Annotated in this window: 54 protein-coding genes and 1 pseudogene (1 of these 55 running past the window's edge); 29 read left to right on the forward strand and 26 right to left on the reverse strand. The window is 66.8% G+C overall.

Annotation, left to right across the window (positions count from 1 at the left end; all coding sequences use genetic code 11):
* Positions 1–80: 80 nt before the first annotated feature.
* From A5658_RS20615 to A5658_RS20630, 4 genes and pseudogenes are all read left to right on the forward strand, one after another.
* Positions 81–413: pseudogene (locus tag A5658_RS20615) on the forward strand (DUF3329 domain-containing protein); the annotation flags it as partial.
* A gap of 11 nt (positions 414–424) precedes the next feature.
* Complete coding sequence (locus tag A5658_RS20620) at positions 425–1,177, forward strand: mannan-binding family protein (protein ID WP_067339651.1); 753 nt, start codon at positions 425–427, stop codon at positions 1,175–1,177.
* Positions 1,178–1,239: 62 nt separating this feature from the next.
* On the forward strand, positions 1,240–1,863 hold the full coding sequence (locus A5658_RS20625; RefSeq protein ID WP_067339539.1) for a TetR/AcrR family transcriptional regulator: 624 nt from the start codon (positions 1,240–1,242) through the stop codon (positions 1,861–1,863).
* A 399-nt stretch (positions 1,864–2,262) separates the two neighbouring features.
* Positions 2,263–4,014: a DUF4209 domain-containing protein gene (locus tag A5658_RS20630; protein ID WP_156751579.1), complete on the forward strand. Its 1,752-nt coding sequence runs from the start codon at positions 2,263–2,265 to the stop codon at positions 4,012–4,014.
* Positions 4,015–4,302: 288 nt separating this feature from the next.
* On the opposite strand, the gene A5658_RS20635 is transcribed toward A5658_RS20630, so the two are convergent.
* The 10 genes from A5658_RS20635 to A5658_RS20680 all read right to left on the reverse strand — a co-directional run bounded on the left by A5658_RS20635 (position 4,303) and on the right by A5658_RS20680 (position 15,264).
* Positions 4,303–5,463 carry a hypothetical protein gene (locus A5658_RS20635; protein WP_067339541.1) on the reverse strand — a complete coding sequence of 387 codons (1,161 nt, stop codon included), beginning with the start codon at positions 5,461–5,463 and terminating at the stop codon, positions 4,303–4,305.
* A gap of 222 nt (positions 5,464–5,685) precedes the next feature.
* Positions 5,686–6,834: a hypothetical protein gene (locus A5658_RS28945; protein WP_156751580.1), complete on the reverse strand. Its 1,149-nt coding sequence runs from the start codon at positions 6,832–6,834 to the stop codon at positions 5,686–5,688.
* Between the two features lie 117 nt (positions 6,835–6,951).
* A complete protein-coding gene (gene dnaB, locus A5658_RS20645) occupies positions 6,952–8,325 on the reverse strand; it encodes a replicative DNA helicase (RefSeq protein WP_067339545.1) in 1,374 nt (457 codons plus the stop codon).
* 611 nt (positions 8,326–8,936) lie between these two features.
* Entirely contained in the window at positions 8,937–9,395 is a 459-nt protein-coding gene (gene rplI, locus A5658_RS20650; RefSeq protein ID WP_067339547.1) for a 50S ribosomal protein L9, read from the reverse strand.
* A 20-nt stretch (positions 9,396–9,415) separates the two neighbouring features.
* Positions 9,416–9,670: a 30S ribosomal protein S18 gene (gene rpsR, locus A5658_RS20655; RefSeq protein ID WP_067339549.1), complete on the reverse strand. Its 255-nt coding sequence runs from the start codon at positions 9,668–9,670 to the stop codon at positions 9,416–9,418.
* A 32-nt stretch (positions 9,671–9,702) separates the two neighbouring features.
* The gene (locus tag A5658_RS20660; RefSeq protein WP_067339551.1) at positions 9,703–10,221 is read right to left on the reverse strand and encodes a single-stranded DNA-binding protein; all 519 of its coding nucleotides are present in this window, start codon (positions 10,219–10,221) and stop codon (positions 9,703–9,705) included.
* Between the two features lie 101 nt (positions 10,222–10,322).
* Positions 10,323–10,613 (reverse strand): 30S ribosomal protein S6, encoded by a 291-nt coding sequence (rpsF, locus tag A5658_RS20665; RefSeq protein WP_067339553.1) that lies wholly within the window; start codon positions 10,611–10,613, stop codon positions 10,323–10,325.
* 85 nt (positions 10,614–10,698) lie between these two features.
* Positions 10,699–12,327, reverse strand: coding sequence for a glycosyltransferase family 87 protein (locus A5658_RS20670; protein WP_067339556.1), 1,629 nt, complete (start codon positions 12,325–12,327; stop codon positions 10,699–10,701).
* On the reverse strand, positions 12,324–14,837 hold the full coding sequence (locus A5658_RS20675; protein ID WP_067339557.1) for a transglycosylase domain-containing protein: 2,514 nt from the start codon (positions 14,835–14,837) through the stop codon (positions 12,324–12,326). Before A5658_RS20675 ends, A5658_RS20670 begins: the two co-directional genes overlap by 4 nt.
* On the reverse strand, positions 14,830–15,264 hold the full coding sequence (locus tag A5658_RS20680) for a DUF5318 family protein (RefSeq protein WP_067339558.1): 435 nt from the start codon (positions 15,262–15,264) through the stop codon (positions 14,830–14,832). The genes A5658_RS20675 and A5658_RS20680 overlap by 8 nt, the downstream gene beginning before the upstream one ends.
* Positions 15,265–15,358: 94 nt before the next feature.
* Between A5658_RS20680 and A5658_RS20685 the strand changes: the two genes are divergently transcribed.
* The gene (locus A5658_RS20685; protein ID WP_067339560.1) at positions 15,359–16,261 is read left to right on the forward strand and encodes a DUF1707 domain-containing protein; all 903 of its coding nucleotides are present in this window, start codon (positions 15,359–15,361) and stop codon (positions 16,259–16,261) included.
* 3 nt (positions 16,262–16,264) lie between these two features.
* Here the strand turns inward: A5658_RS20685 and A5658_RS20690 are convergent, their stop codons facing one another.
* A complete protein-coding gene (locus tag A5658_RS20690; protein ID WP_067339563.1) occupies positions 16,265–17,443 on the reverse strand; it encodes an LLM class flavin-dependent oxidoreductase in 1,179 nt (392 codons plus the stop codon).
* Positions 17,444–17,657: 214 nt separating this feature from the next.
* Here A5658_RS20690 and A5658_RS20695 point away from each other — a divergent pair, with 214 nt between their 5' ends.
* The 4 genes from A5658_RS20695 (at position 17,658) to A5658_RS20710 (ending at position 21,178) form a co-directional block, all read left to right on the forward strand.
* Positions 17,658–18,200 (forward strand): PadR family transcriptional regulator, encoded by a 543-nt coding sequence (locus A5658_RS20695; protein ID WP_067339565.1) that lies wholly within the window; start codon positions 17,658–17,660, stop codon positions 18,198–18,200.
* 42 nt (positions 18,201–18,242) lie between these two features.
* Positions 18,243–19,349, forward strand: a complete 1,107-nt coding sequence (locus A5658_RS20700) for an inositol-3-phosphate synthase (protein WP_067339566.1) — start codon at positions 18,243–18,245, stop codon at positions 19,347–19,349.
* A gap of 187 nt (positions 19,350–19,536) precedes the next feature.
* Positions 19,537–20,448 (forward strand): haloalkane dehalogenase, encoded by a 912-nt coding sequence (locus tag A5658_RS20705; RefSeq protein WP_067339568.1) that lies wholly within the window; start codon positions 19,537–19,539, stop codon positions 20,446–20,448.
* Between the two features lie 97 nt (positions 20,449–20,545).
* Complete coding sequence (locus A5658_RS20710; protein ID WP_067339569.1) at positions 20,546–21,178, forward strand: TetR/AcrR family transcriptional regulator; 633 nt, start codon at positions 20,546–20,548, stop codon at positions 21,176–21,178.
* A gap of 13 nt (positions 21,179–21,191) precedes the next feature.
* On the opposite strand, the gene A5658_RS20715 is transcribed toward A5658_RS20710, so the two are convergent.
* Together A5658_RS20715 and A5658_RS20720 are read right to left on the reverse strand one after the other, a co-directional pair.
* On the reverse strand, positions 21,192–21,701 hold the full coding sequence (locus A5658_RS20715) for a DoxX family membrane protein (protein ID WP_067339572.1): 510 nt from the start codon (positions 21,699–21,701) through the stop codon (positions 21,192–21,194).
* Positions 21,698–22,141, reverse strand: coding sequence for a DM13 domain-containing protein (locus A5658_RS20720; protein WP_067339574.1), 444 nt, complete (start codon positions 22,139–22,141; stop codon positions 21,698–21,700). Before A5658_RS20720 ends, A5658_RS20715 begins: the two co-directional genes overlap by 4 nt.
* A gap of 124 nt (positions 22,142–22,265) precedes the next feature.
* Here A5658_RS20720 and A5658_RS20725 point away from each other — a divergent pair, with 124 nt between their 5' ends.
* Genes A5658_RS20725 through A5658_RS20750 form a run of 6 tightly spaced genes read left to right on the forward strand, consistent with a single transcriptional unit; the run spans position 22,266 to position 27,730 of the window.
* Positions 22,266–23,165 carry an alpha/beta fold hydrolase gene (locus A5658_RS20725; RefSeq protein ID WP_067339575.1) on the forward strand — a complete coding sequence of 300 codons (900 nt, stop codon included), beginning with the start codon at positions 22,266–22,268 and terminating at the stop codon, positions 23,163–23,165.
* A gap of 26 nt (positions 23,166–23,191) precedes the next feature.
* On the forward strand, positions 23,192–23,977 hold the full coding sequence (locus tag A5658_RS20730) for an LLM class F420-dependent oxidoreductase (protein WP_067339578.1): 786 nt from the start codon (positions 23,192–23,194) through the stop codon (positions 23,975–23,977).
* Positions 23,974–25,734, forward strand: a complete 1,761-nt coding sequence (locus tag A5658_RS20735; RefSeq protein WP_067339579.1) for an ABC transporter substrate-binding protein/permease — start codon at positions 23,974–23,976, stop codon at positions 25,732–25,734. Before A5658_RS20730 ends, A5658_RS20735 begins: the two co-directional genes overlap by 4 nt.
* A complete protein-coding gene (locus A5658_RS20740; RefSeq protein WP_067339580.1) occupies positions 25,731–26,462 on the forward strand; it encodes an amino acid ABC transporter ATP-binding protein in 732 nt (243 codons plus the stop codon). The genes A5658_RS20735 and A5658_RS20740 overlap by 4 nt, the downstream gene beginning before the upstream one ends.
* A gap of 54 nt (positions 26,463–26,516) precedes the next feature.
* Positions 26,517–27,026 carry a MarR family winged helix-turn-helix transcriptional regulator gene (locus A5658_RS20745; RefSeq protein WP_067339581.1) on the forward strand — a complete coding sequence of 170 codons (510 nt, stop codon included), beginning with the start codon at positions 26,517–26,519 and terminating at the stop codon, positions 27,024–27,026.
* Between the two features lie 35 nt (positions 27,027–27,061).
* On the forward strand, positions 27,062–27,730 hold the full coding sequence (locus tag A5658_RS20750) for an SDR family oxidoreductase (RefSeq protein ID WP_067339583.1): 669 nt from the start codon (positions 27,062–27,064) through the stop codon (positions 27,728–27,730).
* A 14-nt stretch (positions 27,731–27,744) separates the two neighbouring features.
* On the opposite strand, the gene leuS is transcribed toward A5658_RS20750, so the two are convergent.
* Positions 27,745–30,597, reverse strand: a complete 2,853-nt coding sequence (gene leuS / locus A5658_RS20755; protein ID WP_067339585.1) for a leucine--tRNA ligase — start codon at positions 30,595–30,597, stop codon at positions 27,745–27,747.
* Between the two features lie 187 nt (positions 30,598–30,784).
* Here leuS and A5658_RS20760 point away from each other — a divergent pair, with 187 nt between their 5' ends.
* From A5658_RS20760 to A5658_RS20770, 3 genes are read left to right on the forward strand one after another with little or no spacing between them, the layout of a single operon-like run.
* Positions 30,785–31,696 carry an LpqN/LpqT family lipoprotein gene (locus A5658_RS20760; RefSeq protein WP_067339588.1) on the forward strand — a complete coding sequence of 304 codons (912 nt, stop codon included), beginning with the start codon at positions 30,785–30,787 and terminating at the stop codon, positions 31,694–31,696.
* Between the two features lie 43 nt (positions 31,697–31,739).
* Complete coding sequence (locus A5658_RS20765; protein WP_067339590.1) at positions 31,740–32,081, forward strand: hypothetical protein; 342 nt, start codon at positions 31,740–31,742, stop codon at positions 32,079–32,081.
* Positions 32,082–32,088: 7 nt separating this feature from the next.
* Positions 32,089–33,075: a bile acid:sodium symporter family protein gene (locus A5658_RS20770; RefSeq protein ID WP_156751581.1), complete on the forward strand. Its 987-nt coding sequence runs from the start codon at positions 32,089–32,091 to the stop codon at positions 33,073–33,075.
* Positions 33,076–33,082: 7 nt separating this feature from the next.
* Here the strand turns inward: A5658_RS20770 and A5658_RS20775 are convergent, their stop codons facing one another.
* Positions 33,083–33,688: a YqgE/AlgH family protein gene (locus tag A5658_RS20775; RefSeq protein WP_067339594.1), complete on the reverse strand. Its 606-nt coding sequence runs from the start codon at positions 33,686–33,688 to the stop codon at positions 33,083–33,085.
* Positions 33,689–33,805: 117 nt separating this feature from the next.
* Here A5658_RS20775 and A5658_RS20780 point away from each other — a divergent pair, with 117 nt between their 5' ends.
* The 3 genes from A5658_RS20780 to A5658_RS20790 are packed head-to-tail and all read left to right on the forward strand — an operon-like array spanning position 33,806 to position 36,518.
* Positions 33,806–35,083, forward strand: a complete 1,278-nt coding sequence (locus A5658_RS20780) for an MFS transporter (protein ID WP_067339597.1) — start codon at positions 33,806–33,808, stop codon at positions 35,081–35,083.
* A gap of 9 nt (positions 35,084–35,092) precedes the next feature.
* Positions 35,093–35,866, forward strand: a complete 774-nt coding sequence (locus A5658_RS20785; protein ID WP_067339599.1) for a TIGR03084 family metal-binding protein — start codon at positions 35,093–35,095, stop codon at positions 35,864–35,866.
* 46 nt (positions 35,867–35,912) lie between these two features.
* Entirely contained in the window at positions 35,913–36,518 is a 606-nt protein-coding gene (locus A5658_RS20790; protein WP_067339602.1) for a GNAT family N-acetyltransferase, read from the forward strand.
* A gap of 90 nt (positions 36,519–36,608) precedes the next feature.
* Here A5658_RS20790 and mbtN read toward each other — a convergent pair whose 3' ends face one another.
* Genes mbtN through A5658_RS20815 form a run of 5 tightly spaced genes read right to left on the reverse strand, consistent with a single transcriptional unit; the run spans position 36,609 to position 41,628 of the window.
* Positions 36,609–37,757, reverse strand: coding sequence for a mycobactin biosynthesis acyl-ACP dehydrogenase MbtN (gene mbtN, locus A5658_RS20795; RefSeq protein WP_067339605.1), 1,149 nt, complete (start codon positions 37,755–37,757; stop codon positions 36,609–36,611).
* Positions 37,754–39,334: a long-chain-fatty acid--ACP ligase MbtM gene (gene mbtM / locus A5658_RS20800; protein ID WP_067339608.1), complete on the reverse strand. Its 1,581-nt coding sequence runs from the start codon at positions 39,332–39,334 to the stop codon at positions 37,754–37,756. The genes mbtN and mbtM overlap by 4 nt, the downstream gene beginning before the upstream one ends.
* The gene (locus tag A5658_RS20805) at positions 39,331–39,597 is read right to left on the reverse strand and encodes an acyl carrier protein (RefSeq protein WP_067339610.1); all 267 of its coding nucleotides are present in this window, start codon (positions 39,595–39,597) and stop codon (positions 39,331–39,333) included. The genes mbtM and A5658_RS20805 overlap by 4 nt, the downstream gene beginning before the upstream one ends.
* 39 nt (positions 39,598–39,636) lie before the next feature.
* Positions 39,637–40,161 (reverse strand): pullulanase, encoded by a 525-nt coding sequence (locus A5658_RS20810; protein ID WP_067339613.1) that lies wholly within the window; start codon positions 40,159–40,161, stop codon positions 39,637–39,639.
* A gap of 24 nt (positions 40,162–40,185) precedes the next feature.
* Entirely contained in the window at positions 40,186–41,628 is a 1,443-nt protein-coding gene (locus tag A5658_RS20815; protein WP_067339615.1) for a CCA tRNA nucleotidyltransferase, read from the reverse strand.
* Positions 41,629–41,770: 142 nt separating this feature from the next.
* Here A5658_RS20815 and A5658_RS20820 point away from each other — a divergent pair, with 142 nt between their 5' ends.
* From A5658_RS20820 to A5658_RS20855, 8 genes are all read left to right on the forward strand, one after another.
* Positions 41,771–42,520, forward strand: coding sequence for an NUDIX hydrolase (locus A5658_RS20820; protein ID WP_067339617.1), 750 nt, complete (start codon positions 41,771–41,773; stop codon positions 42,518–42,520).
* A 9-nt stretch (positions 42,521–42,529) separates the two neighbouring features.
* A complete protein-coding gene (locus A5658_RS20825) occupies positions 42,530–44,881 on the forward strand; it encodes a hypothetical protein (protein ID WP_067339620.1) in 2,352 nt (783 codons plus the stop codon).
* 80 nt (positions 44,882–44,961) lie between these two features.
* Positions 44,962–48,558 carry a murein biosynthesis integral membrane protein MurJ gene (murJ, locus tag A5658_RS20830; protein WP_067339654.1) on the forward strand — a complete coding sequence of 1,199 codons (3,597 nt, stop codon included), beginning with the start codon at positions 44,962–44,964 and terminating at the stop codon, positions 48,556–48,558.
* A gap of 54 nt (positions 48,559–48,612) precedes the next feature.
* Positions 48,613–49,191: an RNA polymerase sigma factor SigM gene (sigM, locus tag A5658_RS20835; protein WP_067339622.1), complete on the forward strand. Its 579-nt coding sequence runs from the start codon at positions 48,613–48,615 to the stop codon at positions 49,189–49,191.
* 34 nt (positions 49,192–49,225) lie between these two features.
* The gene (locus tag A5658_RS20840; RefSeq protein WP_067339624.1) at positions 49,226–49,948 is read left to right on the forward strand and encodes a hypothetical protein; all 723 of its coding nucleotides are present in this window, start codon (positions 49,226–49,228) and stop codon (positions 49,946–49,948) included.
* A gap of 69 nt (positions 49,949–50,017) precedes the next feature.
* Positions 50,018–51,010, forward strand: coding sequence for a thioredoxin-disulfide reductase (gene trxB, locus A5658_RS20845; protein ID WP_067339626.1), 993 nt, complete (start codon positions 50,018–50,020; stop codon positions 51,008–51,010).
* A 14-nt stretch (positions 51,011–51,024) separates the two neighbouring features.
* Positions 51,025–51,378, forward strand: coding sequence for a thioredoxin (trxA, locus tag A5658_RS20850; RefSeq protein ID WP_067339628.1), 354 nt, complete (start codon positions 51,025–51,027; stop codon positions 51,376–51,378).
* A gap of 122 nt (positions 51,379–51,500) precedes the next feature.
* Positions 51,501–52,721, forward strand: a complete 1,221-nt coding sequence (locus tag A5658_RS20855; RefSeq protein ID WP_067339631.1) for an N-acetylmuramoyl-L-alanine amidase — start codon at positions 51,501–51,503, stop codon at positions 52,719–52,721.
* On the opposite strand, the gene A5658_RS20860 is transcribed toward A5658_RS20855, so the two are convergent.
* The 6 genes from A5658_RS20860 to yidC all read right to left on the reverse strand — a co-directional run.
* Complete coding sequence (locus A5658_RS20860) at positions 52,718–53,452, reverse strand: acetyltransferase (protein WP_067339634.1); 735 nt, start codon at positions 53,450–53,452, stop codon at positions 52,718–52,720. The two genes, A5658_RS20855 and A5658_RS20860, sit on opposite strands and share 4 nt — an antisense overlap.
* A gap of 282 nt (positions 53,453–53,734) precedes the next feature.
* A complete protein-coding gene (locus tag A5658_RS20865; protein WP_067339636.1) occupies positions 53,735–54,721 on the reverse strand; it encodes a ParB/RepB/Spo0J family partition protein in 987 nt (328 codons plus the stop codon).
* Positions 54,721–55,665, reverse strand: coding sequence for a ParA family protein (locus A5658_RS20870; protein ID WP_156751582.1), 945 nt, complete (start codon positions 55,663–55,665; stop codon positions 54,721–54,723). The genes A5658_RS20865 and A5658_RS20870 overlap by 1 nt, the downstream gene beginning before the upstream one ends.
* Complete coding sequence (gene rsmG / locus A5658_RS20875) at positions 55,662–56,387, reverse strand: 16S rRNA (guanine(527)-N(7))-methyltransferase RsmG (RefSeq protein ID WP_067339641.1); 726 nt, start codon at positions 56,385–56,387, stop codon at positions 55,662–55,664. Before rsmG ends, A5658_RS20870 begins: the two co-directional genes overlap by 4 nt.
* Positions 56,388–56,448: 61 nt before the next feature.
* Positions 56,449–57,030: a R3H domain-containing nucleic acid-binding protein gene (locus A5658_RS20880; protein WP_067339643.1), complete on the reverse strand. Its 582-nt coding sequence runs from the start codon at positions 57,028–57,030 to the stop codon at positions 56,449–56,451.
* A gap of 79 nt (positions 57,031–57,109) precedes the next feature.
* Positions 57,110–57,671, reverse strand: partial view of a membrane protein insertase YidC gene (gene yidC, locus A5658_RS20885; protein WP_156751585.1) — the 3' portion only. Its footprint extends 482 nt past the window's final position; only the last 562 of its 1,044 coding nucleotides appear in the window; the start codon falls outside the window, past its right edge; it ends in the stop codon at positions 57,110–57,112.

Genomic DNA, 57,671 nt, shown 5'->3' on the forward strand with positions numbered 1-57,671 from the left:
ATTACGCTCACCAACGGAGACCAGCCGCCGGCTGAGTCCTCAAATCAGAAAGTCTCCGAACTCACCGGGGCGATTCAAATGCGCAAGCATTGACAAGCATCGACTCCAACAACGTCGACCAGAATTTCCGTCAAGTGCTCGACGGCGCGACCGGCGAATTCAAAGACATGTACACCCAGTCAAGCGTCCAACTCCGCCAACTGTTGATCGAGAACAAGGCCACCGCACACGGCGCGGTGGTGGACTCCGCCATTCAGTCCGAATCGCCCCACACTGTAGTTGTGCTGTTGTTCATCGATCAGACCGTCACAAATACCCAGTTGCCGGATCCGCGGATGGATCGCAGCCGAATCAAGATGACGATGCAAAAGGTCGACGGCCGTTGGCTCGCAAGTAAAGTCCAACTGCTGTGACGACCCGGCTAATGGCGACGCTCGCGCTAATTCTCGCCACCGCGGTTTCCAACGCCGGCACTGCGCAGGCCTCGGCGCCTTCATTCTGCGGCGAGCTCGGCGGCGAGTGGGACGGTCTGTACTGCCATACCGCCGTGACTTCCGAGCGAAATGCCACCCGCGACATCAAAGTCGCAGTGCCAGGTGAGTTGATCGACAACCCGACAACTAGCGCAGTGATACGGGACTACCTGCGCACGCTGTTCAGCAACTGGCGAAATGCCAACTTGCACATGGCAGCCGACAGTTACGCTGAAGAGACCTACGAGATCTTCCGACACGGCGGTCTGCTCAGCGCGGTTTTTCACGAGGACTATCACGCCGACGGGCCGAAACCCAACAACGCCTATCGCACCTTCACCTTCGACCTGGCAAGCGGGAAGCGGCTACGACTTGCCGACCTGACCACCGCAGACCCACTCACCGTCATTCCCCCGCTCGCGCAACCATTTATCCAAAGCGCACTCGACGCCGCTCCCCCGGCCCACGATCCCGGTACCTACCCCTTCCTCGTCGACCGATGGCAGCCCGACAAGGTGTACTCCGGCGCATACAAGGCGTGGGCTCTCACACCGGACGAATTGATCCTTTACATGCCGGATTATCCAGTCGGTCACGACGAGCCCATCGACTTCACACCAGGCAGCCTCGTGTGGTTTATGGACGGCGGGGCTGTCCAGGCCCACATACCGCTCGCTGCTCTGGCGTCAGTCATGCGGGTCTAACGCAGCCGATGTGGGGACCGGCGCGGCGAATTGTGGATGGGTCGGGCATCTCCCCGTGAATCGTGCGTAGTCGCGGTTGGGCGGGAGCCACGCCGTCCTCGGACGAGGAGGCAATCGCCCGCATTCTCGATGCAGTAGACCAAGTGGTCGCCGAACAAGGACCGGCGATACGCCTCGCTGACGTCGCCCGCAAACTTGGGGTCACTCGCCAGACCGTGTATCGCTACTTCCCCAACGCTGACGCGCTGCTCATCGCCAGCGCGATGCGCGCGGTCGACGGTTTGATTGACCAGGCTGTACAACGCGTCTGCGGACAGAATGACCCCGTCATTGCTGTCGTCGAATGCGTGTCATTCGGAATCGAGAATCTTGTCGGCGATCCACAACTTGAAAGCCTGCTGACGCGGGTACCGGAGGGTGAAGCTGTTATTTCATTAACCGGCGACACAGCCCTTGCGTTCTGCTTGTCGGTATTCGACCGCCTCGATGTCGATTGGACGCTTCACGGTTTCGACAATCACGCACTCCGTGAGCTGGCCGAAATGACTTTGAGAACAGTGCGATCCCTCCTGACTGACCCTGGGAAGCCGCCGCGTGACGCAGCCGCGCTGCGCCGGTTCGTTGCTCGATGGCTCGGTCCCGCGATCCTCCATCCGAGAATGAAGTCGCTATCGATCTACGAATGACGTCCCGGGCCGCGTCGCCTGATGGGTTTGATAGTTGACGGTGTGGGCTGCCCGTATCCGTGTATCACCGCACATGTGTGCCCGCCGCAGGCCGGGCCCGCTCATCACGCGCGGCGCGGTCACCGCACGGACTGCTAGCCGATAAGGCGTGCTTACGTCAACGGTGAACAAGCGCCGCAGTCGCCCCGCAACCGCGCCGTGGCTACTGGTACGGCGTCGATGCGTGCCCGCCGCTAATCACTAACTATGTCGGCGTGCTTACCGCATATCGCATTGGATACCGGAGTTGCCAGTCAAGTCTTCAATTCTTCAGAGCTCGATGTGGTCAACCGCATGGCTGTCCGCTCATGTCGGATGGTGGTGGTACAACTCCCGTGAGCGGCTCAACGAGGGAGAAAGTTGTCTACGCCAGAGGAATCCGCCACTCGCGACTTGGTTTGGTACGCCGCCGCGATCGATCGCGCCGCGACGGCGGAGAGCGTGTACTCGATGGCTCATGCGATACGTGACGAAGTCGGTATTCCACTATTCGGCGACCTACCGACTGGCGCGACAATCGAACTCAGGGCCGTCTGTTGGGTCTTTGACTACGCGGTCGAATTCGATGGCAAGAACGCTCGACTCGCGCCGCGCGTGGAGTCGAGTGACCAGCCCGACCCACCTCCGATCAAGTCAGTCGACAGCAAGGTCCGTCAGGTTTGGCGCGATCTGCTCGACATCGTCGCGACTGCCCCCGCGCGCGCTCGGATTGCCCACGCACTCTTTCAGTGCGGAGGATCGGCCGGCCCCGCTAACGCGGCGATCGCGGTCGACAACTACATCGCTTCGGCGCAACATTGGCGGCGCCAGCACGACTCTGACGAGTACCTCCGTATCGCGGCTCGGATCGCTCGTATTGTCGGTGACTCGGCCGCAACACAACGGGCCCTTGAGTACTTGCTCGACGGTGCACAGCGCGCCCTTGATGACGAGCCGAGCGACAAGCCTGGCTATGTACTCCGACCCCTTGACTACGCCGTTAACGAGCCTGACTGTCCGGCCCGGGTCGACGAGCTACTAGAACGTGCAGCCGTGGCGCTTGATAACGTTCGCGACCGCGAACGCGCGCTAACGCTGATATCTCAGCGCTGTACCGATAACGAGTGCCGGCGACGGGTCTGGGAGAGGCGCGTAAACAACTTCCTCACCGCAGCCGATAGCGAAACCGGCATCATCAAGATGATCCTTCGGCAAGACGCCTTGAAGTGCGCCGAGACATCGACTTTCAGCGAGCTCAAAGAACTAGCCGCTGCGGCGCTGCAGTCGACCCGGCACGAAGATCTAGGGCTGATGCACGTGCACACCAGCGCCGCGATCTACCAGGAGCACTTCGAGCAGGTCCGGGACCAAATGGCGCAGGGGGCTACCTGGCAGGAAGCGCTCATATCATTCGCCCAATGCGGTCCGCTCAGTGGTGATTACGATCAGAACTGCGCGACAATCGAGCAGCTCCGAGCAGCAGCACCACTGGTGGCATACTTCCCCGACAAGATCCTGGGGCCCGACGGCTTGCCGATCTATGAAGCCATCGACCCAGACGATCGCTTCGATGGTGACCTGACGAAATGGGAGGCACAGGTCATCGGTGGCAATCTCGGGCCGCTCACGGCCGCCCTTCACTCAATTCCCGATCGATTCGGAATTCCTGATCAGGTAGCCCTCGCGGCCTTTCTGAGCCAGTGGCCAACGACGAGTCAATACGTCATGCGAGCAATTACCCTTGGACTGCAACGATTTTGGTGCGGCGACTACGAAGGCGTGGTGTATGCCGCGACGCCGTGGATCGAGGCAGCGATACGCCAAGTAATTCTCGATGCAAATCAGGGCATCTATACGCTTCAGAGTATCCATAAGCCTGGCCAATACCCAGGACTGGGGGCAATGATCGACCTGCTACCCGACCGGTTCACATTGAGCCGCAGCCGATATCGATTCCTCAAAGCGACGCTTACCCATCCGCTTGGAATCAACCTTCGCAACCGGCTGTCGCACGGCATTGAACTCTTTAACAGCTCGCAGGCGGCCGCCCTCGTTCTCCACACTTTGCTCACCGTCACTCTGTTGACCTCGCGAGCCATCTCAGAAGACCTCGAGCGAAGTGACGATGGTTGAAAGCCGGCCCGAACGCCTGCTGGGTGCCCAACGTGAATGACAGACTGGCGCAATATGATTCAATGAATGCTGAGGCCTCCCCAAGCACGGGGAGTTTTGGCTTCGCGCGATGAGGCTCCACAACGCGGCGCCCGGGCACGGTCTAGCGGCGAGATCGTAGAAGCTGTCTTGCCCCTTCTGGCCCTATCGCGCCACTCCCGAAGCGACGCCTTGCTGCACTCACAGGCCCCCGGCGGGGCTAACCACTTCATGCAATGTGGGCGGGCGAGTTGCATTGCAGCTCACTGCTTATTCGTGTGCCAAATGGTTGCTGGCGAACGCAACAGCTTCGTCGCGGAGATCCTCCAGGACGGCGAGTGTTTGATGTGCGTTGCCACCGCGTTGGGGCGCTGTGGCCGCCAGGCGCTCCATCCTTTTGTTCACGTCGTCATCGGACAGTCCAGTCAGCCATGCCGTGAGCACCTCGGGGTTCAGAGAACCGTGAGTCGTGTGGAGGTGCTCGACTAGCTCTCGGCGGCCGTCGGCGGCCGAGAGGCGAAGAGCGTGACTTTTCGCTGCCGTAGTCGATGTGCCAAGTTCGATTGCCCGTCGGTCGTCAGCGTGTGCGACCGAGATGTCGTAGCGCACAGGGAGCGCGGGTTCCGGGGGCTCTCCACCCGTGACCAGGCGAGGCACTGCCTGGTCACGAACCCATGTCGCAATCTCGTCCAGTTCCGTCAGTAGCACAGGCCATTCGTCGGTCCCGGGTCGGTTTATTCCGACGGTCGGGAACAACGTGGCGGGGACCTGCGTGCCTAAGGGCGTCTCGGCAATAACGTCGCCGGCGCGTAGAGGGCCTTTCTGGCCACGGGGCAGCTCCTCGATTGACCGCGGCACGTTGGCGTCCTCGTACATTCCTGCTAGGCCGACAGCCACCACGGCGGGTGTTCGGTGCTTGGCGTGGTTCGTGTGGCTCACCAACCGTGCCAATGGATGTAGCTCTGGATTTACGTGGCGATGAAACGGTTGCAGTGCTGCGATCCGTCGGACAAGTTCGCTTCCAGCCTGAAGTGATGGCGACCCGTTCTTGCGCCGCTTCTTTTTCCATTCCTCGAAGGCTTCCCACGACTCCGCAGCGGGCATCTCAACTAGCTTGGCAGCTTTCTCATTAACTGGTCCGTCGAGATACTCAACCTCCGCGAACAGCACGTGCTCGATGGAGGCACGCATGGTTACGAGTGCATCTGCGACCAACAGAGGGAGTTTGCGAGGTATGGGCGCTACCCCGTCCACCACTGTTCTGCTTACCGATCCGTGTCGGACTTCGCGCAGGCGGACGATGCCGCCCTCCTGTGTTTGGTAGGGGTAAAGCAGATTGCTTATCTGCCCGATCAGCTCATCCGCGTGGGAAAGGGTTGCCGCGACACCGAGGTGTCGATCGGGGAGCCATTCGTACGCAGACCGAGCCATTTGACTGATTTTAGTTTCTGCGATGGTTCTAGCTGGCCAGGACCGCGACAGCTAAAGGCGAATACCCTGCGCATCGTGTCATGTCGTGTCGTGTCGTGAACGGTGCTACTAAGCGACGGGGGCAGCAATCGGATCCTGATCTGCTGCATGAGTAGGTCAGTATTCAATAAGTCGGGTTTCCGGCGAATGTCGCCGTATTGCCTAACCGCGTGCACTGCATCACTATTCGACCAGTCCTAGTCCACCGAAAGCTGCACTGTCCCACCGCCGCGCGAGGAGTGCACCACCGCTGGCGACCTCGGCCTGAGGATCTAAATACGCCCGACGTGCGCCAATAAAGCACAGATCTGTCGGCAAGGAGGCCGTCGCCGGTCGTTCGCTGCTGGTGCAGTCAGTGTCGGTAAGTTGCGCAACAATGTCTCGGATTCGCGGCGCGATCATTTCGGTGTCGCGGCAGTCGATCCAGCATAAGAACGCGTACGAAATCCGGTCCGCATGGCAATAGTCGGTTGCGATGACCGACTTGCCGATGCCTGTATGTCCAGCGAGCACAACCAGTTTGGGGACTTCGCGGGTGTCATCCGTGGCCAGGTGTTCGACAATCTCGTCCAGGATCGCCATACGGGCGACAGTCGAGCCGTAGTTGGGGATGCCCGACATCGGGAGTCCCCAATCAAATCCGCCGGCAAGTTGGGCCATCCGCGCGTCAGGCATATGAACTTTGGCGAGAAGATCGAGTGCGGTTATCCGAGCGGGTTCTAGGCCAGCTGCCGCGTCGAAGATGAAATCGAGCACGAGTCCGACAAGCAGCCGCGCTGTCGTAAGTCCTTGTTTGAGCCTTCCAATCCTTCGAAAGTGTCGGACCAGCCGGGCGATTGAACTGCGGAGTTCTGCCGGTGTGCGATCATCTACGGCCAGAAACACCTGTCGTGGGTCGGCACCCCGTGGTGGCTGCGGACCCTCAGCCCACGTGTAGGTCGTCGCCGGACCGTCGGCGTCAGCTATTACGCACTCGCAGGCCAAACCAGGCGATAAATGCTTGTTGGTCAATAACGTCGAATTATCGGCTGGATGGACGAGTAATCGGTCCAGAGCGGCTCGTGCGTCGGCCGGTTGCAGCAAGTACTGGTCGGCCTTGGTGGTGGCCTTGACTTGGAGCTGATGAACCGCGGCATCGTCGAGTTCGACTGCGAAATCGACGATGTCGTCGTCCGCGTCGTTGACGCTTTTGAATAGCGGTTCGACGACTAAGGTGGTACGCGCAATCAAGTCGGGGTGTTCGCGTAGGTATCTGAGAAAGTACTCCACTGTCGCGAGGTACTGGTACCGAAGGCCGTAAGCCGCGATGGAACCTCCACCGAGGGTAGTCATCGTCTCATCGGAGTGATGGTGGTCCCGTAACTCGCTCGTCTCACTTAGATGTCCAATTGGACACGCGGTGGACATTTCATTTAAGAATTGGACACGGGATTTGAGAACCTACTACAACTACCGCGCCATGTTGGCGAAGCGAGACAGATGAAGTTGATGAGCGACCGTCACCGTCTTGGTCGGGCCATTACGGTGCTTGGCCAGAATCAAATCCGCCTCACCGCCGCGCGGATCGTCGCGTTCGAACGCGTCGGGCCGATTCAGCAGGATGACCATGTCCGCATCCTGTTCTAGCGATCCCGATTCGCGAAGGTCGGACAGCATCGGCTTCTTGTCGGTGCGCTGCTCGGGACCACGGTTCAGCTGGCTGATGGCCACCACGGGAACTTCGAGCTCCTTGGCCAAAAGCTTGAGGTGCCTTGAGAATTCGGACACCTCGATCTGTCGCGACTCGACCTTCTTGCCCGACGTCATCAGCTGCAGGTAGTCGACGACGACCAGCCGCAGGTCGGCCTTCTGCTTCAGCCGGCGCGCCTTGGCGCGGATCTCCATCATCGTCAGGTTCGGCGAATCATCGATGTACAAAGGCGCTTCGCTGATTTCGCTCATCCGGCGCGCGAGCCGCGTCCAGTCGTCGTCGCTCATCCGGCCCGACCGCATGTCGCCCAGCTTGATCTTTGCCTCTGCGGACAGCAGCCGCATGACGATCTCGGACTTGCTCATTTCGAGCGAGAAGATGACGCTGGCCATCCGGTTCTTGATCGAGCACGACCGCATGAAATCGAGTCCCAGGGTGCTTTTGCCCACGCCGGGCCTGGCCGCGACGATGATCATCTGCCCCGCGTGCAGGCCGTTGGTGACTTCGTCGAGTTCGGTGAATCCCGTTGGCACACCGCGAGCTATCCCGCCGTTGGAGGCGATCGCGTCGATCTCGTCCATCGTCGGCTGCAACAGGTCTTCCAGCGGGACGAAGTCCTCCGACATCCGCCGCTCGGTGACCTCGTACATCTCGGCCTGCGCGCGGTCGACGACCTCTGCGACATCGGCACCCTCCGCGCCGGCGTAGCCGTACTGCACCACCCGAGTTCCCGCCTCGACCAACCGTCGCAGCAGTGCCTTCTCCGCGACGATCCCCGCGTAGTAGCCCGCGTTGGCCGCGGTCGGCACCGTCGAGATCAACGTGTGTAGATAGGGCGCCCCGCCGATTCGGCGCAGCAGACCGCGGCGGTCCAACTCCGCGGCGACCGTCACCGCGTCGGCCGGCTCACCGCGACCGTAGAGATCCAGGATGGCGTCGTAGACATTCTGGTGCGCCGGCCGGTAGAAGTCGCTGGGCCGCAGCCGCTCGAGCACGTCGGCGATCGCGTCCTTGCTCAGCAGCATGCCGCCCAACACCGACTGCTCGGCGGCAAGATCCTGGGGCGGCTGACGGCCGTAGTCCTCGCTGGGAGCTCCGGTATCCGGCCGACCCAAATCATCAACGACAGCCACTAAACTCCCGCCTCCTCCGCGCCGTTCGAACGCACATTCGACGCCAACGCCACGACGTTAGGTCACACCACCGACACCGCTCGACTCAGCCCGGCCGCCCGACTCACCCCCACCATTGGGGGATCCCCCACCCCGGGCGGATCGACAGCCTTCACCCTCGTGACCGACTCGGCTCGCGGACGGCGGGACACCCACCACGGGCCGGGTAGTCGATCTTCGAACGCCAGCATCACCTCACGACGGGTCGACGTTAAAGGTTGCTGGCGCCGACTCCAAACGCGGTTGTTCATAGACCTGTGCATGGTGTGTGCATATCCGTCTGCGCCCGTGTTGAGGGGGTGTGGAGAACTTGTGGAGCAATATGCGCCGTTGCTACATCACTGCAGATAAGCGGACCACACACCTGCGTATTTCGTGTGGATGGGAATTCCATCGGCGTGTCGTACGGGGTTGCCACTTCGGGCGTGTTGTGTTTCAGCCGATCATTACCGGCGTTAACGGACGGTAACGTTCGCTAACGGTTGCTAGCGAGTATGAGTTCGCTGTGCGGACACCAAAAACCCCCGGGGCTGCCGATTCGGGCGACCACCGGGGGTTACTGGTTAGAGCGGTCAGGCTTCCGCGACGACGTCGAGTGAGACCTTGACGTCGACGTCGGGGTGCACATGCAAAGTGATCGGGTGGCTGCCAACAGCCTTGATGTGGCTCTTGGGCAACCGCACCACGCGCTTGTCGAGATTCGGGCCGCCGGCCTTGCGGATCGCCGTGACGACGGCGCTGGTGGTAACCGAGCCGAACAGCTTGCCCGAATCGCCGGCCGTCTTCACCGGGAGCGAGACAGTTCCCAAGCCCTCGATGGCGGCCTTGATTTCGTTGGCGTGCTCGAGGTCGCGGACCTGCTTGGTGTCGCGGGCGCGACGGATGTCGTCGGCCTGCTTCTGCGCGCCGCGCGACGCGACGATCGCCAGGCCACGCGGCAACAGGAAGTTGCGGCCGTAGCCGTCCTTGACTTCGACGGTCTCGCCCACGGAACCGAGGTGGTCCACGTCGGCAGTCAAAATGAGCTTCATTGTTCTGCTGATTCCGTTCTCTACCGCGTCGACGACGTGAAGGGCAGCAACGCAACCTCGCGGGCGTTCTTGACCGCGAGCGCGACGTCACGCTGGTGCTGGACGCAGTTGCCGGTCACCCGGCGGGCACGGATCTTGCCGCGCTCGCTGATATAGGTCCGCAGCAACTGGGTGTCCTTGTAATCGATGTCCTGGCCCTTTTTGGAGCAGAACACACACTTGCGGGTCTTGATCGGCTTTTCCGGTGCCGGACGCCGCTTGGTGGACTTCGCCATGTCTTTCTCTTTCGTTCTGTCGTTTCGAAGTTTTAGAAGGGGGGCTCGTCGTCGCCGCCGCCGAACGAACCCGATGCCGGGGCGCTGCCCCACGGGTCGTCGCCGCCGGCGCTGCCGCCGCCGCCCTGGGGTGCTGCCTGGCTGCGCGATCCTCCGCCGCCGAAGCCGCCACCACCACCGCCGCTGCGGCTGGCCTTGTTCACCTTGGCCGTGGCGTACTTCAGTGACGGGCCGATCTCGTCGACCTCGAGCTCAACGACGGTGCGCTTCTCGCCCTCACGGGTCTCGAACGAACGCTGCTTGAGTCGTCCGCTCACGATCACGCGCGAGCCACGGGTGAGACTCTCAGCCACGTTCTCGGCAGCCTCCCGCCAGATGTTGCAGCGGAGGAACAGCGCTTCGCCGTCCTTCCACTCGTTGGTCTGACGGTCGAATATCCGCGGGGTCGACGCCACCGTGAAGTTCGCGACGGCCGCGCCCGACGGCGTGAAACGCAGTTCGGGGTCGGCAGTCAGGTTTCCGATAACCGTGATGACAGTGTCACCAGCCACTGAGACCTCCTAGGTCCGGATGGGTCAAGCTCCGAGTCGGCGAATAGTCCACGCTGAGCCTACGCAAGCGGTCAGACGCGACGTGGCCATTCGCCCACAGGTCAGTGCTTGTCGGTGCGCATCACCTTGGTGCGAAGCACCGACTCGTTCAGGCTGAGCTGACGGTCGAGCTCGGACACCGTCGCGGGGGCGGCTTTGAGATCGATCACCGCGTAAATGCCTTCGGCATGCTTGGCGATCTCGTAGGCCAGCCGGCGCTTGCCCCAGATGTCGACCTTTTCCACCGTTCCACCGTCCTTGCGGACGACGTTCAGGAACGTCTCCAAAGACGGAGCTACGGTGCGCTCGTCGAGGGTGGGGTCGAGGATGACCATTAATTCGTATGGACGCATGGGAACCTCATCACCTCCTATGGTCGTGTGCGGCCACGGGAATCCCCGTGGCAGGAGGGTCGCCTGCGTCGGCAACCGTCGTAGGTTACCGGACGGCGGCCGGGCTTGCGAAATGCTGAGCGGCCGCGGCCCGCTGCAGCCCAGCTGGTCGAAGCCATCCGGGCAGCCACGGCGGTGGCGCGTCGGGCGCGCGGTCGAACACGCCGCCGCCCGGATCGTCGACCCGTCCGCCCCAGCGGACCAGGTCTTCCGTCGGCCGGTAGATCTGGCGGACCACCAGCGCGCACAACACCAGCACCGCGACGTCGCGCAGCAGCACCGTGGTGGTGAACCACTGCTGAGGCAACCCGCGGTCGGGCACGCTGTAGAGGTAGTACATCCGAGGCACCCACACCAGCGCGTCGATAGTCATCCACGCCAACAGGATTCGCCGATGCGGCAGCGCCAACACCGCCAACGGCACCAGCCACAGCGAGAACTGCGGGCTCCACACCTTGTTGGTCAACAGGAATGCGGCCACCACCAGAAACGCCAACTGGGCCACCCGTGGCCGCCGCGGCGCCGTCAGCGCGATGTAACCGATTGCCGCACAAGATAATCCGAACAGCATCAGCACAACCATGTTCAGGTTGCCCGGCGGCTGCCAGAAACCCAGGTCCGTATCGAAGCCCTGCCAGCCGGTCAACGACTTGACGACGTTGTAGAGCGAATCCATGTCGTCGCCGCGACGGGCGTTCAGCCGGAAGAACTCCGACCAGCCCCGCGGAAACAGCACCAGCACCGGCAGATTCACCAGCAACCACGCCAGCGCCGCCGCGGCCCCGGTGCGGACCACGCCGCGGAACCGTCCGGTCCGGATGCCCAACACCAGCAGCGGGCCGAGCAGTAACAGCGGATACAGCTTGGCGGCGCCGCCCAAACCGATCAGCATCCCGGCCAGCACCGGCCGTCGTCGCGCCCAGGCCAGCAGTCCGCCGAGCGCCAAAGCCGTTGCCAACGCGTCGAAGTTGGTGAAGATCTGGAAGATCACCAACGGCGACGCCCCCACCAGGGCGGCGTCCCACACCCGGCGACCGGCCAGGCCCGCGGTGGCCCACACGGTGGCCAGCCAGGCCAGCGCCAACCCGAGCGCGGAGACGTCGAAGAACACCACGACCTCGGCGATAACCGGCAATGGGATGATTCTGCTCATCGTGGTGTAGGTCTTGGCCAACGACATCGCCACGTACTGGTACAGCCCGGTGAGCACCGGATACTCCATGTAGCGCACCGCGGGCTTGCCGTCGTAGCGGGTCTGGGGCCGGCCGCTGCCGTCCTTCTCGATCCAACTCGACTTGTACGGAAAACGCCCCTGGCTCAACAACTCTGCGCCATATAGCGGAACAGTGTCGGAATAGCAGAGCTCGTAGTAGGCCCGCTGGTTCTGCCAGTTGGCGACGCGCTGATCGCCCGGTCCGGTGCCGACGGTCTGCAGGCAGGCCGCCTTGGTCGACCAGCCCAGCGCCAGGAACACCAGCGCGATCAGGAACATCACCCGCAGCGGTGTCAGGACCCTGGTCCGCCCGATGATCGCGTGCCGGCCGACCGGTCCGCCTACGGCGTTGGATAGGGCCGCGCCCAGAAAGTCGTTGCGGCTCGGGCAATCCCGGTCATCGGCGGAGCGCAGATCGTCGGCCAACCGCCGCGGTGAGATGTCGGCGCGATCGAGGGTCACGGCGGGGGCGGCGGTCCCGGCTCGGGCGGACCTCCGGGCGCAGGTATCGGCACCGGTGCCGGCGCGACGGGCACGGTGGTCGGCGGCCCGATCGGAATCGTGATGCCCGGGGCGATCTCCATGGTGGGCTGGATGACCGTCATCTGCGGCGGCTGTGGTGGCGGTGGTGGCGCGGCCGGCACCCCGGCATAGCCGCCGATCTCGGTCGGCTTGGGGAAGGTTTCGTTGGTGGTGCCCTTGAGCGCTCCGTCCATCGTCGCCTTCCAAATGTCCGATGGCAGACCGGAACCGTAGACCGCGGCGCCGCCCTTGGTCACCAGCGGAATGTCGCCTTTGACCGTGCCGACCCACACCGCAGTCGACAGCGACGGGGTGTAGCCGACCATCCAGGCGTCCTTGTCGGCGTCGGTGTCACCGAACTGCGTGGTGCCCGTCTTGGACGCCGACGGACGCCCGCCGGCGAGCGCGTGGCCTCGCGAGTACGACGCGATCGGCTGCATCGCCGACGTGACGTTGTCGGCGACATCCTTGGGGATGCGCTGCTCACCGTTGTTGTCGGAGCCGGCGGCGTCGAACAGCACTTTGCCGTCGGCGTTGATCACCTTCTGCACGAAGTGCGGGCGGTGATAGATGCCGGAGTCGGCCAGCGTGGCATACGCCGAGGCCATGTCGATCGGCCGGGTTTGGTACTGGCCCAACACAATTCCGTTGTTGGGCGGGCCGCCCTTGCCGTCTTCGGACAGCGTGTGCGGCACACCGGGGAAGCTGTCGGCGATACCGGCCTGGTGGGCGGCTTTGGCCACGTCCTCCGGGCCGTTCTTCAGCTTGAGCATCAGCCGGTAATAGGAGGTGTTCAGCGAACGCTTGAGCGCCTCGGCGATGTTGCAGACCCCGCAGCCTTCGCCCTCGACGTTGGTGATCTTGATGCCGTTGACCGTCAACGGCGAGCTGTCCACCTGGTAGCCCAGGCCGATGCCCTGCTCGAGCGCGGCGATCAACGCGAACACCTTGAACGACGACCCGGTCTGCAATCCGGCTTGGGCGAAGTCGAATCCGTGCGCGTCCGCGCCCCCGTAGTAGGCCTTCACCGCGCCGTTGTGCGGATCGATCGACACCACCGCGGTCCGCATGTCGGCGTTCTGCCCGGCCAAATATTTCGCCACCGCATCCTCGGCGGCCTTCTGCGCCGTCGGGTCGATCGTGGTGGTGATCTGTAGCCCCTGGGTGTTGAGCGTCTGCTCGTCGATGTTGAAGAGCTCCATCAGCTCTTTAGTCACCTGGCGCTGGATCAGGCCGTTGGGTCCGGTGGTCTGGTTCTCCTCGCGTGCCCGCTCGGGCGGCACCGTCGGCGGGAACTGCTGAGCTGCGCGGTCTTTCGCCGTCAGGGCCTTGTCGTCGACCATTCCGTCGAGCACCCAGTTCCAGCGGCCCTGAGCACCCACCATGTTCACCGCGGGGTCTAACGTGGACGGGCGCTGGATCAGCGCGGCCAACAGCGCGCCGTCGGCGACGGTGAGTTGTTCGACGGGTTTGTCGAAGTAGGCGCGCGACGCCGCGGAGATGCCGTATGCGCCGCGGCCGAAGTAAATGATGTTCAGATAAGCCTGCAGCACATCATCTTTGGACCACTCACCCGTCATCTTGGTGGCGATGACGAGTTCCTTGGCTTTGCGGATCAGGCCGCCGACCCCGGCGCGCTGCGCTCCGACCAACGCGTTCTTGACGTACTGCTGGGTGATCGTGGAACCACCTTGGGTGTCGCCGCCGAAGATGTTGTTCTTGAACGCCCGCGCGAACCCGGTGAATGAGAAGCCGGGGTTGGAGTAGAAGTTGCGGTCTTCGGCCGCGATCACCGCCTGGCGAACGTGTACCGGCACCTGATCGATGTTGACGTCGACCCGGTTGCCTTCGGGCGGAACGATTTTCCCAAGCTCGGAGCCGTCGCTGGCCAGGATCGTCGAGACCTGGTTGGTGCGGATGTCACCGGGTTTGGGGATGTCGACGATGAAGTAGGCCATTGCGAATGTGACGATTGGCAACAGCAGAATCACGACGGCGCTGACGACGATCCCGCGCCGGACCCACGCCCAGTTGACGTGCTCCAGCCACTCCCAGTCGAGGCGCTGGGCCCAACCCGGGAGCGGCGGCTTCTTGGGCGGCGGGCCGACCGGACGCTTCGGTGGGCCGCTCGGCGGGCCGGTCGGTGGCGGCGGTCCAGCGCTGGCGGGTTTGCGCGGAGGTGACTTGGCGTCCAGCGCAGCCGAAGCCATCTCCAGCGGGTCGCGCCGTGACGTGGGTCGGCCGTCCAGCGCGGCCTTCACCGCGTCGATCGGGTCCTTGAAACGGTTCGGCACATCGTCCTTCACCGGCGGAAGGATCGTGGTGAGCCGATCATCCGGAGGGACGGGGGGCCTGCGAGAGGTGTGCCGCGGCTGCTTCGACCCGCCATCAGCCCCTGACCCTTTCGGGCTACCAGCGGCTGAGTGGTCTTGCTGCCCTTCGTTATTCACTGGCCGTGCGGGCGCCGTCGCGCGCCGTCCGGGTGCTGCGTGACTTGCGCGGCGGACGAGCCGCGGGTGTCATGCCGAGCACATACGACTTGACCAAGTGATTCCAACTGCAGGTTCGGCATACCTCCACCACGTGTACCGAGAACTCTTCGAACCGCGACGCTAGCAACACCAACTCTTCGGCCGTCCGCGCAGACCCCGACACGGCGCCGAGATGGTCGCCGAACACCCACGACACGAGCGTGAGCTGCTCCTTGCGGCAGATCGGGCACATGACCGAGCTGACCTTGCCGTGGAATTTGGCCGCGCGAAGCAGATAGGGGTTGGCGTCGCAGACTTCAGTGACGCCGGTGCGGCCGGAATAGACCTCGGCCAGCAGCGACCGACGCCGAAGCGCATAGTCCACTACCTGTCGCTGCAACCGCACGATGACCAGAGTACGTCCGCTCCGGCGGTGCGGAGAGGTAGGTCGGTCACGTTTCCGGTCCGGGACAGATTGACTTCGGCTCTAGGATCAGCGCGTGGTTAAGTGGCTTGGGACGCCCGCTGCTCGCGGCGATACCAGGGGAACCCGTGCCCGGGACGCCGACCGACAGGACGCCTGTCGGCTCTTGGACGACGCCCTCAGCAGTGGCGAGCTATCGATGGAAGAACACCGCGAGCGCGTCGGCGCCGCCACCAATGCAGTCACGTTGGGCGACCTGCGGGACCTGGTCGACGACTTGCAATCCGACGGCGGCGCGGCGTCCGCACTTCAGTCACCGGACGGATACGCCGGGCTGTTGGGGTTTGTTCGCGCCCGAACCAGGCGCCGCGGGCGGCGGCCTCTGGTCGTCGCGTTGCTCGCGGGACTCGTGCTCGGCCTCGGGATCGGCTGGGGTATCTACAGCGACGCCAGTTCGCCGTTCCAGGTCGCCTCGGATCCGGGTGCGAGGCCCGATGGTGTGGCGCCGGTGGTGCTCAAGCCGCCCACGCAACTGCACTCGGTTGGCGGCCTGACCGGCCTGATCGAGCAGACCCGCAAGCGGTTCGGCAACGTCGTCGGCTACCGACTGCTCGTCTACCCGACGTACGCCTCGCTCGATCGACCGGACCCGTCCGACGACCGGCGGATCCTCGCCTCGGACTATCGCGGCGGCTGGGACGACCCGACGAACAAGGCCAAGACCAGCACCGACGCGCCGGACCCGGTGGACCTGAGCGCGTTCGACATACCGATCGTGGTCGGCATTTTGCGCGGCGCCCCCGACACCCTGCACATCAAACGGGCCGAGGTGACGAACACCTACCTGATCATCGAACCCGCGCCCAGGCCCGTCACGCCGGGTGCGCTGTCGCTGTCGGTGTACGTCTCCAGCGACTACGCCAGCGGGTCGCTCACCTTCGCCGGCGACGGCACCATCAAACGGGTGGACCTGCAATAGCGGCTACGAGGCGCTGACCTCGCCCACCCTGGGCAGGAACGCCGACCTCACCGGCTCGGCGGCGCGCGCGCTGACGTCCAGCAGACCCCGCTCGGCGAGGATCGGCCGCACGCCCTCCCCGAAGATGTACGCCTCTTCCAGGTGCGGGTAGCCGGAGAGGATGAAGTGGTCCAGGCCGAGATCGGCGTACTCGACGATCCGATCGGCGACTTCGGCGTGCGACCCGACCAGGGCCGTGCCGGCGCCGCCGCGGACCAAGCCGACACCCGACCACAGGTTCGGGTAGATCTCCAGGCGGCGGGCATCCGCTCCGGCCGTGTAATCGTCGCCGCCACCGTGCAATTGACGCATCCGGCGTTGGCCGACCGATTCGGAGCGCGCCAGCGATTGCTGAGCAGCGGCGACCGTCTCGGGGTTGAGCGCGCCCAACAGCCGCTCCGCCTCGGCCCAGGCTTGCTCGCTGGTGTCGCGCGAGATGACGTGCAGCCGGATCCCGTAGCTCAGCGTCCGGCCCTGCGCCGCGGCCAGCCCGCGGATCCAGTCCAGCTTCTCCTTGACCTGCTCGGGTCGCTCACCCCAGGTCAGGTACGTGTCGGCGTAGGCGGCGGCGACCTGGCCGGCCTCCGGGGACGAGCCGCCGAAGAACACCCCCGGCAGGGGATCGGGCCGCCGTGCCAGCGACGCTTGCTCGACGCTGAGGTGCTCGCCTTTGGCGGTTACCGGCGCCTCGGAGCTCCACAGTCGGCGGACGATGTCGAGGAATTCGCCGCAGCGCGTGTAGCGGTCCTGCTTGTCCAGGAAGTCGCCGAAGGCGCGCTGCTCGGCGCTCTCGCCGCCGGTGACCACGTTGAGCAGCAGCCGGCCCTGCGACTGCCATTGGAAGGTGGCCGACATCTGGGCGGCCAGCGTCGGGCTGATCAGGCCTGGGCGGAATGCGACCAGGTACTTCAGCGACTCGGTGCTGCCGATCAACATCGCGGTGGTCAGCCACGCGTCTTCACACCACAGGCCGGTCGGGGTCAGCACCGCCTCGAAGCCGTTGATCTCGGCCGCCTGGGCGAGCTGGACGAGGTATTTCAGGTCGGCCGGCCGATCGCCGTGCATGTTGCTGCCATGCCCGCCGGCGATCAGGTCGCGCGAATCCCCGTAGGTGGGAAGAAACCAATGCAGATGGATTGACACGTTGTCTGGTTATGCCCTGCGGGGCCCGCCACCAACAGGCTTGCAACCACGCAGATTCCAACCCGATCGGCAGTCCGGCGACCAGTGGTTGAACGGAGCGAGAACGGCAGCTGGAATCCCGGAGTAGCGCCGAATATATCGGACCGATACTATTGCGCGAGACTGTTACTCGACATAACAGCGACGCACTCAGCCAAGCAAAGGAGGTGACCTGATGCTGGAGCTCGCCATCCTCGGACTTCTGCTCGAGTCACCCATGCACGGCTACGAGCTGCGGAAACGGTTGACCGGTCTGCTCGGGGCCTTTAGGGCATTCTCCTACGGGTCGCTCTATCCCGCACTGCGGCGGATGCAAACCGACGGATTGATCGCCGAGAACGCCGCCCCGGCCGGAACGCCTGTGCGTCGCGCTCGGCGAGTATACGAAATGACCGACGCGGGCCGGCAGCGCTTCAGCGAGCTGGTGGCCGACACCGGACCGCACAACTACACCGACGACGGGTTCGGCGTGCACCTGGCTTTTTTCAACCGCACACCGGCCGAAGCGCGGATGCGCATCCTGGAGGGCCGTCGCCGTCAGGTCGAAGAACGACGAGAAGGTCTGCGTGAAGCAGTGGCGCGGGCCAGCAGCTCACTGGACCGCTACACCCGCCAGCTGCACCAACTCGGGCTGGAGTCGAGCGAGCGCGAAGTCAATTGGCTCAACGAGCTGATCGCTGCCGAGCGTGTTGCGCAACGTAGCGCTGAGCAGGCCTAGAGCCGAAGAAATCCCCCAAGAAAGAATTAAGGAGAACGCCGGATGAGTGAGCTGCAACCGCTGAAGGCGCAGGAGGCCACGACCGAGGTCCGAGTCGCCATTGTCGGCGTCGGCAACTGCGCGTCCTCGCTGGTACAGGGCGTCCAGTACTACTACGACGCCGACGAGAACAGCGCCGTCCCGGGCTTGATGCACGTGAGGTTCGGCCAGTACCACGTCCGCGACGTGAAGTTCGTCGCCGCGTTCGACGTGGACGCCAAGAAGGTCGGCTTCGACTTGTCCGAAGCGATCTTCGCGTCGGAGAACAACACCATCAAGATCGCCGACGTACCGCCGACCAACGTGACGGTGCAGCGTGGTCCGACGCTCGACGGCATCGGCAAGTACTACGCCGACACCATCGAGGTATCCGACGCCGACGCGGTCGACGTGGTCGCGGCGCTGCGTGAGGCCAAGGCCGACGTGCTGGTGTCCTACCTGCCCGTGGGGTCCGAGGAGGCCGACAAGTTCTACGCCCAGTGCGCGATCGACGCCGGTGTGGCGTTCGTCAACGCGCTGCCGGTGTTCATCGCCTCCGACCCGGTGTGGGCCAAGAAGTTCGCCGACGCCGGTGTGCCGATCGTCGGTGACGACATCAAGAGCCAGGTCGGCGCGACGATCACGCACCGGGTGATGGCCAAGCTGTTCGAGGACCGCGGCGTGCAGCTCGACCGCACGATGCAGCTCAACGTCGGCGGCAACATGGACTTCCTCAACATGCTCGAGCGGGAGCGGCTGGAGTCCAAGAAGATCTCCAAGACCCAGGCCGTCACGTCGAACGTGCAGCGCGAGTTCAAGACCAAGGACGTGCACATCGGCCCGTCCGATCACGTCGGCTGGCTCGACGACCGCAAGTGGGCCTACGTCCGCCTCGAGGGGCGCGCGTTCGGTGACGTCCCGCTGAACCTGGAGTACAAGCTCGAGGTGTGGGACTCGCCCAACTCGGCCGGCGTCATCATCGACGCGGTGCGCGCCGCCAAGATCGCCAAGGATCGCGGCATCGGCGGACCGGTCATCCCGGCGTCGGCGTACTTGATGAAGAGCCCGCCGCAGCAGCTGCCCGACGACATCGCGCGGACCCAGCTCGAAGAGTTCATCGTCGAGGGCTGATCGAACGCAAATGCGGTGAGGACGCCACAGCGCGGCTTCACCGCATTTCGTTTTTTCGGCTCACCGCAGACGCCGCCAGCTGTTGAGGAGCCATCGCCAACGCGCCTCGATGTGGCAGTCCGGATCGACCCCGGGTACGCGAGTCTCTGTACTTGACAGTACAAAGCCTCGTGGGGATCGTATAACCGTGCACATCTTGCGTACGCCTGACGAGTGCTTCGTCGATCTGCCCGGTTTTCCTTATCAGCCACGTTATGTCCAGGTCGACGGCCCGGGTGGGTCGTCGTTGCGGATGCACTACGTCGACGAGGGGCCGGCCGACGCGCCAGTGGTGTTGCTGCTACACGGCGAGCCGTCGTGGTCATATTTGTACCGACACATGATCCCCGTCCTAGCCGAGGCGGGGCTGCGCGCGGTCGCGATCGACCTGGTGGGCTTCGGCCGCAGTGATAAACCAGCCGAGCGAACCGACTACACCTACCAGGCCCATGTGGACTGGACGCGCGCGGCGACCGATGCCATTGGCCTGACGGACGTCACCTTGTTCTGTCAGGACTGGGGCGGTCTGATCGGACTGCGACTCGTCGGCGAGGAACCTGACCTGTTCTCGCGCGTGGTCGCATCCAACACCTTCCTGCCCACCGGGGATGTTCCGGCGGGCCGAGCTTTTTTGGCATGGCAGAAATACAGCCAGGAAACGCCGGTCTTCGACGCCGGCCGAATCGTCAACGGCGGCTGCGTTTCCGAGCTGTCCGCCGACGAGGTCGCCGCCTATAACGCGCCGTTCCCCGACGATTCCTTCAAAGCCGGCGCGCGACAGTTCCCGATGCTGGTGCCGACCAGCCCCGAAGACCCCGCAGCGCCGGCAAACAAAGCGGCGTGGGCGGCGCTAGGACGCTACGACAAGCCCTTCCTCTGTGCGTTCGCCGATTCCGACCCCATCACGCGTGGCGGCGACGCGGTGCTGGCCGGACATGTGCCTGGAGCTCGCAACCACCCTCCGGTCACGGTGGCCGGTGCCGGCCATTTCATCCAGGAAGACAAGGGCGCGGAACTCGGCCGGCTGATCGTGGACTTCATCGCGGCCACACAGGCGTAATCAACGACCCGGGGCGACCGCCGAGCGACCGAACAGCCCTGCCGACCACGTAAAATGGCTCGGAATGACCGCCGACTCGAGAGCAGCCGCCCCGGGCATGTCGCGGGGCTCGACATTGCCCAGCACTGCACAAGGGCGTCGGACCCGCGCTGCGATCGTGGACGCTGCCGCTGCGCTGGTGTATCAGCGCGGGGTAGCGGCGAGCACGCTCGACGACATCTTGGCCGAGTCCGGGGCCGGCAAGTCGCAGCTTTACCACTACTTCGACGACAAGGCGGATCTCATCGTCGCCGTGATCTCGCGTCAGATCGAGTTGATCCTGCTGGCGCAACCCCTGATCTTCGAGATTCAGTCGATCGAGGGGCTGCAAGCCTGGGCGGATGCGATCGTCGCCGTGCATGCCGGCCCCCGCGGTCCTTTCAGTTGTCCGCTGGGCACGATGGCCGCCGAGCTGAAGAACGATCCGTCCTATCGACCTGCGCTCGCCGATGCCTTTGCGAAGTGGCAGCAGCCCCTATGCGACGGGTTGGAGCGCATGCGTCAGCGCGGCTCTCTACGGCCCGACGACGATCCGAGCCGGCTCGCCGCGGCGCTGCTCGGTGCGCTGCAGGGCGGCATGCTGCTCGCGCGGGTCGCCGACGACGTGACTGTTCTGCGCGACACCCTGCAAAGTGCCGTAGACGACGTCCGGCGGCGAGTGCAGCACGCGACTGCGTCGGGCCTCGGCTGATCCCGCTGGCCGGTTACAGCCAGCGTCGAAGCGGAATAACCTCGCGAGCGTCAACCCCCCGCCTGCGTCGCCACTGCCTGATCAGCAGAGCCGTCGCCGAAAGGCGTGTGGCCGGCACCGACCAGGCGACGACGATCACCGACAGCGCCCCCATGACCGGGTACTGCGCAATGAGCTGATCCGAGCTCCAATACGTCAACAGCGTGAGCAGCGATCCGATGGCGGCGGGAAGGCTGACGATACCCACTATCAAAGCAACACCCAGCAACGTTTCCAGTAACGGGATCAAGAAGCCGAACAAGCTCGGCCAGGCCCGCAATACGTGGCCGGCGAACAGTGAAAAGTATTCCGGCACACGGGGATTCGACTTTGCACTGTCGGCCACGAGGAGAATGTCCGCGCTGCCGAAGTGTGCGCGGTATTTGAACGTGCCCTCGTGTAACCACAGCACCCCCGCGCAGACCCTGGCGGCACCGGCTGCAAGTGGTGCAACCAGGGTCGTAGCCCGTGCGAGAAGGGTCATGCCAGCGGGGCGAACCCGAAGACGGCTTTTGCCTTGTCGCAATGGATGACCACGGTGTTGTACTTCGCTGCGTCGGCACTGTTCACCGCGAACGTCTGCGACGCCTTGTCGGAGGCGACCGAACCCAGCGCGGTGCCGGCCATCACCGCTTGTTCGTCGTTACCGTTGGCCAGGTAGATGTGTAGATCCGGGCCGGGGTCCGATGCGAAGCCAGACAACGTGATCTCGCCACCGGCGAAGGTGACCATTCCCGAAACGTGCTTGCCGTTGAGCCCCGAAAAGCCGCCGCTTCGCGCGGCCGAGCCGGTCATCGCCGTCGGCGACGACATCGAAGACATCGCTGAGGTTGGCTGGGGACTGGGCGATGACGAGCTGCCGCAGGCCGTCAGCACCATGGCAAGCGCGACCAGTCCCGCCCAACTCAACTTTCTGAACTGCATGTCGTGTCCTTTCGACGTGTTCTCATCAATGCATGTACTGCGCGGTACATAATGTACTAAGTAGTACACGGAGCGGCTGGCCGCGGGGTTCAACAGGCGCTGCGAACCCTCTAGGGTCACGACCATGACCGAGATCTCCGACGACGAGCTGCTTGGCCTCTCCGAATTCGGGCTGCTGCCCGAGAACGCCGAACAGGCCGGCGTCACCGATCCGCTGCCGTCGGTGCGCCGGGTCGAGGCAGGCGGCATCAGCGCCCTGCAGTGGGGTGACTCGTCGCCGCGGGTGGTGTTCTTCCATGGAGGCGGGCAGAACGCTCACACCTGGGACACGGTGATCGTTGGTCTGGGTGTGCCCGCGCTGGCGGTCGATCTGCCCGGCCACGGACATTCGTCGTGGCGCGAAGACGGCGACTATTCGCCGCAGCACAACGCGGCCGCTGTTGAGCCGGTGATCAACGACCTCGCGCCGGACGCGGAACTTGTGGTCGGCATGTCGCTGGGCGGGCTCACCGCGATCGGGCTGGGCGCCATCGCACCGCAGCTGGTGCGCGAGCTGGTGCTGGTCGACGTCACCCCGTCGGCGTTGCGCCGTTACGCGGAGATGACCACCGAGCAACAGGGCACCGTCGCGCTGGTGGCCGGTGAGCGAAACTTTCCCAGCTTCGATGCGATCCTGGAGGTCACTACCGCCGCGGCACCGCACCGTGACCGGAAGTCTTTGCGGCGCGGGGTCTTTCACAACTCGCGGCGACTCGACGACGGCACCTGGACGTGGCGCTATGACAGCATCCGCAAAATCCCCGACTTCGACGGCCTCTGGGACGACTTCGCCGGTCTATCGGTGCCGGTCAGGCTGGTGCGCGGTGGAAATTCGCCGTTCGTCACCGACGAGGACGCCGACGAATTGGCCAGGCGGGCACAGCAATTCCAGGGCCTGCAGATCGTCGAAAACTCGGGCCATTCCGTACAGAGCGACCAACCGCTCGCACTGATCGAAATCCTGCGGGGCGTACTTGCGCGCTGACCCCCGCCCCCGCCTACCGTATGGGAATGACTTTCCCTGATCGGCCGATCCGCGTGGGCGTCCAACTGCAGCCGCAGCACTCCCCCGACTACCGCAACCTGCGCGACGCCGTGCGCCGATGCGAAGACATCGGCGTCGATATCGCCTTCAACTGGGACCACTTCTTCCCGCTCTACGGCGACCCGGACGGCGCGCACTTCGAATGCTGGACCATGCTCGGCGCCTGGGCCGAGCAGACCTCCCGCATCGAAATCGGCGCGCTGGTCACATGCAACTCGTACCGCAACCCGGAGCTGCTGGCCGACATGGCCCGCACCGTCGATCACATTTCCGACGGCCGGCTGATCCTCGGCATCGGATCGGGTTGGAAGCAAAAGGATTACGACGAGTACGGCTATGAGTTCGGCACCGTCGGCAGCCGGATCGACGACCTGGCCGACGCGATGCCGCGGATCAAGTCCCGGCTGGCCAAGCTGAACCCGGCACCCACCCGCGACATCCCGATCCTGATCGGCGGCAAGGGCCCGAAGAAAACCCTCCGTCAGGTGGCCGAGCACGCCGACATCTGGCACGGCTTCACCACCGTCGACAGCTACCCGCAGGCCGCCGAGACACTTGCGGAGCACTGCAAAGCCGTCGGCCGCGACCCGCACGCGATCGAGCACTCGGCCGGTGTCAACGCAGAGCATCTGCTCACCGACGCGGAAGGCTTGGCAACGCTGGGCGTCACGCTGCTGACCGTCGGGGTCAACGGTCCCGACTACGACCTGAGCGACGCCGAACAGCTCTGCCGGTGGCGTGATCGGGCATGACCCCTCGCGCGTCGAAACTTGTTGCGCTGCTGGCCATCATCCTGCTGGCGTACGGCCTGGCTCCGCTCGCACCGGCCGGCGCGGACAACCACATGTGCCGGCCGGTCGGGAAAGAAGGCGCGCGCCCACTACCGGCCAACCTGTCCACCGACCGGCCGCAGGAAGCTGACACGTACACCACACCCGAGGTGGAGCCGTTGAGTTCGGTGCACATCGACGCACTGGGCCTGCTCAAACCCGGGACGCTGACGGTCGGCACACAGCCGGGCGGTCCGCCGAGCAGCTGCCTCAACGGCGGGCGCTTCACCGGCTACGACAGCGAGTTGCTGCGGGCGATCGCGGCCAAACTGGGCCTGCACATCGAATTCGTCGGCACCGAGTTCTCCGCGCTGCTGGCACAGGTCGCCGGACGACGCTTCGACGTCGGCTCGTCGTCGATCATCGCGACCGAAGCACGCCGTCGCACAGTCGGATTCACCAACGGCTACGACTTCGGCTACCTGTCGCTGATCGTGCCGACCGGTTCGCCGATCCACGGCTTCGATGACCTGCACGCCGGCCAACGGATCGGCGCCGTCCAGGGCACAGTCGAGGAGGACTACGTGGTCAACACCCTGCACGCCGAGCCGGTGAAGTTCCCCGACTTCACCACGCTCTACTCCTGCGTGAAGAATCACCAGCTCGACGCCTGGGTGGCACCCGCCATGGAGGCGGCCAAAGTCATGAAGCACGGCGACACCGCGGCCGTCGTCGGCTACACGTTCGGGCTGGACAGTTTCATTGCCTACGCGGTCGCCAAGGACAACCAGCCGCTGATCGACGCGCTCAACGCCGGCCTGGACGCGGTGATCGCCGACGGCACCTGGGCGCAGCTGTACACCGACTGGACTCCGCGGCCGTTGCCGCCCGGCTGGAAGCCGGGATCGAAAGCGGCTGCGACGCCGCATCTTCCGGACTTCGCGGCGATTGCCGCGCGCAATCACCGCGCGATCGACAAGCCCCCTGCGCCGAAGTCGACGCTGACTCAGCTAAAGGAATCGTTCTTCGACTGGGAGCTCTACAAGCAGGCCATTCCGGCGATGGTGACGACGGGCCTCCCGAACACGCTGATCCTCACGATCAGCTCCGGCGTGGTCGGGTTGGCTGTCGGCATGGCGCTCGCCGTGGCCGGTGTCTCGCAGACCCGCTGGCTGCGCTGGCCCGCGCGGATCTACACCGACATCTTCCGCGGCCTACCCGAGGTGGTGATCATCCTGCTGATCGGGCTCGGCATCGGCCCGATCGTCAGCGGATTGACCCACAACAACCCCTATCCGCTCGGCATCGCGGCGCTGGGGCTGACGGCGGCGGCCTACATCGGCGAGATCTTCCGCTCCGGCATCCAAAGCGTGGAACCCGGCCAGCTGGATGCCGCCCGCGCGCTGGGGCTGAGCTATCGCACGTCGATGCGGATGATCGTGGTCCCCCAGGGAATCCGCCGGGTACTGCCCGCGCTGGTGAACCAGTTCATCGCGTTGCTGAAAGGCTCAGCGCTGGTGTACTTCCTGGGCCTGATCGCCGGCCAGCGCGAACTATTCCAGGTCGGCCGTGACCTCAACGCGCAAACCGGCAGCCTGTCGCCACTGGTGGCCGCGGGGTTGTTCTACCTGCTGCTGACCATTCCGCTGACCCACCTGGTCAACGTCATCGACAACCGGCTTCGACACGGTCGCCCGGAAGCTTCGCCGCCGCTGCTTACCAGTCAGGAGATGATATGACCGAGTCAGTAGCGTTGGAGGGCAAGGGAATTCACCTTTCTTTCGGCAGCAACAAAGTGTTGCGCGGCGTCGACATCGCCGCCCCCGCCGGCAACACCGTGGCGGTAATCGGGCCGTCGGGCTCCGGAAAGTCCACCCTGTTGCGCGCGTTGAACCGGTTGATCGAACCCGACCAGGGCGACATCCTGCTCGACGGTAAGTCCGTGCTGGGCGACGATCCCGACGCCGTGCGGCAGCGGATCGGGATGGTGTTCCAACACTTCAACCTCTTCCCACACCTGTGCGTCCTCGACAACGTGATGCTGGCGCCCCGCAAGCTCAAAGGGCTCTCCAGTGACGAGGCCCGCGAATCGGCGCTGGCCCAACTGGACCGGGTGGGCATGAAGCACAAGTCGGGGTGCCGGCCCGGCGCCCTGTCCGGGGGACAACAGCAAAGAGTTGCGATCGCCCGGGCGCTGGCGATGACGCCGCAGGTGATGCTCTTCGACGAGGTGACCTCGGCGCTGGACCCCGAACTGGTCAAAGGGATCCTGGCGCTGATCGCCGAGCTGGGCTCCGAAGGCATGACGATGCTGGTCGTGACCCATGAGATGGGGTTCGCCAAGTCGACATCCGACAGCGTCGTGTTCATGGACCACGGCCAGGTGGTGGAAACCGGTCCCCCGGCGCAGATCTTCGAAGCGGCCGGCACCGAGCGGCTACAACGCTTCCTGTCGCAGGTCCTGTGACAGCAAATGGCAATTACGGGCCCCTGAACAGCAGACAGGTTAGACTGGCGAACTATGGCGGAAACCGAAGCCACCGTGCCCGAGCTCACTGAGCTGGCGGAGGGGCTTCACCGTACGCTTTCCAAGCTGTTCTCGATCCTGCGCCGCGGCGATCCGAGCGCCGGCGCCGCCCAGGCCAGCGACCTCACCCTGGCCCAACTGTCGATCTTGGTGACCCTGCTCGACCGCGGCCCGATCCGGATGACCGATCTGGCCGCCCACGAACGCGTGCGCACACCCACCACGACGGTGGCGATCCGCCGGTTGGAAAAGATCGGCCTGGTGAAGCGTTCCCGCGACCCGTCGGACCTGCGTGCTGTGCTCGTCGACATCACCCCCCGCGGGCTGGCCGTGCACCGCGAGTCGCTGAGCAACCGGATCACCGCGCTCGCGGCGCTGCTGAGCCAGCTGAGCGCGCCCGACCTGGAGTCGCTGACCAAGGCGCTGGCACCACTGGAACGCCTGGCGGCCAGCGAGTCGGTCACCACCCCCGCGGCCGCAGCTAACGGCGACGCAACCGCGTAAACCCTTGTCGCTCTTCCGCCGTTAGGCTGGCGAGCATGCCGACAGCACTCATCACCGGTGCCAGCCGCGGGATCGGCGCCGCCATCGCCGAGGCCCTGGCGCCAACCCACACCTTGCTCCTCGCCGGACGACCATCGGCCGCGCTGCAGGCCGCCGCGGATCGACTCGGAGCCACGCCGCTGCCACTCGATGTCACCGACACCGACTCGATCGCCGACGCCACCGCCGCGATCGATGGACTCGACGTGCTGGTACACAACGCCGGGGTATCGATTCCCGGGCGCATCGCCGAGTCCAAGGTCGACGATTGGCGCACCACCTTCGAGGTCAATGTGGTTGGCGCCGTGGCGGTTACGCTTGCGCTGCTACCCGCCCTGCGACGCGCCGAGGGTCAGGTGGTGTTCATCAACTCCGGGTCGGGTCGCAACGCGTCGAAGAACATGGCGTCGTATTCGGCGAGCAAGTTCGCGCTACGCGCGTTCGCGGACTCGCTGCGGCTGAGCGAGCCCGAGCTGCGGGTCACCACCGTCTACCCCGGCCGCACCGACACCGACATGCAGCGCGAACTGGTGTCGTTCGAGGGCGGCGACTACGACCCCGACAAATTCCTACGCGCGGAGACCGTCGCGGCGGCCGTCGCTCAGGCGATCCACACCCCGCCCGACGGCCACCTGCACGAGGTGGTTCTGCGTCCGCGCGGTTGAGCACGCGAAACGGGTCAGACGACCAGGTTGACCATCTTGCCGGCGACCACGATCACCTTCTTCGGAGTTCCGCCAGCCAGAAACGCCTGCACCTTCTCGTCGGCCAGCGCCGCGGCCTCCACCGCATCGGCATTCGCACTGGCGGACACCGTGATTCGGCCGCGCACCTTTCCGTTGACCTGCACGGGATACTCGACGGTGTCCTCGACCAGGTAGGCGGGATCGGCGGCCGGGAATGGGCCGTGCGCAAGCGAATTCGGGTGGCCGAGCCGCTGCCATAGTTCCTCGGCCAGGTGCGGCGCCACCGGTGCCAACATCAGCACCAGCGGCTCGACCGCGGCCCGCGGGGCCGAGTCACGGTGCTGCTTGGTCAGATGATTGGTGTACTCGATCAGCTTGGCCACGGCGGTGTTGTTACGTAGTGCCGCATAGTCTTCGGAGACTCCGGCGATCGTGCGGTGCAGCACCCGCAGCGTATCGGTGTCCAACTCGTCGCCGGTCACCCGGGCTTCGCCGGAGTTCTCGTCGACGACCAGTCGCCACACCCGCTGTAGAAACCGTTGTGCCCCAACCACATCCTTTGTGGCCCACGGCCGCGATGCCTCGATCGGGCCCATCGACATCTCGTACACCCGCAGGGTGTCGGCGCCATAGTCGTCGCACATCTCGTCCGGTGAGATCGAGTTCTTCAGGCTCTTACCGATTTTGCCGAATTCCTGGAAGACCTCGATCTCCCCGTCCGGGCCGGGGTAGAAGAACTTGCCGTCGCGCTCGACCACATCGGCGGCCGTGACGTAGGAACCGCGGGAGTCGGTATAGGCGAAGGCCTGGATGTAGCCCTGGTTGACCAGTCGCCGGTAGGGCTCGCGGGAGCTGACGTGCCCGAGGTCGTAGAGCACCTTGTGCCAGAACCGCGAATACAACAGATGCAGCACCGCGTGCTCGGCACCGCCGACGTAGAGGTCGACGCCACCGGGGTCGTCAGGTCCGTGTTCGGCCGGTCGCGGGCCCATCCAATAGGCCTCGTTCTCCTTGGCGCAGAAGCGATCCGGGTTGTGCGGATCGGTGTAGCGCAGTTCGTACCAGGAGCTGCCGGCCCACTGCGGCATCACATTGGTGTCGCGGGTGTAGGGCTTCAGCCCGTCGCCGAGGTCGAGTTCGACGTTGACCCAGTCGCTGGCCTTGCCCAACGGAGGCGACGGCTCACTGCCGGCGTCGTCGGGGTCGAACAACACCGGCGAGTAGTCCGGGACGTCCGGCAATTCGACCGGGAGGTCGGCCTCATCCAGCGCATGCGCGCGCCCGTCACCGTCGTACACGATCGGAAACGGCTCGCCCCAATACCGTTGCCGCGCGAAAAGCCAGTCGCGCAACTTGTATTCGACACGGGCCCGGCCGCGGCCGTCGGACTCCAGCCGCGCGGTCATGGCCTCTTTGGCGGCCGCCACGTCGAACCCGTTGAGGTAGTCCGAGTTGACCACGGCGCCGTCGCCGGTATAGGCGGCCTGTGAAACATCGCCGCCGGCAATGACTTCCACGATCGGCAGGCCGAATTCGCGGGCGAACTCCCAGTCGCGCTGGTCGTGTCCGGGGACCGCCATGATCGCGCCGGTCCCGTACCCGGCCAGGACATAGTCGGCGATGAATACCGGCACCCGCTCGCCGTTGGCCGGGTTGATCGCAGGGGTGCCCAGGAAAACACCCGTCTTGGCCTTGTTCTCCTGCCGCTCGAGGTCGGACTTCGCCGCGATCGCCTTGCGATAGTCGGCGACGGCCTGAACGGGGGACTCTGCGCCATAGGTCCAGCGGGGGTCGACGTGGTCCGGCCACTGCGCCGCCACCAACTTGTCGACCATTTCGTGTTCAGGGGCCAACACCAGATACGTCGCGCCGAAAAGGGTGTCCGGCCGAGTGGTGAACACCTCCAGATCGCCCGCCGCCGAGGAAAACAGCGCCGCCGCGCCGGTGGAGCGGCCGATCCAGTTGCGCTGCATGGTCTTGACCTTCTCCGGCCAGTCCAGCACGTCGAGGTCATCGAGCAACCGGTCGGAGTAGGCGGTGATCCGCATCATCCACTGCCGCAGCCGCTTTCGGAACACCGGGAAGTTGCCGCGTTCGCTGCGGCCATCGGCGGTGACCTCTTCGTTGGCCAGCACGGTGCCCAGGCCCGGGCACCAATTCACCATCGAATCGGACTGGTAGACCAGCCGACGGCCGTCGATCACGTCAGCACGCTCGCCCTTGGACAGCGTCGACCAAGCCCGGCCGTCATCCAATTGGCGTGCACCGGAATCGAATTCGGCGACCAGATCGGCGATCGGGCGGGCCTTGCCGGCGGTTTCGTCGAACCAGGCATTGTAGATCTGCAGAAAGATCCACTGCGTCCACTTGTAGAAGTCGACGTCGGTGGTGGAGAAGCTACGGCGGTTGTCGTGACCGAACCCCAACCGGCCCAACTGGCGGCGGAAGTTGACGATGTTGGCTTCGGTGCGGGTGCGCGGGTGGGTGCCGGTCTGCACCGCGTACTGCTCGGCGGGTAGACCGAACGCGTCGAAGCCCAACGCGTGCAGCACATTACGGCCCAGCATCCGGAAGTAGCGGGCGTAGACGTCGGTGGCGATGTAGCCGAGCGGGTGGCCTACGTGCAATCCCTCGCCAGACGGATACGGGAACATGTCCTGGACGAACATCTTGTCGTCGGGAACAGGTGAACCGTCCGACGGCGCGAGCGAACCGACCGGGTTGGGCACGTTGAACGTGCCTAGCCGGGTCCAGTTGTCCTGCCAGGTCTGTTCGATGCGGCCGGCCAGGGCCGCGGTGTAGCGGTACCGCGGCGCGTCGGGGTCGGAGTCGGTCACGCCCAACAGGTTATAAGGGCGGCGTCGAGCGACCCGCCGACCACCGACGGTCTCGGTTGGATTGCAGACCGATCAGGGCTTCATTCCAGCTGTGTCAAAGGTCGGTTGCGGTGCTGGAATACGCCGCTTCTGCCTGGTTACAGTCGCTTTCTGCGACTTGAAGAACACCCGGGCACTCTCGGAAGGATCGACGCTCATGACGATGTCCCGTAGCTGGCGAGTAACGGTCGCGGGCCTCGCCGTCGGCGCTGCCGGCGCGCTGAGCATTGCTTGCCCTGCCGCCTCGGCCGACCCGGTACTACCGCCCCGGCCCGTCCCCGCGCCGATCCCCGCCCCACAGGCGGCCCCTGGCAACCCCGGGGCGCTGGGCAACCCGATGCCGGGCCTGACTCCGCAGGCCGTGGCCCCCGGGCCCGGCGTTGCTCCGGCCGCCGCCGCCCAGCCGCCCGCGCCGGCACCAGCGGCCGTGCCACCGGCGCTGATGCCTGCCACCGCGGGAACGCTGCGTGACTTCTTCAACGGCAAAGGCGTCAAGATGGAGCCGCAGAAAGCGGCTGGCTTCACCGCGCTCGACCTGGTCCTGCCGATGCCGCAGGGCTGGACCCAGGTTCCCGACCCAAACGTCCCCGATGCGTTCGCCGTGATCGCCAACCGCCGCAGCCCCAGCCTCTACACCCCGAACGCCCAGCTGGTGGTCTACCGACTGGTCGGCGACTTTGACCCGCACGAGGCCATCACCCACGGCTACATCGACAGCCAGCAGCTGCCCGCCTGGCGCACCACCGACGCCTCGCTGGTCGACTACTACGGCTCCCCGTCGTCGCTCATCGAAGGCACCTACCGGCAGAACGAGATGACGCTCAACACCTCACGGCGCCACGTCATCGTCACATCCGGCCCGGACAAGTACCTGGTCTCACTGGCCGTCACGACCGAAGCCGGGGGAGGGGTCGGCGAAGCGCAGGCCACCGACGGAATCGTCAACGGCTTCCGCGCCGGGCCGCCGGGGTCTAACCAGCCCGCGCCGCCTGCGCCGGTCGCGGCTCCGGCACCGGTCCCAGCCGCGCCCCCTGCGGTGGTCGCACCCCCGCAGGCACTCGCTCGCTAAGACCCGCGCTGCACCGGAGGCGGGCGCCTCGTATGGTGTCTGCATGCTCATCGCGGGAATGCTATGCATCTGCGCGGCGGTGATCTTGGCCGTTCTCGGGTTGCGATCGCTGACCCGTCCCGCCGTCACCAGCACAGCCGGATTGGTGATGCGCTCCGTCGCACCCCCGCAGTTGGCCGCCTCGACGATGCTGGCCGTCGCCGGAGTGGTGGCCTTGGCCGCGCCGCAGGCCACCGCATTGACCGTCGTCTGCGTCTGCATCGTCGGCGCTCTCGGGACGGTCGCGGCCGGGTCGTATCAGACCGCGCGGTTCGCGCTGCACCACGAAGAGTCCGCCGGCCAGTGCGCCGGAAGCTGCGCGGCCTGCACGTTGTCCTGCCACTGACCGGCGCATCCGCATGCTGAAAAAGCTGCCGATCGACACCTTTCTGTTGGCCATGGCCGCCACCGTCGCGCTCGCGGCGCTGTTCCCGGCCCGCGGCGCCTTCGCCGACTTCATGTCCGTGGCCGCGAAAGTGGTTATCGCACTGCTGTTTTGGCTCTACGGTGCCCGGCTCTCGCCGCAGCAGGCATGGCAGGGCGTCAAGCGCTGGCAGTTACACCTGCTGGTACTGGCCACCACGTTCGTCATCTTCCCGCTGCTCGGGCTGGCCTGCCGAGGCCTGGTGCCCTGGCTGTTGAACGTCGATCTCTACAACGGGCTGCTGTTCTTGTGCCTGGTCCCCTCGACTGTGCAATCCTCGATCGCGTTCACATCGATTGCACGCGGCAATGTCTCGGCCGCCCTGGTCAGCGCGTCGCTATCCAACATCGTCGGCATCGCGCTGACCCCGCTGCTGGTCGTGCTGCTGATGAACACCACGGGCGGAGCCCAGATGGACGCCTCCGCGGTGCGCGACGTGGCGGTGCAGCTGCTGCTGCCCTTCGTGGCCGGGCAATTGATGCGGCGGTGGGTCGCCGACTGGGTGGTCCGGCATGCGGCGTTGACCAAGCTGGTCGACCGCGGGTCGATCCTGTTGGTCGTCTACACCGCGTTTTCGATGGGCATGGTGGAACACATCTGGGCAAGCGTCGACCCGTGGCAGCTGGCCGTCGTCGCGGTCGTCAACACCGTGCTGCTGGCCATAGTGCTGGGGTTCACCGGCCTGCTCGGTCGCCTGATCGGTCTGGACCGCGGTGACCGCATCGTGCTGCTGTTCTGCGGCTCGAAGAAGAGCCTGGCCTCCGGCCTTCCGATGGCACTGGTGTTCTTTCCGGCTGCGACCGTCGGCGTGATCATGTTGCCGCTGATGATCTTTCACCAGATCCAGCTGATCGTGTGCTCGGTGATCGCGAGCCGGCTCTCCCGCGGTGAAGAACTCGCCGCGGTGGCTGCTTGACCGCGCCCTAGTTGCGGCTGACGTCGATCGGGTGGGTCGCCAGCAACGACAGCGGCTGCGGCTGACGCCGCAACACCCGACCCCACAGGTCCACCCGCGGCTCGACCAGCACGTCGGACGGCAACGCCGACAACACAATCCAGTCGTCGCGCTCGATCTCGCCCTCTAGCTGGCCGATGGTCCAGCCGGAGTAGCCGGCGAAGATGCGGACACCTTCGACCGCCGGGGCGATCACCTCGGGGTCGGCGTCCAGGTCGACCATCGCCGTCCGGCCGGCCACATGACGCAACCCCTCTACGTCGTCGGGGTCGGCTCCGACCCGCAGGACCGCCAGGCACAGCGCCGCGTCACGCTTGACCGGTCCGCCGATGAACATCGTCTTCGGCTTCGACGCCAGCCCGGCCCACTGCGGCAACACGTTGTATACGGCGGTTTCGCTGGGCCGGTTGAGCACCACACCGAGCGTGCCGCCGTCGTTGTGCTCGACGATGTAGATCACGCTGCGACGAAACGTCGGCTCGAGCAGATCGGTGTTCGCCAGAAGCAAAGTGCCCGCTCGCACTCGATGTGCGGCAGGGGCGATGAAGTCCTCTGGGTCCTCGGGCTGCGCCACCTGTCCATCATGGCATCCGGGCCGGACGACCGTGGTCAACAAGTAGGCCGCCGGGCGAGAATTTGTAGTGTTGTAACTCCGCGCCCAACACCGTCGGGCCAATGGGAAGCAGGTTCCGTGACCGATCCGCGCGCGCCGGTAGCTGTCTGGCGGTCGGTGCGCGAGCTCCCGGACTTCCGGCGGCTGCTGGAGTTGCGGCTGGCGAGCCAATTCGCCGACGGCCTGTTTCAGGCCGGGCTGGCCGGGGCGCTGCTGTTCAACCCCGAGCGGGCCTCGAGCCCCCTGGCGATCGCGGGCGCGTTCGCGGTGTTGCTCCTTCCGTATTCGGTGCTCGGCCCGTTCGCCGGCGCACTGATGGACCGCTGGGATCGCCGGCTGGTGTTGGTGTCCGCCAACGTCGGCCGGGTGGTGTCGGTGGCCTTCGTCGGCATCTGCCTCGCGCTGGGGGCCCGCGACGCGTCGGTGTTGTGCGGCGCGCTGGTGGTCAACGGGCTGGGCCGGTTCGTCTCGACGGGCATGTCGGCCGCGCTGCCGCACGTGGTTCCACGCGAGCAGGTGGTCACGATGAACTCGCTCGCGGCGGCGGTCGGTGCGATCGCAGCGTTTGTCGGGGCCAACTTCATGCTGGTGCCGCGCGGGTTGATCGGGTCGGGTGACACCGGCGCCGCGTCGACCATCTTTCTGGACATCGTCCCGCTGTTGATCGCGCTGCTGTTCTCGCTGCGGTTCGCCGACCATGTGCTCGGGCCCGACGACACCCGGCGCGCGATCCACGGGTCGGTGCTCTACGCCGTCGTCACCGGTTGGCTGCACGGCGTGCGGACCGTGCTGGACCGCCCGACCGTCGCGGCCACACTCTCCGGGCTGGCCGCGCACCGGATGGTGTTCGGCGTCAACTCGCTGGTGGTGTTGCTGCTGGTGCGCAGCGGCGGCCCAGGGGCGGTGTCCGCGTTGGGCAACGCGGTTCTTTTTGTCGCCGCGGCCGGTGCCGGATCTTTTCTGGCCAACCTGGTGACACCGCTGGCGGTGCGCCGGTGGGGCCGGTACGCCGCCGCGAACGGTGCCCTGGCGATGGCCGCCGTGGTCGAGATCGCCGGCGTCGGCTTACAGCTGTGGATGCTGGTGACGGCTGGCTTCCTACTCGGCGGGCTGGGCCAGGTGGTCAAGCTGTGCGCCGACACCGCGATCCAGATCGACGTCGACGACGCGCTGCGCGGGCACGTGTTCGCGGTGCAGGATTCGGTGTTCTGGGTGGGGTTCCTCGTCGCGATCACGGTGGCGGCCTGCGTGATTCGCGATGACGGGCACTCGCCGGTCCTGGTCGTGGCAGGCGCCGCCGTCTACCTCTGCGGGCTTGCCGCGCACACCGTCATCGGGCGCGCGGCCAATCGCTAAGGTGCACTGATGGCCGACCTTGCCGAGATTGTCGACGACCTGCGCGCCGAAAGCGACGAGCTGGACGCGGTGGTCGCGCCGCTGGCCGAGGACCGCTGGAGCACGCCGACGCCCGCCGCGGGCTGGACGATCGCGCACCAGATCGGGCACCTGCTGTGGACCGACCGCGGCGCGCTGGTCTCGGTCACCGACTCCGACGCCTTCGCCGGTGTGGTGCAGGCGGCGCTGGAGGACCCGATCGGCTTCGTCAACGCCGCGGCCGACGAGCTGGCGGCGGTTCCGCCGGCCGAGCTGCTCGCCGACTGGCGGGCGACCCGCGCGCGCCTGCACGACGCGCTGCTGACGGTCGACGACGGACGCAAGTTGCCGTGGTTCGGCCCCCCGATGAGCGGGCCGTCGATGGCGACCGCCCGGTTGATGGAGACCTGGGCGCACGGCCTCGACGTCGCCGACGCGTTGGGTGTCACGCGGCCCGCGACGGCGCGGCTGCGGTCGATCGCCCACATCGGCGTGCGGACCCGCGATTTCGCGTTCGTGATCAACGAGCTGACGCCGCCGGCTGAACCATTCCGGGTCGAGTTGCGTGCCCCTGATGGCAGCCTCTGGGCGTGGGGACCGGAGGCTGCCACACAGCGGGTCACCGGGTCGGCCGAGGACTTCTGTTTTTTGGTCACCCAGCGACGGCCGCTGCGGGAGCTCGACATCACGGCGTCCGGCATCGACGCGGCGCGCTGGCTGCCGATTGCGCAAGCCTTCGCCGGCCCGCCGGGCCGCGGTCGATAGGGCGGGGTAGGTAACCCTAACCTCATTTCCGGTAGGCTCACCGCCCGTGATCTTGCCGCGGGAGCTGACCGACATCAGCGACGACGTCCGCGCGGCTCCCCCGCCGCCGACTCCGGTGCTGGACGCCCCGTACGCGCTGCGGCCGGCCGACCCGGATGCCGACGCGGAGATGATCTCGAGCTGGATGAACATGCCGCACCTGGTGGAGGCGTGGGAGTCGGCCTGGCCGGTCGATCGGTGGCGTGACTATTTGCACGCGCAGGTGGCCGGCGACTACTCCCGTCCCTTCGTCGGCAGCATGAACGGCGAGGACAGCGGCTATGTCGAGGTGTACCGCGCCGCAAAGGATTCCATCGCGGCCCGCTACGACGCCGATCCGTACGACGTCGGCCTGCACGCGGCGATCGCCGAGTTGTCGATCGTCAACAAAGGGCTGGGGCCGTTTCTGCTGCCGCGTATCGTGGCGAGCGTCTTCGAGGTCGAACCGCGTTGTCGCCGAATCATGTTCGACCCCGATCACCGCAACACCGCGGCGCGCCGACTGTGTGAATACGCCGGCTGCACATTCCTCGGTGAGCACGATATGAGCAACCGGCGGATGGCGCTGTACGCGTTGCCGCGCACACCCGACGATGTACCGAAGGCGCGCTAGTTCTTGTGTTTGGTGTGCGAGATCGACGCTACCGTGCCGCGAACTCGGACTTTTCCTCGCCAGCGTCGATCTCGGTGAGGTTTGAGGCCGTTAGCCGTTCAGCTCGCGGTAGCCGTCGTAGTCGGGTTTCATTGCGGCAGCGACCAACTCCCACAGCACCTCGTCGGTGCCGCCGCCGACTCGGGCCAGCTTCATGTCGCGCCACCACCGGCCGAGCGGCGTCTCGTCGACCAGGTAGCCGGAGCCGCCGAAGATATGCATGCACTCCGAGAGCACCTCTTCGCCCAGCCGGGCGGCGGTGACCTTGACGGCGGCCGCGGCCCGCAGATCGAGTCGGCCCTCGGCGGCAATTCCGTTGAGCCCGTGACGAAGTAGGTCGACGCGGGCCTGCAAATCGGCGATCCGCAACCGCAGCGCCTGGTGTTCGAACAGCGTCGAGCCGAATTGCCGCCGCTCCACCATCCGGGCGTGGGTGATGCCGAGCACTCGCTGGCAACCGCCGGCGACCTGGCCGGCGATCGACATCCGCTCGTGCGCCAACCCCCAGGAGATGGCCGCCAAACCCGTTCCGGGACGGGCGATCAGTGCGTCGGCGGGGACCCAGGTGTCGATGTGCACGGCGGCGGTGTCCAGCGGCCCCGCGCCGACTTTGCGGTAGGGCGTCTGGATCTCACACTGCTCCAAGGGCACGGCGATCACCAGCACGTTGCCGTGCCGGCCGGACGAGTCGTCGTCCACCCCGCGGCCCACCACCATGATGTGATCGGCCACCGGCGAGAGCGACACGAACTTCTTGATCCCCTTGACCTCGAATCCGTCTCGGACAGAACGGACTTCGGTCTCGACGATCTGCAGATCCGAACCGCCCGATTCCTCGGAGGCGCCGATGCACAGCACGGTCTCGCCGCGGATGGCTTGCTCGCAGATACCTTTGAGATAGTCCGAGCGCGCGAACCGCCGTAGGATCGCGATGGCGGAGTCGTGCAGGCTGACGCCGACGCCGATGCCCGCCGAGCCCAGCTTGCCCAACTCGATCGCCAGTGCCACGAGCTTGGCCACGTCGGGGTGCTGCCCGTCCAGCCACTTCTGCGCGAAGACGCCGCGCGCCCCCAGATGTTCGATCAGCTTGCGCGGAAAGCGTTCGCTCTCTTCGGCTTCCGCGGTCCACTTGATGACGTCGTCATCGAACACCTCGCCGAGCAGCGTGCGGTATTCGTCGAGGCTCAACTCGTCGGTCATCTGGTCGCCGCCGCCAAGTTGCGTTTGACTTCGAGGCGCCGTAGCTTGCCCGACGAGGTCCGTGGCAGGGTGCCCGGCCGGACGAACACCACGTTGGCGGGCACGATGCCGCATTCCGAGGCCACCTTGGCGACCAGTTCGCTGCGGGCGCCCGCTTCGTCGGGGCCGCGGAACTCGGCGGTGATCACCAGACCGGGTCGGGTGGCGTCGTTGTCGGTACCGACGGCGACCACAGCTCCCTCACGCACACCGCGGATTTCGGCGGCGACCCGTTCGACCTCGGCGGGAAAGACGTTGCGGCCCGCGACCGTGATGATCTCCTTGGCCCGCCCGCACACCACCAGGCCGTCGTCGGTGAGGTAGCCCAGGTCGCCGGTCGGGAACCAGGCGCCGCGCTCGAGCGGGGTATCACCGAGGTAGCCGGACATCATCGAGGTGCCGCGGATCTCGATCTCGCCGACGTCGCGCCCCGGTACTTCGGCGGAGTGGTCAGACTCGAGGTTGACGCGGACTTCCATGCCGTCGATCGGCTGGCCCAAACAGGCGTGGCGCCGCGGTTCGGCTGTGCTGGAGTTGATTTCGTCGTAGCGCAAGCCTCGACCGGGCGCCGGGGTGGTGACCGCGCAGGTGGATTCGGCCAGCCCGTAGGACGGCGCCAGCGCTCGGGCGTCGAAACCGAAGGGGCGCAACGCATCCGCGAACCGTTCCATGCCGGCGCAGTCGACCGGCTCGCCGCCGTTGATGGTGAACCGCACCCGGCCGAGATCGACGTCGGATACCAGGCGGGCGTACTTGCCGATCATGCTGTAGGCCATGTTCGGTGCGGCGCTCAGCGACATCCCGCTTTCGCTGAGCCAACGCAACCAGCGGAACGGCGACGCGGTGAACGCCGAGGTGGGGGCCAGCCACACCGGCGTCATCCCCAGTGCGCCGCTGAGCAGGAACGTCAAGCCCATGTCGTGATAGAGCGGTAGCCACGTGCAGCCTCCGTCGACCGCCGGGTCGACACCGATGCGGGTGAGCAGGCCGTTGACGTTGTTCAGTACCGCCTCTGCGGAAAGCCTTGCGGTGCGCGGGTTTCCGGTGGAGCCTGCGGTTCCCTGCAGGATCGCCGGTGTCCCGGCCGCGGGCTCGACGGGTGTGAAGGTGGTCGACGGTTCGTGCGCGACGGCCGTCAGGTCGAGAACCGTCGGGGGCCCGTCGTGGCTTGCCAGCAGGGCGAGCTCGTCGCCGTGGCTGAGCACCGTCCGCACGCCGATGCTCGCGAACCGGGTCAGCGTCGCCTGCGCCCACTGTTGGGGGTCGGCGCCGCGGACCGGGCCGGGCAGGATCGACACGCTTTGGCCGGCCAGCCAGGCGGCGTGGATGGCCGCGACCAAGTCGGCGGTCGGCTCGCCGACCAGTCCCACCGCGCCGAGGTGCGGCTGGTCGAGGATCCGCGCGGCGATGCCTTCCGCGCGCGCGTGCACCTGCGGCCAGGGCCGCCGCGTCCAGGCGTCGGCTTCTTTGTCGAAGACCACCAGGTCGTGAGCTGAAGAGCGCATCGCCCCGGACAGGGCGGTGGCCAGCACGCTCACTGGCCGACCGGGACCTTTGCCCGGATGACGTTCTCGAGGTCGCCGACGGTGTCGCAGCCCAGCAACTCCTGCTCGTTCACCACGACCCCGAGCTTGTCCTCGATCGCGACCATGCCGACCGCAAATGCCACCGAGTCCAGGCCCACGTCGTCGACCAGCCGCGACTCCGGGGTCACACGGCTGACGTCGATGTTGAGGTCGTCACGCAGGATCTCGGTCAGCGCGGCGCCGACCGAGTCCGCGCGCGACAAGTCGGAGGTCATGGGCCGTCACAGTACCGGGCTGCCGACGCGGACAGGGACTTACGTTTTGGGCGTCAACGCGCTGGCCGCGTCGGCGGCGCCGTCCCCATCGGTGTCGGTGAGCTTGACGTCCCACCGGCCGTCGCCGTCGGTATCGACGTAGCCGGTCACGCCGTCGGGCCCCGGGATCAGCGCGCGGTCGGCCAGGCCGTTGCCGTCGCTGTCCACCAGCCGCACCTCCGATCGGCTTGCGGGGTCGAAGTCGGTGAGCGGCTTGCCCGTGTGCTCGACGCCGTCGAGGCCGAACCAGCGCAAGCCCGTCGCCGTGCGCGGCGGCCGGTCCACGGCGATGGCCCAGGTCCCCGTGCCGTCGTCGGTGAAGTATCGCTCGGTGCCGTTGACGTCGAGCACGGCATGGTCGGCGACGCCGTCGCCGTCCAGGTCGGCCAGCGCATCGTCGGCCAGGCCGTCGTGGTCGAAATCCAGCCCGACCGCGTCGAGGCGCCCGTCGCCGTCGAGATCGAGGTCGGGGCCGCGGTCCCAGATCGTCGCGCCGCCGTCATCGGCGCTCAGGCAGTACTCCATGCCTGATCCGACGGCCGCCCGAGGCTATTGGTTCCCGCGCGCCGCCCACCAGGACTTCAGCTCGGCGGTCGCCTCCTCGCGGGTCAACGGCCCGCGGTCCAGCCGCAGCTCCTTGAGGTGTCGCCACGCCTCGCCCACCTGCGGGCCGGCCGGGATGCCGAGTAGCTGCATGATCTCGTTGCCGTCGAGATCCGGGCGCACCCGTTGCAGATCTTCCTTGGCGGCCAGTTCGGCGATCCGCTTCTCGAGGTCGTCGTAGTTGGCCTGCAGCCGGGCCGCCCGGCGCTTGTTGCGGGTGGTGCAGTCGGCGCGCACCAACTTGTGCAGCCGCGGCAATAGCGGGCCCGCGTCGGTGACGTAGCGCCGCACCGCCGAATCAGTCCACTGGCCGCCGCCGTAGCCGTGGAATCGCAGATGCAGGTACACCAGCTGGGAGACGTCGTCGACGAGCTGCTTCGAATACTTCAAGGCGCGCAACCGTTTTCGCGCCATCTTGGCACCGACCACCTCGTGGTGGTGGAAGCTGACACCCCCGTCGGCCTCGTGCTTACGCGTCGCCGGCTTGCCGATGTCATGTAGCAGCGCCGCCCAGCGCAACACGAGATCGGGCCCCTCGTCTTCGAGCGCGATGGCCTGCCGCAACACGGTGAGCGAATGCTCGTAGACGTCCTTGTGCTGGTGGTGCTCGTCGATGGCCATCCGCATGCCGCCGACGTCGGGCAGCACCACGTCACCCATCCCGGTCTGGACCATCAGGTCGATGCCGGCCACCGGGTCGGCGCCCAGCAGCAGCTTGTCCAGCTCGGCGGCCACCCGCTCGGCGGTGATCCGTCCCAGCTGCGGGGCCATCTCGATGATCGCCTCCAGCACCCGCGGCGCCACAGCGAAGCCCAGCTGCGAGACGAACCGCGCGGCGCGCAGCATCCGCAGCGGGTCGTCGCCGAAGGACACCGACGGGGCGGCCGGGGTATCCAGCACCCGCGCTCGCAACGCCGCCAGGCCGTTCAGCGGATCGACGAATTCGGCTGCACCAGAAGCTGTTACACGCACCGCCATCGCATTCACGGTGAAGTCACGGCGCACCAGGTCGTCGCCGAGGGAGTCGCCGAAGCGGACCTCCGGGTTGCGCGACACCCCGTCGTACCGGTCGGCCCGAAACGTGGTGATCTCCAGGCGGTGACCGTCCTTCTCGGCACCGATGGTGCCGAACTCGATCCCGGTGTCCCATAGCGCGTCGGCCCATGACCGCAGCAACTTCTGCAGCTGCTCGGGTCGCGCGTCGGTGGCGAAATCCAGGTCGTTGCTCAGCCGCCCCAACACGGCGTCGCGCACCGAACCGCCGACCAGATACAGCTCGTGTCCGGCGCCAGCGAACACGCCGCCGAGATCACGCAGGACGGCGGCGTGGCTGTTCAACGCCACCGCGGCGGCGGTCAACAGCTCGGCATCCTCACGGTCTTCGGGCACGCAGCGAGGATAGTCCGGCTCCTCCTCAGGTCGTTCCGGCCCGCATCGTCGCCGGACGGCGAGGATAGTCCGGCTCGATCGCGCAGCTCACTACCGGCGAGTGCGCCCAGAGCGTCTGAGCACGCCAGCTACCATCGCTAAGGTGTCCGACGGCGAGAATCCGCAACCGCGTCGGCGTCGGGGGAGGCGCCGCGGTCGGCGCTCGGCAGGGTCAGGCGAGGCCAAATCCGGTAGCGAGGCAGCGGTCGCGGGCACGCCTGGCACGGCCGCGAAGGCCGGTCAGCGTCGGCCAGCGCGCCGAGGTGCCGAACGGTTACGGACCGTGCACGAGACCTCGGCCGGCGGATTGGTCATCGACAACATCGATCGCCCGCGTGAAGAACAGGTCGCCGCGTTGATCGGCCGCGTGGACCGGCGGGGCCGGATGCTGTGGTCGCTGCCCAAGGGCCACATCGAGCTCGGCGAGACGGCGGAGGAGACCGCGATCCGGGAAGTCGCCGAGGAGACCGGGATTCAGGGCAGCGTGCTGGCGGCGCTCGGCCGCATCGACTACTGGTTCGTCACCGACGGCCGGCGCGTGCACAAGACCGTTCATCACTATCTGATGCGCTGCTCGGGCGGCGAGCTGTGCGACGAGGACGTCGAGGTCGCCGAGGTGGCGTGGGTGCCGCTGCCCGAGCTGCCGTCCCGGCTGGCCTACGCCGACGAACGCAAACTGGCCGAAGTCGCCGACGAGCTGATCGACAAGCTGCAGAGCGACGGCGAGGCCGCGCTTCCGCCGCTGCCGCCCAGTACGCCGCGGCGGCGCCCGCAAACCCATTCACGCGCCCGCACGCGCCGGGCCGACGAGCCTGTTCCGGGCCGGAAGAACGGTCGCGGTCCCGGGCCGTAGCCGACAACGATGCAGAGCAATTCGAGGTGGGCGCACCTGCTGGTGGTCGTCGGCATCCTGGCCGGACTGACCGTCGGCGTCGTTCCGACCGCCGCCGCGGGAGAGCCCGGCGCCACTCCCTTCGTCCAGGTCCGCATCGACCAGGTCAGCCCGCAGGTCGCGACCACCACTAGCGACCCGGTGGTGAGCATCGCGGGCACGGTCACCAACATCGGTGACCGGCCGGTCCACGACCTGATGCTGCGCCTCGAGCGAGCTCCCGCGGTGCCCGCCTCGATGGGGCTGCGAACCAACCTCGACGGCGACACCGACCAGTACCAGGCCGCGATGGACTTCGTGACCGTCTCCCCGGTACTACAGCGCGGCCAGAAGACGAAGTTCACGCTGGCGGCCCCGATGCGCTCAGCCGGCAAGCACTCGCTGGATATCACCTCGCCGGGCGTCTACCCCCTGCTGGTCAACGTCAACGGCACACCCGACTACGGCGAACCCGCGCGCCTCGACAACGCCCGGTTCCTGCTGCCGGTGCTGGGTGTGCCACCGGACCCGCTCGACACCTCGGGCGACGCGTTGGGCGCGGTCGTTGCACCCGACACCTCCAAACCCGTGCCGGTGACCATGCTGTGGCCGCTGGCCGACCGGCCACGGCTGGCGCCCGGAGTCCCGGGCGGCACCATCCCGGTGCGGTTGATGGACGACGAGCTGGCGGGCGCGTTGTCCAGCGGCGGGCGGCTGGATGTGTTGCTGTCCGCCGCCGAATTCGCCACCAGCCACGACGTCGACCCCGACGGCGCCGTCGGCCGCTCGGTGTGCCTGGCCGTCGACCCCGACCTGCTGGTCACCGTCAACGCGATGACGGCCGGCTACGTCGTCTCCAACTCCCCTGCGGGCCCCGCGCAGGAACCCGGCACGCCGACCCATCCCGGGGCCGGGCAAGCCGCGGCGGTCGGCTGGCTGAACCGCCTACGGGCGCTCGCGCATCGGATGTGTGTCGCGCCGCTGCCCTACGCCCAGGCCGACCTCGACGCCGTCCAGCGGATCGGCGAGCCCGGCCTGAGCGCGACCGCGACCAGCGGCGCCGGCGACATCGTGGACCAGATCCTCGGCGTCGCCGCGGTCCGCGGCGCCACCCTGATCCCGGACGGCTCGCTGTCGCGTCGCGGCGTCGACCTGCTCAGCGCCACCGGCAACACCGTGGTGATCGCCGCCGCCGACTCCTCCGTCCACGACTCCAGTGCCCCACTGCCGTCCACGCCGGACACCGCCCCGCGGCGACTGTCGCCGCAGGTGGTGCTCGCGCCGTTCGACCCGGCCGTCGGCGCCGCGTTTGCCGCCGCCGGGTCCGATCCGGTCGCGCCCAGCTACCTCGATAACTCCTTGCTCGTTCGGCTTCGGCACGACTCCGACGTCGCGCGCCGTCAAGACGCCTTGGGCTCGATGCTGTGGCGGGCGTTGCAGCCGAAGGTCAATCCCCGCGCCGAGGTCTTGCTGCCGCCGACCAACTGGAACCTCCGGCCCGACGACGCGGGCGCCATCATGACCGGGCTGGCGACAGCGATCCGGTCCGGGCTGGCGGTGCCGCGCCCCCTTCCGGCGCTGATCAGCGAGGCGTCGGCGGTCCCGCCGAGCAACGGGACCCCGCAACCCGATCAAGCCGACGGGCGCGGCCGGTTCAGCGACGCCGTCGTCGCCAAGATCTCCGGTGAGATGGGTCGGCTGGCCAGCCTGACCGCGGCCCTGACCACCGATACCCGCACCGGGTTGACCGGCGTCAGCTATACCGCGCCGCTGCGCGAAGACATGCTGCGCGCGGTCAGCCAGTCCGACCCGCCCGATACCCGCAACGGGCTGGCGCAGCAACGGCTGGACGTGGTGGCGCACGCGGTCGATGACCTGTTCGGCGCGGTCACCATCGTCGCCCCGACCGGTTCCTACACCCTGGCCACCGAGCACAGCCCGCTGCCGCTGGCCCTGCACAACGGCCTGGCCGTGCCTATCCGGGTGCGGTTGCATCTCGCCGTTCCACCCGGGATGACGGTCACCGACCCGGGCGAAATCGAGCTGCCGCCGGGATACCTGCCGATGCGGGTGCCGATCGAGGTCAACTTCACCCAGCGCGTCGCGATCGACGCGACGCTGCACACTCCCGCCGGGGTGCCGCTCGGTGAGCTGGTGCGGCTATCGGTGCATTCGAACGCCTACGGCAAGGTGCTGTTCGCGATCACGATGAGCGCGGCCGCGGTGTTGGTGGCGCTGGCGGGACGACGGCTCTGGCACCGGTTCCGCGGTCAGCCCGACCCCGCCGACCTTGATCGTCCGGACCCGCACGACGCCGCCGTCGACGAAGAGCCGGGCGCATGAGCCACGCCGTGCCAGGGCCGGCGCCACAGCCCTATAAGCGCAGCCCGGGACCGCCGACCGGCCCGCTGCCGCCGACCGGTCTGGTGTCGTCACAGGGCTCCCAACCGCCGGCCCGCCCGGAGCTCTCCGACGCCGCGGTGGTGTCCCGGTCATGGGGCATGGCACTGGCAACGCTCGTCAGCCGGATCACCGGGTTCGCGCGGATCGTGCTGCTGGCCGCGATCCTGGGCGCGGCGTTGTCCAGTGCCTTCACCGTGGCCAACCAGCTGCCGAACCTGGTCGCCGCGCTGGTGCTGGAGGCGACGTTCACCGCGATCTTCGTGCCGGTGCTGTCGCGCGCCGAGAAGGACGACCCCGACCGCGGCGCAGCGTTCGTGCGGCGCCTGGTGACGTTGGCGACCACCGTGCTGCTCGGCACGACGCTGCTGTCTGTGGCGGCCGCGCCCCTGCTGGTGCGGCTGATGCTGGGCCGCGACCCTCAGGTCAACGAACCGCTGACCGTCGCGTTCGCCTACCTACTGCTCCCGCAGGTGATCTTCTACGGCCTGTCGTCGGTGTTCATGGCAATCCTGAACACCCGCAACGTCTTTGGGCCACCGGCCTGGGCGCCGGTGCTCAACAACGTGGTCGCGATCGGCACGCTGGGGGCCTACCTGGCCGCACCGGGACAGCTGTCGGTTGACCCCGTGGAAATGGGCAACGCCAAGCTGCTGATCCTCGGCATCGGCACTACGCTGGGCGTTTTCGCGCAGACCGCGGTGCTGGTGGTGGCCATCCGGCGGCACCGCATCAGCCTTCGCCCACTGTGGGGCATCGACGATCGGCTCAAGCGCTTTGGCGCGATGGCCGCGGCAATGGTGTTCTACGTGCTGATCAGCCAGATCGGTCTGATCGTCACCAACCAGATCGCAAGCACCGCAGCAGCTTCCGGGCCGGCCATCTACAACTACACCTGGCTGGTGCTGATGCTGCCGTACGGCATGATCGGCGTGACCGTGCTGACGGTGGTGATGCCGCGGCTGAGCCGCAACGCCGCCGCAAACGACACCGATGCCGTACTCGCCGACCTGTCGTTGGCCACCCGGCTGACGATGATCACGCTGATCCCCACTGTCGCGTTCATGACGGTCGGCGGGTCGGCGATGGGCAGCGCGCTGTTCGCCTACGGCCGTTTCGGCGACGTCGACGCGGGCCACCTGGGCGCGGCGATCGCGATGTCGGCGTTCACCCTGCTGCCCTACGCCGTGGTGCTGCTGCAGCTGCGGGTGTTCTACGCCCGCGAGCAGCCCTGGATTCCGATCGCGATCATCGTGGTGATCACGATCGTCAAGATCGGGGCGTCGCTGGTCGCACCGCGCCTCACCGACAACCCCGACCTCGTCGCGGGCTACCTCGGGTTGGCCAACGGGCTGGGCTTCCTGGCCGGTGCGATCACCGGCTACTTCCTGCTGCGAAACGCGTTGCGGCCCAAGGGCGGGCACCTGCTCGGCGTTGCGGCGGTGCGGACGATTCTGGTCACGGCGACCGCGTCGCTGCTGGCCGGGCTGATCGCGTACCTGGTGGACGTGCTGATCGGCATGCAGCGGCTGACCGCCTACGGCGGCGGTGCCGGCTCGTTGCTGCGGCTGTCCGTGCTCGCGGTGATCATGGCGCCGATCGTGGCGGCGGTCATGGTCTGGGCGCAGGTGCCCGAGGCGCAGGCGGCGCTGGCCAAGCTCCGCGGCTGGAGCGGCGCCAAGCCGGCCGGCGGCAAGGCCACGTCACGGCCGCCTGCCGAACCGCCTTCTGGCAGGTCAGCGGGCGTTGCGACCCCGAACGTCGGTGGTCGAGATCAGCTGTTGCGCCCCGGCATCGTCACGTACCCTGAGCGCAGGATTCCGGCCGCGCAGGCGGGGTACACCGGGATGGAACCCCTGCGGGGCGGACATCCCGAACAATCGACCGGGGAGGGCTTGGAGAGAGGAGCGGAGATGAACGACGGCTCATCGGACGGCGCCTCGGTGCACGCTGTCTCCGACACGCCCTCGTCGCCGGCCGCAGACGATTTCCATCCCGACGTGCCCACCGATCTCCAAGTCGGCGTTGCCGCGCCGGACGCCGCCGCCAACGGCGAACCCTCCGACACCGATCTCGAGACCACCGCCTTCGACGCCGGTGACCCGCTGCCGACTGAGACCGAGTCGACAACGCCGCCCGACGAACAGCACCTGGTGCCGGGCGCCAGCATCGCGCGCGGTCGATACCGGTTGCTGGTCTTTCACGGCGGCGCGCCGCACCTTCAGTTCTGGCAGGCGCTGGACACCGCGCTGAACCGACAGGTGGCTCTGACCTTCGTGGATCCGGATGGAGCCCTGCCCGACGAGCAGGTCCGCGAAATCCTGGCTCGCACCATGAAGCTGAGCCGCATCGACAAGCTGGGAATCGCCCGCATCCTCGACGTGGTCCACGCCGGCACCGGCGGACTCGTCGTCAGCGAATGGGTCCGGGGCGGCTCGTTGCAGGAGGTCGCGGACACCTCACCGTCGGCGGCCGGCGCATCGCGCGCAATGCAGACGCTGGCCGCGGCGGCCGAGGCCGCCCACCACGCCGGCGTCGTCCTCTCCATCGACCACCCCGGCCGGGTGCGGGTCAGCATCGAAGGCGACGTGGTGCTGGCCTTCCCTGCGACGATGCCCGCCATCAGCCCCGAGGACGACATCCGCGGCATCGGCGCCGCGCTGTATGCCCTGCTGGTCAACCGGTGGCCGCTGCCGGAGTCCGGTGCGCCCAGCGGAATGGCTCCGGCGCCCCGCGATTCGGCCGGCCGCGTCCTCGACCCCAGTTCGATCGACGAGGACATCCCCTTCCAGATCTCCGCCGCCGCCACCCACTCGATCCAGCTGGACGGCGGGATACGCAGCGCGGCAACCCTTTTGAACCTTCTGCAGCAAGCCACCGTGGTGGCCGACCGGACCGAGCTGCTGGCCCCGATCAAGGAGAACCCTCCCCCGCCAGCCCCCGAGCTGCCCGAGCGCGGCCCGGTAGAGACGGACGAAGCGCAGGCACGCGCGCGGCGACGTCGGGCCGTCACCATCGGCGTCGGGGCCGGAGCGGCGGTGATCGTGGTCGCGCTGCTGGTCCTGGCCTCGGTGCTGAGCAAGATGTTCAGCGACGTCGGAAGCCTGGACAAAGACCAGCTCGGCCTCAACGGACCGTCCACCAGCTCGAGCTCCGGCGTGGCCGCGGGCAGCATCGTCAAGCCGGTCGCCGCGACGGTGTACTCCCCAGGCGGCGAAGCCGACAACCCGGCCTCGGCCGCGCTCGCGATCGACGGCAGCCCGGGCACCGGGTGGGAGACCGACACCTACCACGACCCGGTGCCGTTCCCCGGCTTCAAGAGCGGCGTCGGCCTGATGCTGCAGCTGCCCCAGCCCACCGTGGTCGGCGCGGTCAACGTCGACCTGCCCAGCACCGGAACGAAAATCCAGATCCGCTCCTCGGCGACGGCCACGCCCGGCAAGCTCGAGGACACCACAGCGCTGAGCCAGCCGATGCCAATGCACCCGGGGCACAACACCATCCAGGTCAATGCGGCGTCGCCGACTCAGTATGTGCTGGTGTGGATTTCGACGCTCGGCACCGACAACGGGGTCAGCCGCACCAGCCTCTCCGAAGTCACGGTCCAAGCCAAGTCCTGACAGGGCACCCCAAGTGAAGTGCCCGCCCGCAGGCGATTGATTACTGTCCGGCGGGTGGGCTCCCCGAAGGTTCACCGGCACCGTCCCGGACAACGCAGCGACGCGGAGCTGCTGGCGGCGCACGTGGCCGGAGACCGCTTCGCGTTCGAGGAGCTGTTCTACCGCCACCACCGGCGCCTGCACCGCGTCGCGCGGCTAACCAGTCGTTGCACCGAGGACGCCGAAGACGCGCTGCAGGAAGCGATGGTGTCGGCACACCGAGGCGCCGGTTCGTTTCGCCACGACGCCGCGGTGAGCAGCTGGCTGCATCGCATCGTCGTCAACGCCTGCCTGGATCGCCTGCGCCGCAACAAGACTCACCCGACAACCGTCCTCGACGACGTCTACCCGATCCCTGATCGCACCGCGCAGGTCGAGACGGCGATCGCGGTGCAGCGGGCACTCTTGCGGCTGCCCGTCGAGCAGCGCGCCGCGGTGGTCGCCGTCGACATGCACGGTTACTCGGTCGCCGACACCGCCCACCTGCTGGGCGTCGCCGAGGGAACGGTGAAGAGTCGCTGTGCGCGCGGGCGGGCCCGGTTGGCCGAGATACTCGGCTACCTGCACACCGAGAGCCGTCGACCGGCCGGCTAGCCGCGCCGTCGCCCGATACCGGACACTGGGGCGGATGGACGGAGTTGAGCCGGACGAAGGTGGCGATCCGCCGCTGACCGCGGAAGTCCTCGCCGACCTGCAGGCCGGGCTGCTCGACGACGACACTGCGGCGCGGCTGCGCAAGCGAATCCGAACCGACCCCGACGCCCGGCAGACGATGCAGGCGTTGAACCGTGTGCGGCGGGAGGTGGCCGCGCTCGGCTCCGATGAATCGTCGGCACCGCCGGTCGACCCCGCGGTCATCGACGGCATTGCGGCCAACGTGCGTGCCGCGCACGCAGTACAGCGCGGGCGGCTCCCGCGTCCGGCGCGAATGGCGGTGGCGCTGGTGGGCCTGGCCGCGGTGGCGGTCGCGGCCTGGCTGGGCACCCGGGCGCTGATCACAGCGCCCGAACCGTTGCCGAGCCGGCCGACCACCATCGAACACATCACGGTGACGCGACCTGCCCAGACCATCCCTCTCTCGGACCAGCAGATCCTCGATTTGCTGGACCGCGAGCCGGACCTCGGGCCGCTGACCGACCTGCGCCGTCGCGCCTCCTGCCTGGCGGGGTTGGGCTATCCGGCGAACACGCACGTGCTGGGCGCGCGCCCGATCGAGATCGTGGGCCATGCGGCGGTTCTGCTGGTGTTGCCCGGCGATGCGCCGGACGCGTTCGCAGCGCTTGCGGTGGCACCGACCTGCAGCTCGGCCAACACCGGCCTGTCGGCTGACAGGATGGTCCACCGTCCGTAATGTTCGCGGGAACAGCACCGCCTACCCTGGCGTTCCAGTGCACGGGTTTCACGTATCGGAAAGGTTGGCATGAGTTCCTCAACCGTTCATGACGTCATTGTCATCGGATCCGGGCCCGCCGGTTACACCGCGGCGCTCTACACCGCCCGTGCCCAACTGGCCCCGGTCGTCTTCGAAGGCACCTCGTTCGGTGGCGCCCTGATGACGACGACCGAGGTCGAGAACTACCCCGGGTTCCGGGCCGGAATCCAGGGTCCCGAGCTGATGGACGAGATGCGCGAGCAGGCGCTGCGCTTCGGCGCCGACCTGCGCATGGAAGACGTCGAATCGGTGTCGCTGGGCGGCCCGGTGAAAACCGTCACCACGTCCGAAGGCGAGACGCTGCGCGCCCGTGCCGTGATTCTGGCCATGGGCGCCGCGGCCCGCTACCTGCACGTACCCGGCGAGCAGGAGTTGCTCGGCCGCGGCGTGAGCGCGTGTGCCACCTGTGACGGCTTCTTCTTCAAGGACCAGGACATCGCCGTGATCGGCGGCGGCGACTCGGCGATGGAAGAGGCGACCTTCCTGACCAAGTTCGCCCGCAGCGTCACGCTGGTCCACCGCCGTGAGGAGTTCCGGGCCTCGAAGATCATGCTCGATCGGGCCCGCGCGAACGACAAGATCACCTTCGTGACCAACAGCGCGGTGGTCTCCGTCGAGGGCGAGAACACCGTGACCGGCCTGAAACTGCGCGACACCGTGACCGGTAAGGAATCGACGCTTCCGGTGACCGGGGTGTTCGTCGCCATCGGCCACGACCCCCGCTCTGAGCTGGTGCGCGGCCAGGTCGACCTCGACGACGACGGCTACGTGCTTGTCCAAGGTCACACGACCTACACCTCGACCGAGGGTGTGTTTGCCGCCGGTGACTTGGTTGACCACACCTACCGGCAGGCGGTCACCGCCGCCGGCACCGGCTGTTCGGCAGCCATCGACGCCGAGCGCTGGCTGGCCGAACACGCGCAGCCGGGCGAACGCACCCAGACCAAACCCGCCGGGCAACCGGCGACCGCGACCCTCTGATTGGAGTAGCTGCAATGACACAGACCGATTCCGCCGGAACCCCTGTGGACGTCTCCGACGCGTCGTTCAACAGCGAGGTGCTATCCAGCAAAACCCCTGTGCTGGTTGACTTTTGGGCTACCTGGTGCGGGCCGTGCAAGATGGTCGCACCGGTGCTCGCGGAGATCGCCGCGGACGCCGGTGATCACCTGACCGTCGCCAAGCTCGACGTCGACGCGAACCCCGAGACCGCCCGCAATTTCGACGTGGTCTCGATCCCGACGCTGATCTTGTTCAAGGACGGCGAGCCGGTCAAACGCATCGTCGGCGCCAAGGGCAAAGCGGCGCTGCTGCGTGAGCTTTCCGACGCCGTTCCGGGTCTCGCCTAATTCGCTAAAGGTCGCGGCGATCTGCCTGGCGTTTTCCCTAAATCGCCGGGCGTCTGCGACAATACGGCCAAGCCTGTCAATAAGCGGCAGGGCTGCTCACACGGCTCACCGGAGGCCTTGGAATGTCGAGACCGCACGGCGACGACGGTGATCAGCTGCGCCGCGGTGACCGTAGCGCGGCGGTCACCGAGATTCGCGCGTCGCTGATCGCGCTCGGTCACCTGGACGGCGGGGACACCGACCTCAGTACCGGGCGCCACGTCGCGGTCGATCTCTTCGACGACGAGCTCGACCATGCGGTTCGCGCATTTCAGCAGCACCGCGGCCTGCTGGTGGACGGAATCGTCGGCGAAGCCACCAACCGTGCTCTGCGCGAAGCGTCGTACCGGCTGGGCGCCCGCACCCTGCATCACCAATTCGGCGCGCCGATGTACGGCGACGACGTCGCGACGCTGCAAGCCCGGCTGCAGGATCTCGGCTTCTACACCGGCCTGGTCGACGGCTACTTCGGCTTGCAGACCCACAACGGTCTGATGTCCTACCAACGCGAGTACGGGCTGTACGCCGACGGTATCTGCGGCCCAGAAACGTTGCGCTCCTTGTACTTTCTCAGTTCCCGTGTGACCGGCGGCTCGCTGCACGCGATCCGTGAAGAGGAACTGGTCCGCCGATCCGGGCCGCGGTTGTCAGGCAAGCGGATCATCATCGACCCGGGCCGCGGCGGCGCCGACCACGGTCTGATCGCACACGGGCCGGCAGGACCGATCAGTGAAGCAGATATCTTGTGGGACTTGGCCAGTCGGCTCGAAGGCCGGATGACCGCGATCGGCATGGAGACGTTCCTGTCGCGGCCCACCAACCGCAGCCCAACCGACCACGAACGTGCCGCGACGGCCAACGCCGTCGGGGCTGACCTGATGATCAGCCTGCGGTGTGAGACCCAGGCCAGCCCGTCGGCCGGCGGGGTCGCCTCGTTCCACTTCGGGAACTCGCATGGTTCGGTGTCGACCATCGGTCGCAACCTTGCCGACTTCATTCAGCGAGAAGTGGTGGCGCGCACTGGTTTACGGGATTGTCGCACCCACGGCCGTACCTGGGATCTGCTGCGGCTGACCCGGATGCCGACCGTTCAGGTCGACGTCGGCTACATCACCAACCCGCGCGACCGCGCGATGCTGACCACCACGCAGGCCCGCGACGCGATCGCCGAGGGAATCCTGGCGGCGGTCAAGCGGCTCTACCTGCTCGGCAAGAACGACCGGCCCACCGGCACTTTCACGTTCGCCGAACTGCTCGCCCACGAGTTGGCCGTAGAGCAGGCCGGTCGCGCCAGCGGCTCCTAGCCCGACGACCCCGACGGCGCCCCGGCGGCCACCGGCTCTTGCAGAGCCGCGCTTTCCAGCAGCCTTTCCAGCGCGGCCTCGACTTCGGCTTTCCAGCCCAGACCCCTGTCGAGCTCCAGCCGCAGCCGCGGGAAGTACGGATGTGCCGCCACCACAACGAATCCCACGTCGAGCAGGAACTCGGCGTCGATCACGCACTGTTCGGCCGAGCAATCCCCCAGCACTTCGAGCACCGGCATCAGCTCGGGGTCAGCGTCCCGCAGACTGACCAACTCGGCAACCTTCTCAGTACGGCCGAATGCTTCCAGCGCCCGCACACCGCGGCGGACCAGCTCGTCGACCACCCGTGCGACCAGACTGTAGGGCAGCTCGTCAGCGGCCGGCCCCGGCTCGACCCGCATCGAGGTCAACAAGACCGCGTCGGGTGACACTGGCGCAGTGGGAAATCGGTGGGCCCGCGGGACAGTTCGCGGCGGAGCGTAGAAGGCGTAGCCCAGACACGCCGCCTCACCCTCGTCGGCATCGGCCGGCGCCGAGGTGGCGACCTGTCCGCACGATCCCCACTCCAGCATGACCATCGACAGCCACGCTTCCTTTTCGAATTCGGGGTCGGCAAGCTGATCTTGTTGGCCGAGCGTCGCGGGATCGACTTCCCAGAAGACGCAGCGGCGCGCGTGCTTGGGAAGCTGATCGAAAGCTTCGAGGCGCAGCGGCGCGATTCGAGCAGACACTAGACTCCTGGGCCTCCGTGGGGGGCGGTCGTTGGTGGCCCGTCTTCCCCGCAGCCGAGCGTACCCCGCTGCCGACGGCCGCGATACCCGCTCGGACCCCTCTCCGGCCGCCCGCACGCCGGCCGGCGCGCGGTTTCCCACCCACCAGCGCCCTGCGGGCCTGCCGGTGCTGCGTTGGGAACGAAATCGCCTCGCGCACAACTGGATTCGATGTTCTTCGGCATGTCAGAGCGGTCTCGTCCGGCGGAATGTCACAGTGACGTAACGGGCTGGTGTAGCCGGTCAGCTTTTCGACGAGTTCATCAAGTCGACAATGCGTTGCAAATCGTCCACCGAGCCGAACTCGACCACAATTTTGCCTTTGCGCTTACCCAAACTGACGGTGACGCGGGTATCGAAGGCGCCCGAGAGCTGCTCGGCGATATCCTGCAGGCCGGGCATCTGAATCGGCTTGCGTTTCGGCGCCGACGGCTTGCTGGGCTCGCTGCGGTTCGCGATGGTGACCGCTTCTTCGGTCGCCCGGACCGATAGCCCTTCGGCGACGATCCGCGCGGCGAGTGCCTCCTGTGCCTCCGCGCCGGCTTCCAGCGACAGCAACGCTCGCGCATGGCCGGCCGACAGGACGCCCGCGGCCACCCGACGCTGGACGGCGATCGGCAACCGCAACAACCGGATCATGTTGGAGATCAACGGCCGCGACCGACCGATCCGGGCGGCCAATTCGTCGTGGGTGACGTCGAACTCGTCCAGCAGCTGTTGGTAGGCGGCCGCCTCTTCCAACGGGTTCAACTGCGCTCGGTGGATGTTTTCCAGGAGTGCGTCGCGTAGCAGGTTGTCCTCCGCGGTCTCCCGGACGATCGCGGGAATGGCGGTCATGCCTGCCGTCTGGGCCGCCCGCCACCGCCGCTCCCCCATGACGAGTTGGTAGCGAGGAGTCGCCGTCGCACCGAGGTCGCGGACCACGATCGGCTGCATGAGGCCGAACTCGCGAATCGAGTGCACGAGTTCGGACAGCGCCTCTTCGTCGAAGACCTGGCGCGGCTGGCGTGGATTAGGCGCGATGTGGGTCGGATCGATTTCGCGGTACACCGCTCCGATATCGGACACCGGCGCCGCCGGCGGGCCGCCCATCAGAACGTCGGCGGCCGCGGCCCCGATCCCCGGCCCACTGTGACGCGCCGAGTCGGTCTCGCCCTCCGCCGGCCCGGTAGGGATTAGCGAGGCGAGGCCTCGCCCGAGGCCGCCCTTCTTACGCGTCGGTTGACTCATCATCGCTCTCCTCCATCGGCAACCGTCAGGCCACGCTCCGCGAGCTCGCGGCTGGCGTCGAGGTAACTCATCGCCCCCCGCGACCCGGGGTCGTAGTCGATGATCGTCATGCTGTAGCCCGGCGCTTCGGAAACCTTGACGCTGCGCGGGATCACCGTCTTCAACACCTTCGAACCGAAGAACCGCCGGACTTCGTCGGCCACCTGGTCGGCCAACTTCGTGCGCCCGTCGTACATGGTGAGGATCACCGTGCTGACGTCCAGTCTCGGGTTCAGGTGAGCCTTCACCAGATTGATGTTGTTCATCAGCTGCGACACCCCCTCTAGCGCGTAGTACTCGCATTGGATGGGGATCAGCACCTCCGGTGCCGCAACCAACGCATTGATCGTCAGCAGTCCGAGCGACGGCGGGCAGTCGATGAAGACGTAGTCGAAGTCGACGGCGTCGAGCTCGGCGAGCGCCGTACGTAACCGGTTTTCGCGGGCCACCATGCTGACCAATTCGATCTCGGCGCCGGCCAAGTCGATGGTCGACGGCACGCAGAAAAGCCGTTCGCTGTGCGGGCTCTGCCGCATCGCCTCCTTCAGCGGTATTTCGCCGAGGAGAACCTCGTACGACGACGGGGTGCCGGAGTGCCGGTCCGCGATGCCCAGCGCGGTGCTCGCGTTGCCCTGCGGATCGAGATCGATGACGAGGGTTCGGAGTCCCTGGACGGCCAGCGCGGCCGCGAGGTTCACCGCCGTGGTCGTCTTCCCGACGCCGCCCTTCTGATTGGCGATCGTGAAGAGGCGGCGGTGCGGTGGCCGGCTCAACGGTTCGTAGGCCTTGGAGAGCACCTGCATCGCGCGCTCGGCGGCGGCCCCGATTGGGGTATCGAAGTCTCTTGTTTCACGTGAAACACTGATGCCGCCGGCCGGGCCGAGGGGGTCATATGGCGCACTCATTGGCTCTCCCTGCTCGATCGTCGGCGCGGCACATCCCGGACCGATTCCGGCTTCGCTCGCCGCGCCACCACCACCGTTGTCGGCGGGGATAGAACGCTTACGCCACATTCCACCACCCTGGCATCGACGGCGCCTAACGCGGTCAGCACACGCCGGTGCTCCCTCAGCTCGTCGGCAGCGCGCTCCCCCTTGATCGCCAGCAGCCGCCCGCCCTGGCGTAGCAGTGGCAGGCTCCAGCGGCCGAGCTTGTCCAGCGACGCCACCGCTCGCGACGTCACCGCGTCGGCTCCCCCGGCGGTCCTGCGGACATCGGCGTCCTCCGCCCGGCCGCGGATCACGTCGACATCGAGGCCGAGCTCGCCGATCACCATGTTGAGGAATTCCGTGCGCCGCAACAGCGACTCGACCAGCACGACCCGCAGCCCCGGTTTCGCGATCGCCATCGGCAGACCCGGCAGCCCGGCCCCGCTGCCAATGTCGACGATCCGCTCGCCCGCCTCGACAAGCTCCGCGGCGGCCGCACAATTCAGGAGGTGCCTATCCCAGATCCGGTCGACTTCGCGTGGGCCGAGCAGCCCCCACCCCACCCCGGCCGTCGCGAGAAGGTGGGCATACCGCTCGGCTACATCCACCCGGTCGCCGAAGATGGCGGCCGCCGCGTCGGGCGGCGGCGTAAGCGGGATCTCGCGGTCGCGGGAGTCGACATGTTTCACGTGAAACATTCCTCCCGTCCGTACCCGGCGAACCGCGTGAGAACTACATCGGTGTAACTAGCCGCGTGGCTCAGTCGGCCAGAACGACGACGCGGCGCGCTGGCTCGGCGCCTTCGCTCTCGCTGTGGACCCCGCTGACCGCCGCGACGGCGTCGTGAACGATCTTCCGCTCAAACGGCGTCATCGGTGCGAGTTCTTCACGCTCGCCGCTTTCGAGGACGCGCTTGGCGACCTTCTCCCCCAACGCCGCCAGCTCTTCGCGGCGCCGCCGACGCCAGCTCGCGATGTCGAGCATCAGCCGGCTCCGGACGCCGGTCTTCTGATGCACGGCCAGCCGGGTCAACTCCTGCAGCGCGTCCAGCACCTCGCCTTTGCGGCCCACCAGTTTGTTCAGGTCGTCGCTCCCGTCGATGCTGACGATTGCGCGGCTGCCTTCGACGTCCAGGTCGATGTCGCCGTCGAAGTCGAGGAGGTCGAGCAGCTCCTCCAAGTAGTCGCCGGCGATTTCGCCCTCGGCGACGAGCCGCTCTTCCTGGTCGCCGTCCCCGTCGTCTTCGGCCGAAGCGGCGCCGTTGGCGGCACCCTCCAGCTCGTCCTCGATCGGTGCGTCGTCCACGTCCTGTCCATTGGTCACTGCTTCGGTGTCAGTCATCTGTTGCCTGCTTTCCTTCCGTGCTTCGGGCCTCGCCCGGTGAAGTCTGGTGTCCGATTCGATGACCGGACAAGGTGTTTCAGCGTCCGCGCTTCTTTGGCTTGGCTCCCGGCCGCGGCGCGCGGTTAGTAGAATCGGGGCCCGGCGGCTCCGCGGCTGGGCCGTCACCGTTGCCGCCCGCCTTGCCCGCGGATCGCTTGGGCTTTGCTCCGGGCGCCGGTGCGTTCGCGGCTCGACGTTCGATTGCCTCGCGCTTCTTCTCTTCCTCTTCCCGTTCGATCATCCCGAAGACGTAGTGCTGCTGACCGAAGGTCCAGATGTTGTTCGCGAACCAGTAGAAGATGATCGCCAGCGGCAGGAACGGTCCACCGACCACCACCCCGAGCGGGAAGACGTACAGCGCCAACTTGTTCATCATCGCGGTCTGCGGATTGGCCGCGGCCTCAACGCTCTGCCGGGCCACCGATGCGCGGCTGTTGAAGTACGTGGCAATGCCGGCCAGGATCATCACCGGCACACCCACCGCCACGACTGCCGGTCGGCTGAAGGCGAAACCCTGGAACGCCTCGAGGCTCGCGCCCCGCTGCGTCATGCTGGCGCCCAGGGGCGCACCGAAAAGGTTGGCGTCTAGGAAGTGCCCC

Origin of the sequence: Mycobacterium sp. 1245111.1, assembly GCF_001673405.1 — a bacterium.
Lineage (GTDB): Bacteria > Actinomycetota > Actinomycetes > Mycobacteriales > Mycobacteriaceae > Mycobacterium.

Excerpts from the sequence above, each read along its gene's own strand:
- rpsF (WP_067339553.1), bottom strand. The coding sequence starts at position 10,613 with ATGCGTCCATACGAATTAATGGTCATCCTCGACCCCACCCTCGACGAG.
- A5658_RS20635 (WP_067339541.1), bottom strand. The coding sequence starts at position 5,463 with ATGGCTCGGTCTGCGTACGAATGGCTCCCCGATCGACACCTCGGTGTC.
- A5658_RS20785 (WP_067339599.1), top strand. The coding sequence starts at position 35,093 with ATGGCCGACCTTGCCGAGATTGTCGACGACCTGCGCGCCGAAAGCGAC.
- A5658_RS20710 (WP_067339569.1), top strand. The coding sequence starts at position 20,546 with ATGTCGCGGGGCTCGACATTGCCCAGCACTGCACAAGGGCGTCGGACC.
- A5658_RS20740 (WP_067339580.1), top strand. The coding sequence starts at position 25,731 with ATGACCGAGTCAGTAGCGTTGGAGGGCAAGGGAATTCACCTTTCTTTC.
- rpsR (WP_067339549.1), bottom strand. The coding sequence starts at position 9,670 with ATGGCGAAGTCCACCAAGCGGCGTCCGGCACCGGAAAAGCCGATCAAG.
- A5658_RS20725 (WP_067339575.1), top strand. The coding sequence starts at position 22,266 with ATGACCGAGATCTCCGACGACGAGCTGCTTGGCCTCTCCGAATTCGGG.
- A5658_RS20865 (WP_067339636.1), bottom strand. The coding sequence starts at position 54,721 with ATGAGTCAACCGACGCGTAAGAAGGGCGGCCTCGGGCGAGGCCTCGCC.
- A5658_RS20620 (WP_067339651.1), top strand. The coding sequence starts at position 425 with ATGGCGACGCTCGCGCTAATTCTCGCCACCGCGGTTTCCAACGCCGGC.
- A5658_RS20745 (WP_067339581.1), top strand. The coding sequence starts at position 26,517 with ATGGCGGAAACCGAAGCCACCGTGCCCGAGCTCACTGAGCTGGCGGAG.
- A5658_RS20695 (WP_067339565.1), top strand. The coding sequence starts at position 17,658 with ATGCTGGAGCTCGCCATCCTCGGACTTCTGCTCGAGTCACCCATGCAC.
- trxA (WP_067339628.1), top strand. The coding sequence starts at position 51,025 with ATGACACAGACCGATTCCGCCGGAACCCCTGTGGACGTCTCCGACGCG.
- A5658_RS20730 (WP_067339578.1), top strand. The coding sequence starts at position 23,192 with ATGACTTTCCCTGATCGGCCGATCCGCGTGGGCGTCCAACTGCAGCCG.
- A5658_RS20760 (WP_067339588.1), top strand. The coding sequence starts at position 30,785 with ATGACGATGTCCCGTAGCTGGCGAGTAACGGTCGCGGGCCTCGCCGTC.
- rsmG (WP_067339641.1), bottom strand. The coding sequence starts at position 56,387 with ATGTTTCACGTGAAACATGTCGACTCCCGCGACCGCGAGATCCCGCTT.
- mbtN (WP_067339605.1), bottom strand. The coding sequence starts at position 37,757 with ATGACCGACGAGTTGAGCCTCGACGAATACCGCACGCTGCTCGGCGAG.
- A5658_RS20870 (WP_156751582.1), bottom strand. The coding sequence starts at position 55,665 with ATGAGTGCGCCATATGACCCCCTCGGCCCGGCCGGCGGCATCAGTGTT.
- rplI (WP_067339547.1), bottom strand. The coding sequence starts at position 9,395 with ATGAAGCTCATTTTGACTGCCGACGTGGACCACCTCGGTTCCGTGGGC.
- A5658_RS20715 (WP_067339572.1), bottom strand. The coding sequence starts at position 21,701 with ATGACCCTTCTCGCACGGGCTACGACCCTGGTTGCACCACTTGCAGCC.
- A5658_RS20735 (WP_067339579.1), top strand. The coding sequence starts at position 23,974 with ATGACCCCTCGCGCGTCGAAACTTGTTGCGCTGCTGGCCATCATCCTG.
- A5658_RS20825 (WP_067339620.1), top strand. The coding sequence starts at position 42,530 with ATGCAGAGCAATTCGAGGTGGGCGCACCTGCTGGTGGTCGTCGGCATC.
- trxB (WP_067339626.1), top strand. The coding sequence starts at position 50,018 with ATGAGTTCCTCAACCGTTCATGACGTCATTGTCATCGGATCCGGGCCC.
- A5658_RS20700 (WP_067339566.1), top strand. The coding sequence starts at position 18,243 with ATGAGTGAGCTGCAACCGCTGAAGGCGCAGGAGGCCACGACCGAGGTC.
- A5658_RS20840 (WP_067339624.1), top strand. The coding sequence starts at position 49,226 with ATGGACGGAGTTGAGCCGGACGAAGGTGGCGATCCGCCGCTGACCGCG.
- A5658_RS20750 (WP_067339583.1), top strand. The coding sequence starts at position 27,062 with ATGCCGACAGCACTCATCACCGGTGCCAGCCGCGGGATCGGCGCCGCC.
- A5658_RS20810 (WP_067339613.1), bottom strand. The coding sequence starts at position 40,161 with ATGGAGTACTGCCTGAGCGCCGATGACGGCGGCGCGACGATCTGGGAC.
- A5658_RS28945 (WP_156751580.1), bottom strand. The coding sequence starts at position 6,834 with ATGACTACCCTCGGTGGAGGTTCCATCGCGGCTTACGGCCTTCGGTAC.
- A5658_RS20720 (WP_067339574.1), bottom strand. The coding sequence starts at position 22,141 with ATGCAGTTCAGAAAGTTGAGTTGGGCGGGACTGGTCGCGCTTGCCATG.
- A5658_RS20880 (WP_067339643.1), bottom strand. The coding sequence starts at position 57,030 with ATGACTGACACCGAAGCAGTGACCAATGGACAGGACGTGGACGACGCA.
- A5658_RS20855 (WP_067339631.1), top strand. The coding sequence starts at position 51,501 with ATGTCGAGACCGCACGGCGACGACGGTGATCAGCTGCGCCGCGGTGAC.
- A5658_RS20765 (WP_067339590.1), top strand. The coding sequence starts at position 31,740 with ATGCTCATCGCGGGAATGCTATGCATCTGCGCGGCGGTGATCTTGGCC.
- A5658_RS20805 (WP_067339610.1), bottom strand. The coding sequence starts at position 39,597 with ATGACCTCCGACTTGTCGCGCGCGGACTCGGTCGGCGCCGCGCTGACC.